Here is a 57,671-nt window from a genome sequence, read left to right as displayed (position 1 = left end):
TCTCGTCATAGGCCGTGTACTCACCCGAATAACGACCGATCAGCTGATCAAGGCGGATGCTGTCACCGATCATCACATCGTTGCCTTCGCCGCCCGTCATGGTGTCATCACCTCGACCGCCGAACATCCAATTGCCATTCGCATCGCCGATAAACACATCGCCATTCTGCGAGCCAATCACACCCTCCATCTGGAACCAGGCCGGGAAAGCCGTGGTCAAATCGATGGCGCGCTGTGGATTGGCCTGCGTGTTGAAATCCGCAACGATCGGCTGAGCCCCGGCCAGGTAGTCTGAGAAATCGATGATATCAAAGCCCGTATCAACCAGGCCATCCCCGCCGATGACCTCATCAGGACCGAAACCCGCAAGCGCTTGCGATGCATTGCCCGGACGAATGATATCATCACCCAGACCACCCTGCAGGAAGTCCTGATCGTCACCGCCGACCAGAACATCATCTCCATTATCGCCATAGAGAAGGTCGCCCGACTGGCCACCATCAATATAGTCGTTGCCATCACCCCCATGGGTGAAGGCATCCGTGTCCCCTTCCCCGAAAATCACATCGTCGCCGCCACTCCCAGAGATCTTGTCGATCCCCTGACCAGCATAAATTACGTCATTGCCCGCACCGCCAATAACCTGGTTCAGGCCCGCAGCCGCCGTGCCAGAGTTGCCCCCGTAGATGACGTCATCCCCCGCACCGCCGTCCAGAAGATCACCACCGTCGCCGCCGACCAGAATGTCGTCACCGTTGCCACCATAGATCCGGTCGATGCCAAGGCCGCCGAAAGCAATGTCGTTGCCATCTTCGAGATAGCCCGTGTCATCCCCCGCTCCGAGATAGACCACATCGTCATTGTTGGTGCCGCGAATAACTTCATGGCTGCCCGCTCCTGTCACCGGCGTACCCTCACGCGTGACAATGCTAGGATCCAGTTCCGCACGCTGTGCGAGCACGAACGTCTTGGTGATCACATCGAGATTGTCGAAGCTCACCTTCAGGCCATTGATCGCAACATTGGTCCGCGACAGACTCGCCGCCTGCGCATTCGACAGCGTCAGAACACTCCCGTTCGCGGCTTCCGACCCATCGCGCGTCAGAATGCCAACATCGGGATTAGCCTCCAGCACAGACTGTAGCTCGGCATCCGACAACCGTCCGCTCTCCTGCAGGAAGTCATGATACTCGTCCGCATAAGCAAAAATGCTGCCATTCAGCCCCGTGAGCCCGGTATTGCGCTCCACGATATCCTTGAACTGTTCATTCGCAATCTCGTCGCCAAAGTTCTGGTTCACAAGGCGATAGAGATAGTACATTCGATCGCCGTCCTTGAGGCGCACGATCTGGTCAACGAACAGGACATTGAACACTTCGCCCAGTATGCCCCCGATGACATGGGCTTCGGCAAGGCCCCCCATCCAAGCATCAATCGCATCCACCGTCGTCGCCGCGCGGTCAAGCTCAGCATCCCCTGTAGGCGCTTTGTTCATGAACTGGATCGCCTGATTAATGGTCCAGTTCTCGAGGTTCAAACTTTCCTCGACAATCTGGCCATCTGCCAGTCGCACCAAGACCTCTGCCTTGCGCAGCGCCTCACCATGATCATAAATCGCCAGATCAATAGCACCCGTCTCATCAGCCACAGGGCCGAAAGCGTAAGCCGCCAGAAAATTCGTCAAAGACTCTGGCGTTCCCATTCCTTCCTTGAAACTGGCCCAGCTGTCGTACGTCTCCAAACCAAGCGACGCCCGAAGCTCGTTGAGCGGCGGAATCCCCATATCCCGCCCCCGTGCGATGTTGATCGCCGCCAGATCGAGCGGCAAGCCAAGAAGACCTTGGTTCAGCGCAGGCGTGAGAAACTCGTCCACATCCCCTGATTGCTGATGGGTCATACCCAGAGCAATCGCCGCCGGACCGATCTCGGCAAATTTCTCAGGCGCGAGGAAGGCCGCCTGCAAGGCGTAGGACACCACCGCTCCGGTGAAGCTGCCCTGCGGATCGATCGTGTCCACTGTCTCTCGCAACAGCGAGTGGCCAAAGCGGTAGGCTACTTGCCCAAATTCCAGAGAGATAGAGGCATCGACACCGCTGTTGTAGCCCACATACTCGGGAATATCAGCGGTGATGGTCGGCGCGAACTGATCCGCCGCAATGTGCTGATACTCCATCTCGACGATGAGCTTGACGCCCGCGAAGACCTTGTCTTGGTCCCAGGCAATCACATCGACGAACACCGGAGCACCCGTCTCATCTTGGGCCTCCTGACGGTAAACAAAGTTACCAGCTTCATCCATGATGCCGGTATCCACCTGGAAGCCATGCAGTGTGGCGTGGCTGGTGTCGCCTTCCGCCACAAGGGCCGCATCTTGCTTGGCCAGAGCCTGCAAAAGGTTGGTCACCTGATAGTTATGCTCGGAGTGGAAAACGTGGTGAACCGCAGTCAGGCCAAAATTCTCGTTCACCCGACCATCACCCGCCAGGTAATGCGCCGACACCGAGTCAAACAGCACGTCTGAGCCCAGATTATTCAATGGTGAGAAGGTCCGAAAATCAATCAGCGCCATCAGATCAAGCGTCGAGTAATTCCCTGCAGCATCAGCAAGAATTGGACGCGCACCTTCCGGATAATTACCCTCCGCGTCAGGTTCAACAATCGACACTCGTGGGCCAAAAGGCGAATGCTCCACGACAATGTAGGTCTGCGCCAAATCCTCCTGAAGACCTTCGGAGAAATGCGACGTGTCAAACTTCGGGTTCATATCCAACAACAGCGGCTGACCCGTCGACACCCCATTCTCAACAACATGCCCGTTCGCATCACGCTCGCGCACATTCAGCACATCGTCCCACGTCAGTGGATCGCGCCCTGTCGCGATCAGGTGCTCATTCAACTCGTTCAGAGTTGGCAAGGTGTTAGTCGTCACATTCCCCCAACCATCAACCCAACTTTTGTCGAGCGTCGTGCCATCAAACAATTTCATACCCGGCACATAGGTCCCCGTTGCCGGATCGAGGACCCATTCGCGCAACAGCGCACTGATCGCCTCAGTAGAGCCATAGGTCTGGTTTTGATCGATATAGGGCGAGGTGTGGTTCACATAGGTCGGATCTGCACTCGCCAGATCGGTCGGGTTGTCGATGATCGCTCGGCTGACTTTGAGTTGCGTGATGCGCTGACCTGTCGTTGTATCGATCGCGTTGTAGAGCGGATCGTCCTCGGTCAAAGCGATGGTGATCTTACCGTTGCTGCTCGACTTCTCTACAAAATCAAGGCCATGGTCGAAGAACTGACCAAACAGGCTGAACCAGGAGTTTGTCGGCGCAACACCCGCATTCATTGACCCCAAGAAAACCTCTGCACTGCCCGGGTTCTGGAAATCCGTCTGTCCCAGCTCCGCAATCAGGCCGTGGTCAACCACAACCGCCGCGCCCTCAGTCTGACCCGCCGCGTTGAACTCAACACCCTCGTTGAACGCCGCCCACTGGTCCTGGATCTGCTGTCGGTAATCCTCGTCGCTAGCCCACCGGTCTTGTGACCAATACATGATCCCACCAGCCGCATATTGTGCCAGTTCGACCCCGCCCGTTGTGATCGTCCGCGAAATCAACCGCGGCGTCGGATCGTTCACATCCGTCAGCGGCGTGTAGTCAATCCCAGAGACATAGTCCCAGAAGTTCGCAGGAACGAGCCGGATGAATGTCGCGCCAGAGACGCCCCAAGTTTGCGTCGGCTCTCCAGCATTGAGGTTGTTATGCACACCGCTCTGCTCGCGCAAACCAACCAAAGATGTCGTCGTCGGGAAGGATCTCCCCAATACATCGAGGACATTCTCGGCGCTCAGTGGGACACCGTCATGCTCGAAAGCACCAGGCTGCTCAGGATCGTAGAGAAGCGCGCCACTGGCATCGAATGCCGTGCTGTCACCTGACCACGCAATGAGAGCATCCCCGTTTACGTCGAAAAGAGGAATGAAATCGAGCTGGCGCAGGATGAATTCAAGATCGGTCTGATTTAGGACAAACGGCTTCAGCATGATGAGAACTTCCTGGAACAACTGATGAGTTCCCGTCAGATCACACGCCACTCCTTACAGACACCTGCCTGAAAGATTTCAGAAATGAAATCTACAGCAGGAAGGGGGAAAATATATCTATTATAAACAATGATTTATGAGGCCTGGAAGAAAATGGCAAATTTGGGGCGCATCGCCTCAATCTCGACATAATTATGAACAAAAGGATATCAAAGACCAAAGATTCCCGTCATTGTAACCATATGAGAAACCAAGCTCCACTCAGATCGCCTCCGCAGACAAGAGAATCACCTTCAAGGAGATCAACGAATTGCCACCTCCCTCACCGGGAAGCGCGCTTGGCATTGACCTGCCCCCCCGCAAAATCACTCATCGCGATGTAGAGTCTGGTAACCGGCCGGTTGCTACCGCGGTGATTTCGCCTTGATGCGGGCGACAAGTTCTGCGTCGTGGACGAAGTCGTCGAGAAACTCATGCCAAGTTTCGGGAGGCATGCGCGCGGCCCTGAGCATGTCTCGGAATTCTTATGCCGCACTCTGTGAGAGCCGTAATGGCTTCCTCCGAACTGGTGTAGACGCTGATGATGTCACCGTAGGTCAGATTGTCGTCGTTGGAGACGATAGCCTCAAGCAACTCGGGGTCTTCGCAGCGCATCTTCGCGACATAGTTCATGGTGCAGACATGGGTGACGGTCGCCATCAGGCAGCCTCGGCCTGAGCGGTGGCCATTGGTACCCAGTTCCACAGCAGGAGCTCGCCGAGCCGGTTGATCTTGTGATCGTGGATGCGGCCGAGCACGTCGGCGAGATAGGCTTGGGGATCGAGGCCGTTTAGCTCTCGGTCTCGGATGGCGTCAGGTCGAACGAACGGCTGGCTTCGACCACCGTCATCTTGCCTTGGATGATCTCGATGACAAGCGCTGTTTTGCGCTTCGCCGTCCAACGTTTGATGCTGTCGTCCATCGTCATGCTCATTGCCACACTCTCCCTTGTAGCATGAGCAGATTTTCACTGGGTCGGTACATGACTTCTGTCGCGATTTTGTCTCGATCCTATCACGACCTCCCAGGGAAACGCTTTTCCTGCCGGGGCACCCCTTAGCTAATTCGGAGCCTGTTCGCAGGATCTTGGGTGAACCAACCGCTCGCGCTCGATCAAAGCTCAGCTTGTACCAAGGGAATGTCTACCGTGCCGAACACCCGTCCGGAGGGCCGGCCGGTCGGCGACCCGCCCGGGGGCTCCTCCGAGACGCCCAGCGTCAGGACACCCTGCACAGCGGCAATCTCGGCGGGCAGTCTAAGACGCACATTGTCGCCCTCAGGCCATAGGCCAACGGACTGGGCCGGCTCGCCCGGTCCATGCGCCCAGACCTGCAGGATGCGCCCCCCGGGTGCTGCGCCAGCGGTCCGAGCGAGGATGACCTCGTCCGACTGCATATCAACAAGAGCCACCACGCGGAAATCCCCCTCCCGCGAGACAATCTGTGCGGCATAGAGCTGCAAGGGTGTTGCTCGCTCGTTCGGCTGAAAGACCATAAACGTCAGCAACAGTGCCGCCGCAATCGCGCTCCCCGTAAGGGCTTGCCACAATCCCAGTCGTTGTCGGACAAGACGTCGCCGCGGGGCGGGGAACAGACGCTCCATCAGGTCCTCACGCGCCGCCACAGATGCGGCTATCGGATCCAGATCCGCCATCTGAGACAGCTGTGCTTCCCACGCCGCAACCTTGGCGGCGAAGCCCTGATCGCGCGAAACCCGAGCGCGGACCGCAAGATATTCTTTGTCCTCCAGGAGGCCCATCGCGTATTCAGCGGCGAGCATTTCATCATCGGGCACAGTGCTTTCCGGGAGTTCGCTCATCTGGTCACGCAGTCCTTCAACGCCATGAGGCCACGTCTCAGCCATGTGCGCATGGTGTTCAGCGGCACACCGGCGCTCTCCGCCAGCTCCGCATAGCTCAACCCGTCCAAATAAGCCCCCGTGACGGCGCGACGACGCTCTGCACCCAGTTCATCGAGACAGGCCGAAATACGGCCTGCCTCTGCCAACACAAGAATCTTCGTCTCCGGGTTGGATCCCGCAGCGGGGTGGATGTCATGATATTCAGTCACATCACCGCCACGGCGCTGCGCACGCAAACGATCAATGGCCGTGTTACGGGCGATCGTGATGAGCCATGTCATCGGCGAGTGGCCCGTCACACGGTAGCGCTCGGCACGGGTCCAGACCTTGACGTAGGTGTCCTGCATCGCGTCCTCAGCGGCGTGCCCACGCCCTAAGATACGGCAGCATACCGCGTAAAGTTTCCCGCTGGTGGCATCATAAAGGGCTTCAAATGCGCTACGATCCCCGATGCCACACCGGACGATCAGCGTCTCGAGGTCGATCTGGGGCGTATTCAACCCTGTCGCTGCCTCACGCCCGGAGGGCCTACCGGAGCCGGGGTTCTCGTCTGTCAGAGTCTCTATCCTGCTCATCGTCGAAAAAATCGTCACGCCCTGAAACTCTGATGCCGCTTGCACCGTGGCTTTGGCGAATTGGCCCGCATGAGGTGGTCCAATGCAAGCAAAAAGGACGTTATCGATGCCCTTCAAAAACACTCTTGCCCTGACCGCTGCGACCCTCACCTTCGGCACGGCCGCTCTGGCCGATGACCATGCCGGCGTCATGGGCTATGCCCTCGCCGAGGACGGCAGCACGCTGGTCGCCATGGCCGACATCGCCATGCCCGGCACCGTGGAGACCCATGCGCTCGAGACCCCGCTTCGTGCGATCGCCTATCGCCCCGTCACCGGGCAGCTGCTGGGCTACGCGGATGGCATGATCTACGAAATCGACCCCGCGACCGGCGCGCTGACGGATCTGAGCGCCACCTTCATGGAAAACGCCATGATCGGCGAAGGCGCCGTGGCCTTTGACTTCAATAACCAGCTCGACGCCGTGCGCGCGGTTGGTGCCGATGGCTCGAACCTCGTGTATTTCCCCGACGGATTCGGCAACAATGACGAGCGTGCGAACTCCGTCCGTCGTTTCGCCGATGCCTATTACGCCGAGGGTGACATGTCGGCAGGCATGGAGCCGATGATCTTCGGCAACGCCTATACCAATGCCATCTCCGGCGCCAAGGCTTCGTCCACCGCGCAGTTCGCGCTCGACGCCAATACCGATGCTCTGGTGACGCTGGCCAACAATGACGGCACGCTGGCGTCTGTCGGCCATCTGACGGTCGATGGCGAGCCGATCGACGTGAGCTACTGGGGCGGTTTTGACATCGTCTCGCCGGAAGAGGGTTCGGACATGGCCTATGCGATCCTGCAGCTTGAAGGTGCGGAGACTGCGGGTCTCTACTCGGTTGACCTGAGCAGCGGCGCCGTGAGCGAACTCGCGGATCTGGGCATGGGCGGCTTCAGCGGCTTCGCTCTCTCGCGCGGCATGTAAGCGGTCTTCTGACCACAAGAGTCCCAGAAGCCTCTCGACCTTTGTGTCGGGAGGCTTCGTCGTGAGAGCCAACTGGCTCTCAGCGATATCCTTGCTTATAACGTGGAATGCTTGATGAGCGCGCGGGCACTCTGCGGACGTTGCAGGGTCTGTGCGAGGATTCTGATCGGCTTGATGCCCCCCCAACCGCTTTACGAGCGGCAAAACCAGACCTCAGCACACCGGAAGTGGCCACAACGGCCGCCTCAACCACTCTCTCTGCACATCCTCAGGCACGGGTAAAGCAACACTCCCGATCAACGCGGTACTCGCACTGCTTGCAAGAACGGGGCCACGGAATGTCCCGCGGCCCCGGCTATGTTTCAAGTTGCTGACATCTCAGGCAATCAGGAACAGATCGTCACGAGCTGCAAGGTCAGACAACAGCTGGTTTTCGAGACGAAGCACATTCCCTTCCGAGAACCTGATCTCAACAGCCGCCCCCACCTGAACCGCATGCTCGGTGAAGAACGCTGCGTCGAAGGGGTCGACACCACTTTGCTCAACCAGCCCCCGCGACAGCACAAGCGTGTCCTCCGCGGAAAGATCGACAACGACATCCATCCCAAAGTTCGCCCCGAAGATGAAGCTATCCGCCCCCTCGCCCCCCGAAAGCGTGTCATTGCCTACTCCACCATTGAGGCGATCATTCCCCTCAAAGCCGAAGAGCGCGTCGTTGCCTCCCTCCCCCAGGAGAGCGTTCGCCTCTGCGTTGCCTCCCAGGCTGTCACCATGTCCAGAGCCGCGCAGATGCTCGATGCTGACAAGAACATCTCCCTCCGCATGGCCGCCGCTCGCGGCCCCCGAGGAGAGATCGATCACCACGCCCGCGTTTGAGCCTGCATAGCTCGCAAGGTCGTTGCCAGCTCCACCGTCGAGACGGTCTCCACCAGCACCCCCATGCAGCTGATCGTTGCCATCCTGCCCCGACAGGCTATCGGATCCCCCATCCCCGAGCAGCACGTTCGACAGATTGTTCCCCGTAAGACTATCGTCATGCGAGGACCCCCGGAGGTTCTCGATATCAATGAGGACATCACCTTCCGCGTGCCCGCCCTGCGCGCTGCCTGCCGACAGATCGATCACAACGCCTTCGTTCGAGCCGCCATAGGCCGCGAGGTCACGCCCCGCCCCACCATCCAAACGGTCCGCGCCGGCGCCGCCGCTCAGCTGGTCATTGCCACCAAGACCGAACAGCTGGTCATTGCCGCCGCCGCCCAAGAACGTGTTCGCCTCGACGCCACCGGTGAGACTGTCGTCGAAGCCCGAACCCATGACGTTCTCGATGCTGACCAGAATGTCGCCTTCGGCATGGCCACCCCGGGCCTCTCCCGTCGACAGATTGATCACGATACCCGCACCGGACCAGCTGTAAGCGGCAAGGTCACGCCCTTGCCCCCCATCCAGACGGTCCCCACCGGCACCACCGGTCAGAACATCATTCCCCTCGAGGCCGAAGAGCTCATCCGAGCCCTGCCCGCCAAACAGCGCGTTCGATTGTCCACTTCCCGTCAGACTGTCATTGAAGCTCGAGCCTCGCAGGTTCTCGACATCGATCAGGACATCGCCCTCGGCGTGCCCGCCCCGGGCGGTCCCGGCCGAGAGGTCGATCACGACCCCACCCGTCGAGCCCGCATAGGAAACCAGGTCGCGCCCTGCGCCCCCCTCGATGCGATCCGCAGCAGCGCCGCCCGTGAACGTATCGTTCCCGGAATTGTCGATCACCTCAGGAACACTCGGGCGAGGCACACCACCTCCAGCAGGACGCGGCGCGGCCTGAATTTGGTCGAAGGCATCACTGGAAACCACCTCCGGAAAGCCGCGATCATCCGTGAACCGAGCCTCCAGGCGGATCGACATACCCTGGTCTGCCGCCGTGAGCGTGTAGCTTAACCCGTTTGCACCGGGGATATCTTCCCCATTGCGCACCCATTGCAAGACTGCAGCGCCCCGACCATCTGGGTCAGAAAGGACAATATTTGTCGCAGTCAGCGTCTCGCCCACCACGCCACGCCCGGTTACGGGAACAGTGCCCGTCGCAGGCTGGTTTGCGGCCCCGATATCGGCAAACGAAGCACTCGACAGAACCTCGAAGAAACCTCGTCCATCCGTGAACCGGATATCCAAGCGGACCGACTGACCCAAATCTCCTTCGGCAAGCGTATAGCTAGATCCCGTTGCGCCCTGAATATCGACCCCATTCAACATCCATTGATAGCTGATCGCCGCGGGCAGAGGCGCACCGTCACTGTCCTCAACCGTAATCTCCCCAGCGACAAGCGTCTGCCCCACAGCCCCAATGCCGCTCACAGGCACAGATCCAACAGCTGGCACATTGGCCGAGATGACCGCGCTCGTGGCCGAGCTTACAAGAATGTCGAAGGCAACAGGCGACGATGTATCGCGTACCTGCAACATCAAAATAGCGCCGAGATCGCCCTCAGCGACCTCATAACTCAGAGACGTCGCGCCATCGATCTCTACGCCGTTCCGGAGCCATTGGTAGGTAATCTCGCCTGACAGCCCTGATGCCGGAAGGTCCTCAGCTGCCGCCGTCAACGTCTCTCCAACCGCCGCAATGCCGGCGATCGTCACGGACGGCGGAGGCGGCGGAGGCGTGACCGAGAAGTCTGTTCGCGCGATTAATCCCAATTCATTCGAATAATCCCAATTGCTGCGATCCGCAATCGATGCAAGTAATTCTTCCTTAGTCCCCGAGACCACCCCGGAGTAAACAGCGTAATAAAATTCACTTTGCCCATCCGTCAATGAAACCGCACTCTCGCCTTCCGTTAGGGCCGCCGGAAGATCACTGTTATTACTGGTAGATGGTCCACTTTGGTAGTATCCCTTAACAGGAGTGAAGCCCTCGAAATAACTGTAGTTATTATTTACCATAAACAAAAAATCAGGCGCATCATTTTCTCCCTGATAGGCTATGATTTGATCGCCCCCGAAAGCCAATGAAAAGTCAGGGTCAAGAGAAATATTACCATGAGAAACTCCCCAGCTAACTCCAGCATCAGGACTGTTGAAAGTCACAACAGTTCCTGCGGAAAGAGCAGGAGCTGCCCAGGCGATTTCACCATCCCCATTAAAATCGGAAAATGCACCCGAAAACCAACCATTATCGGTAAATTTTACAACTTCTCCTTCAGGAACATCCGAAAGCAGCACAACAGAGAAAAATTGAGAGCTACTTCCGGCATTTGTGCCGTATGAAATGATGGCAAGGTCACCGATATTCAGGGTCATTGTGGGATCTCTTCACTCAGATGGGGGTAGGGTTTCAGCAATAGGCTACTCGCCTTAAAAAGCAGCGGGGACTTCCCGCCAGAGCAGGTTTACACGGCATTCGCCGCCAGAATTTTTGGATGTCTGCGCATCAGAGCAACTGAAGGTTGGGGCTTCACTCAGCGCCAAGGGCGACAGAGCAGATCACACTCCACCATACGCTGCTTGCCATCGCTTGCTGCCAGACAGTACAAAGACCATCCCTCAGCGCCAACAAGACAAAAAAGCAACGTTAGGCCAACTCGTGCGGCCACCTCCTATTCGCCACAAAGAAACCGCCACCTGCCTTCCCGGAGATGAAACACAGAGGGCCAAGGCTTCAGAATTACGGATAGTCGAAGGCAGTTAGAGAAACAAGAAATTTCTGCCGAACAAGAGTTATATCGTGCATGGTATTAATGACTTTCCGCGGATTTCACATTATCCGGCGAAAGCCCCTCCCCTTCGAGTTACCCCGGAAACAATGCCAAAGTAATTGCCTGGACAACCAATGGGATAGGTTAGCGCCCCTGATTCTGTTCGCCGAGACAAGACCTCCACGTCCGAAGGTGAGGAGCCCAAAGGTTAGCTAGCAAGCAGAGTGCATGTCGATGCCCGGAGGAGAATCGAGGTACCCTTAGGCTCTCTATCGCCTTTTTCCTCAACTGACGGCGACAATCTACAATTGCCACAGCAACAATTTTTTATTGCGTTTTGGGATTCATCTTATTGGAGAATATATTCAAATTCTCTATCGCAATAAGATGCGTTGGCGTGAGCGCTTTCCGCCAAAACCAGAATCAGCGAACAGGCTTGCCTACCTCCAAGACAGTCGGGCTTCCGCGGCGGCGCAAGCTCGACGCTCTACACTCTTGCTGGCGCAAATCCGCGCGCTGCTCCGGAAAAGCTTGCGAGCCGCACTCGGCAGACCATAATGCTCACCGTGCGCTTACCGGTCTCCCCTGCGTCTCCGCCAGCCGCGTCGGTCACGTCAGATACACCGCATTTCAAGCCCCCACAGACACGCATCACACAAGATCAAGCTCTATGACCGACGCCGTTCTGGATCTTCTTTCTGCCATTGCCGCTCAACAAGCAGCCGGAAATCCTGCGACGCTGATACGCACCGCAAGCCGAGCCCTCCTAAGCCATCCAAGGGATACGATCCTCGTGGCCTTTGCCATCCTCGACCCCTCGGATGCGGCCCGAGCGTACGCGGCTCGCGCGCTGCTTTCTGCGATCCTCGACGAGGCCCGCATTGCGACCGAGAATGACCTGCCCGACGGCCCCGCCCTACTGCATAGCCTTTCAGAGGCGCTTTCGACGCATGACCAGCACACACCCCTGACACCAACGGCACGCCTGAGCCTTGCCAGCGCCTATGCTCGCGCAGGCTTGTCTATCCCCCCTTGGGCCATGCTCGCCCCCCACACAATGCGAGCACCTCTTGAGCCTTGGATGCCAGATCTGGATGACTTGCTCACTCCCGCTCTGGACGAGCTGTATGACACACCCCTTCAAGCCCACGCAGCCATTTCCGAGTTGATCGCCGCCCTGCCCCCTGAGATGGTGACCATCTTCATCTCGATGATTGTCGCACGCGAAGGCGATGCTGGCGCCAGACTTGGGCTCTATTGGCTGCTTGATCAAAGCCCCGACATCCGCCTGGGCGCCGCGGCCGCGCTGCTGTCGCGCGCAGAGCAAAAGACTTTACACCAGGATGCCGCCCGTCTTCTCCCAATCCTACGCAAATGGCTTCCGGACACCGAAGCCCGCACCGTCCTCGATGCGACCATTCGTTGTCAGATGCGCAACACCTCAGTCGCCCACACAAAAGCCGACATTAAACTGCTCCGCACAGCCATCAGCCTCCCCGATGGCGTTGGCGCCCAAAGTGTGATCGTCGTCACGCAGACAGGAAGCCAGCGACACATTGGCATGACCATGCTCAAACAGGGCTATGGCGTTAAAGACGCCTTTGTCATCAGCTGCCGAAGCGCCACCGAGCAGAAGCAGTTCTTCGCTCAGATCACAGACAATATCGATGTTTGCGACGTCCCACCCGAAGCGATCTCCCAGGTCCTCGCATGGGCCCTGGGAGATGGTCTCGCCTCGGGACGGCTGCCCGCTCCCGGATTGCTCGATATCCTCGACCTATTGCCCGTAGGATCCGTTGCCCCGGAACCCAGCCTCACCGCTGATATGCTCGCGGCCATCGCATCGCCAGAGATCCTCTCCAGTCTGGCTGGCAGCGTTCAAGTCAAGACAAGCGCAGAATGGATGCAGCGCGCCCCTCATCTTGACAGCTGGTTTGAGGATACCGGCGCGCTACGCACTGCCATCGGACGGGCGCGAACCCCAGCCGGGCGCGAGAAGGCAATCTGGAAGCATCTCGAGACGCGCCGTGAGTGGTGGTCACGCATCTTCGCCAGCTCAGCCGGCCTCCTGAAATTCTCTCAAGACGACCTCTGGCTCCCCTTTGCCACGGCAGCACAAGCCATGCAGGACGGACAGCCTCTCAAAAAACTCCCGATCCTGAACGCGATCGCTGCAACCACACTCGAGGCTTGGGAAGATACGTTCGCGCCAGAGGCACCGCAAAATTCGATGGCTCTACGCTTGGGCGATGCCCTCAAACAAATGGGCCGCTCAGCCGCCTATCTGGACGGCTATCTCGTCGCCCTCACCATATCGCCCTATGAACCCACCCCCGAAGACTGGATGGGAAGGCTCATCCAAGGCATCGAGTTCAAAGGAGAGGGGAGTTTGCACAGGGTGATAGAAGCGATCACCGAGCGCGCGTCTACCGTCGAGGAGATGATCGAAGACAGCGATACCTTGAAAGCCACCTTGGGAATCCTCTCGGCACCAGATCTGCGCGACTGGTCGGCAGGGTTCAGCGCCCTGGTCGACAATGCCCCCTACGCCTGGCCCGCTAAACTCCTGGCTGCCGACGACAGGCGGCTCCTCAAGATCATCGCAGGCGTCGGTCGTGAGAGCGACCCCACAGACCTGCGCCCGCTGCTCCCGGCGTGGGTTTCGCGGCGCTACTCGCTCCGCAAATGAGGCCGCGAGCGACCCCTCCGAGCCTGCCACCGCCTCAATCCGGCCAAGGATCACGCCGCGCCGCGGCTATGGTCGACTGGCCCGCCAGCAGAGCTCTGCGAGGAGCCGTCCAAGTGTAGCAATTCCGGCACTATTTCGCCCGTTAACAACCGCGCGCTTGCCCCCAGCGAAGCCCCCCCCTATCAAGAAGACCACTTGCCACAGTCCGAGACCGTCTCCAGCCGCGAGCCCGTTGATGGACCAGAACCTAGCTGCGCCATCCCGACGGTGGGAATGTCGCCATAAAGGAGACCACGGTGGTCTCGACCATCAAATACCTCGTGGCACTCGCACGCCCCCACAAACGGCTCATGCTCATGAGCATGGACAGCTTGTTGGCGTTGTTTGCAAGTCTCCTCGCGCTCGGTTTGCTGGCAATCCCTCTTTCTCTCCTGACGAACCATCGCGTTCTCGCCGTTGTCCTGACACCTGGCCTGGCAACCCCCATCCTCTTTTCAAGACTCGGCCTGTATCAGGTCGTCCTGCGCTACATCACCGGCCAAGCCATGCCTCAAATCCTCACAGGTATAGCTGCCACAAGCGCCATCATGGCCGGCATGAACGCCCTTCTGGCCTCCGGCCTGCCGGCGACCCTCGCCATCATCCACGGCATGGTCTCCCTCATCCTCCTGACAGGGTTCCGCTTCGGCATGCGGCGCATCCTGCGCTTGCCCGGCAATAGCCAACGCACCCCCGTCATCATCTACGGCGCCGGAAACGCAGGACAACAACTCGTCGCAGCCCTGCATCAAGGCATCGAATACAAACCGGCCGCTTTCGTGGACGACGATCAGACCCTTCAAGGGTCCACTGTCAGCGGCGTCCGCGTTCACCCGACCTCAGACCTTCGCGCCCTCATCAAGAAATGGGCCGTCCGCGAAGTGCTCCTGGCAATGCCCAGCATCAGCCGTGCACGGCGCCGCAAAATCGTCAGCCAGCTCGAAACCCTGGGCGTTGAAGTCAAAACCATCGTCAGCATGAATGACGTCGTCGCTGGCCGCGCAAAATTCGCAGAGCTGCGCACGGTCACTCCCGAAGACCTCCTCGGGCGCGACACAGTCCCCCCAAACCCAAACCTCATGCGGCGGACAATCACCGGGAAAGTTGTTCTCGTCACCGGGGCCGGAGGATCCATCGGCTCCGAACTCTGCCGTCAGATCGTTCGCCTCAAACCCAAAGCCCTCATCCTGCTCGATAACTCGGAATACGCACTCTATGCGATCAACACCGAGCTGCGTGACACGATGAGCACAAGTAGCCCCAGGATCATTCCGATCCTGGGATCCGTTCAAAACCCGGGTCGCATGCGCGCCATCCTGCGCAAGTTCTCCGTGCATACGGTTTTTCATGCCGCTGCCTACAAACATGTCGGGCTGGTCGAAGAGAACATCATCGAGGGGATCCATAACAACGTCTTCGGCACCAAGGTCATCGCCGAAGCCGCGGCGGAAGCCAAAGTTGAAACCTTCATCCTGGTCTCGACAGACAAAACCGTTCGACCAAGCAATATCATGGGAGCAACAAAACGGATCGCAGAACTGACCTGCCAAGCGCTCGATCAGGAGCACTCCACCGTCTTCTGCATGGTCCGCTTTGGGAATGTCTTGGGATCCTCAGGGTCTGTCATCCCCAGATTCCGCGAACAAATTGAGCGCGGCGGCCCTGTGACCGTCACACATCGCCAAGTGAACCGCTTCTTCATGACGATTCCAGAGGCCGCCCAGCTTGTGATTCAAGCCGGCGCAATGGCGAAAGGCGGCGATGTGTTCGTTTTGGACATGGGACAACCCGTACGCATCCTCGACCTCGCACAATCGATGATCCGCCTTCATGGGCTAACCCCTTACATCGTCGATGAAGCGGGCACATCCGAAACAGAAAGCGGCGACATCGCCATACGGATCACGGGACTTGGCAAAGGAGAGAAACTCTTCGAAGAGCTTCTGATCGGCAATAATCCCTGCGGAACCGAACATCCCCGGATCATGACGGCCTCCGAAACAGCCCTCTCACCCGCCGAAATGCGCGTGCTTCTGGACCACATGATGCAGGCCTGCAAGGATTTTGACCTTGGCCGCATCCAGCAGATCCTCAACGAAGCCCCGCTCGATTATCGTCCGCAAGACACGACAATCCACGACCTGATGTGGCCCCCGGAAGAAGGGCACCTAAAATCGCTGCCTGCCTTGCGCGTCATCGACGGCGCGTCAAAGACATGAGCAATGCCAGAAGACGCCCACGCTGACGTTGAGAATGGAGTGCGTCGCCTCTATTCCCAAGGCCATTTTGGGGCTCCATGAAGCTTGTCTGTTGATCAAGCGACCCTGAAGGTGCGCTGTTGCGCAAATCGGCTGATGCCTGCATGTCCCCCTGCACCGGCCCCCTTATATGCGAGGTCCGTCACCACCGCGAACCCTCGCCTGGCTTGAACCAGAGAGGGCAAATACTATCACGGCTCAAGGCAATTCTCCGCAACGCCATTCTTAGGAACCGGATAGGTTTGACAGCCAAAAAAATCGACGCAAAAAAATTGGGGCGTCGTGTTGTTTCACTCAACAAAACGCCCCCTTTTATTGTACAGCGATCAACTCAAAGACAGATGAGTTGATAAATCCACCAATCAACACCGTCAGGCGCCCTTTACAGCGAGATCATCCTCTGTCTTCCCAGAGGCAATGGCGTCGATGAACCATTGCGGGCGACGCCCACGGCCTGACCACGTAATCTCCGGGTTCTCTGGGTGCTCATACTTCGGCGGCACAGCCGGACGATTCTTTTTACCATCCGGTCCAACCAGCTGCGTGAGAGAGAAGCCCATCTCTTTCGCCATCGCCTCTACCTTGGCACGCGCCTCGAGTTTCTGACGATCCTCGTAGCTTCCAATTGCCTTCGCCACGTCCTTCTGAAGCTTCTTCAGCTCGTCCAAGGAAAGCGTCTCAAGATCTTTCTTGCTCATTTTAGCACCCCCATTTTGCGCTATAAGCTCCGATACAATGAATTGTCACTATATTGCAACTCCTGACCTAACGAAAAGATCCAAGAGCCCCCAGACATATGACAAAAATAATATGTATCTTGGATGTTCTTTTTGCAGCGACGATCCCTGCCGTTGCTGTCACGACAGGCAAACTTCACACCTCAATCATTATATTTTTGAATTGAAGGCAGTGCGTCCACTCACGAAGACACGCAACCATACCGAGTATCTATCTCGGAATGTCCTCTCGCGCGCTGAGACGGCTCTCCCTGCGCCATCGCGCCAAATGCGACGCAAACACCTTTGACTGAGGCATTCCTCGGACCTTGGTCGGTTACCTGGAACAATTGAATCATTTACTTTGCAACGAAACCTCTGGCTGTGGAATCACCGCCAATCACCACCAAGACACGCCCCATCACGCGCCAATCAAAAGACGCGACACACGGTCAGATTGTAGAAACTTGGCACAATGAGAGCCTTTCATTTAGCAGCTCTAGCAGCTCTGTTGGGCGGGCGGGCCTTTGCCGAAGCCGCCCCTGTACAGTTCCAGCCAATGCCGACAGAGGCGCCAGTCTATGCTGTCGAGCAGACGGTCCTGTCGGATGCCCTGAACGCCTATGGCCACGTCGTAGCCCCAAGTGTCTGGGTGTTGAGCGCACCTCTCTCCGGGACGCAGGTTACGGAGGTTCTGGTCCGCCCAGGAGACCGCGTCGTAGCGGGCCAAGTTCTCGTGCAACTCGAGACACATCGTGCCGTTTTGGCGTTGCAAGAGGCCGAAACACGCGTGAATGCGGCCAGGGCACAGGATGAAGCCGCCAGGGAAACTCTGGAGCTCCTGATCCGTCGTGAAGAGATCCAAGCCGCAGCCGTCGCGCGCTTTGATCGGCTAGAAGGTCAAGGTGTCATTGCTGAGACCCAGATCGAGGCCACACGGGCGGATCTGCTACGTGTCATGACCGAAAGGGCCCAAGTCCAAGGATCTGCCGCTCAACGCGCAGCTGACCTCGCCTTGGCAACCCTCTCACGAGATCAAGCTCGCCTTGATCTGGACGCTCTGGAGCTGCGAGCTCACACTGGAGGGATTATTCTGGCCGTCGGCACACAGCCGGGGGCCGAACCAACGCCCCAAGCGTCCCTCGTAACCATAGCGGCCGATCACAGAAGCGAAGTCGTCGTCGATGTCCCGGTAGCACGCCTCGCCGACCTCCGCATCGGGGATGGCGCAATTGTCATCCTTCCCGGTGGCGAACGCATATCGACGACCCTGTCAGCGGTTCCTGCCGGAAGCTCCAACGGGATCAGCCAGATCCGCCTGGAGCTACCAAATGGTGTCACCCCTCCTCCAGGACTTCCCGTCCGCGTGGAATTTGCAACGGACCGCCGTAACGGTATCGCCGTACCCCTGATCTCTCTTTTGCCGCTGGATAACGGCTTTGGTGTCCTGCGCATCGAGCAAGGGAGGCTTCACTCGCAGCCCGTCACTCTTGGCACTCCCCTTCAGAACGACCTCGTTGAGATCCGCGCCGGATTGCACGATGGGGATGTGATCGTGATGAACGCCCAAGGGGCGCTTCGTCCAGGCGACAGGACCGTCGTGCCTGCCATTCTGACGCAACGGCGGATGCCATGACGCCCTCGACCTGGGCCATCAAGAACCCGTTCTGGCCGTTTCTGATCATCGCCTTGATGGCCGTACTGGGGGTGGCAGCCGCATTGCGCCTCCCGCAGACCCATTTGCCACAGCTCGGCTTGGATCGCATCGATATCGAGCTCTCCACGCCCGGCCTCAGTGCGACAGAAATCCAAACACGCATTCTAGGTCCCGCAGAGGCCATCCTGAGAGGCACGGAAGGGCTTCTCGGCATCACGACCTCAGCAACCTCCGGCACGACACGCATCACCCTGGAGCTGGGAGATCCCGCAGCCCTTCAACGTCTTCAGCCTGAAATCGAAGATCGGCTGCAGCGCCTGCGCGCCAGTACAGATGGCGCGATCACCGCCCACACCATCACCACCCGCGCAGGACGCGCCAGCCCTTTGCGCACAATAGCCGTGACAAACGATAGCCTCCCGCTTGGCACCATAGGCCGCCAGGTTGTCGAGGAATGGCAGCCCGCGCTGACCCAAATCTCCGGCATTCGGCACGTCGCAGTAACCGGAGCATGGCTCCCCAAACTGCTGATTGAGGCAGACGCTCTCCGCTTGGCCGGCGTCGGCCTAACCCCCTCAGACCTCCATCAGCGACTCCCCGCAATCCTCGAGGAACGAACAACCGCCCCCGCAGAGCAAAACCCAAGCCTGTCGCTCCGGGCCCTTCTTCCCGACGAGCTCGCAGCGCACCCGATCTCTTTGGCCGACGGCAGCCGCATCGCCCTGAGTGAGGTCGCCCATATGCGCCTCATGGACACTCCCCCAGAGACGATCGTCCGCTACAATGGCGCCCCCGCAATACTCCTGACCATTCTGCCCCAGCCCCACGTCGACGTACCCAGCACCGCCCTTCAGGTCGATGACGAACTTGCACGACTGCGCGCGCTCACCCCCGGGACACACCTGACAGTCGTCGACGATGGCGCCGCCATCGTTGCAGAAAGCCTTGAAGCCACCTGGCGTACATTGCTCGAAGGCTGCGCCTTGGTCATTCTCGTTGTCGCTGTCGCTCTACGATCCCTGCGTGCAACATTCGTCGCGGCGCTCGCGCTACCGCTATCAATCCTGCCGACGCTCGCACTGATGGATGCCTTCGGCCTCTCCCTCAATCTCATCAGCCTTCTCGGGTTAACGCTTGCCGCCGGACTGCTCGTGGATGACGCCATTGTTGAAGTCGAGAATATTCAGCAGCGCCTCGACAAGGGAATGGAGCCCAAGAAGGCCGCCCGAACCGGCGCCAGGGCGATCAGCCGCGCGGTCGCGGCGACCACGTTCGCAGTGATCGCCGTGTTCCTGCCCGTCGCGTTCATGCCGGGGCTCGCTGGCCGATACTTCATGGATTTTGGCCTCACGATCTCCATCGCATCGCTTGTATCGCTCGCTGTCGCGCGGCTGGTCATCCCCCCCCTCGCAGCGCAGGTGCTAAAGACCAGACAAAATCACGCAAAGGGGCTCAAAGGGGCTCCGACAGAGGCCAACAACGGTCTCGCTCGCCTGTTCCAAATCTGCGTAGAGCACCCGATTGCCATCAGCCTACTCCTGATCGGCATCACCCTGCCCACATCGATCGCGGTCTTTGAACGACCGGGAACGTTCATCCCTGAAGCCCCCGGCGAGCGCATGGCCTATCTCATCGTGCATGCCTCGGACACGCCCCTTCCCGAGACCGACGCGGCCCTCAACGCGCTGGCCGGTCGTGTGTGGGGCTTGGCCGGTGTTCTTTCTTTACGCACCGAAGCCGGCCTACCCAATGAAGGAAGCCATGCCGGCATCCTGCAGATTAGCCTATCGCCTCAAGCCACAGAGCAGGAGCGCGCGGACATAGATGGACGGGTTCGCAGTCAAACCGACGCGCTCGTCTTGCGCCTCACCGAAACAGGCCAGCCACGGCTTGCGCTACACCTCTTCGAGACAGGAAGCCTCTCGTCGCCCTACGGCGCGCTGCCCCTTGCCCTCGAAACCCTCGTCGCCTCGCCCGAAATAGCCCAGGCTCATGCTCTGGGAGGAAACCTTCGCCCCGCCCTCCGCTTCCTGCAAGATCCCAGTGCGATCACAGCCCTCGGTCTTGATGCCAATGCAATAGCCAACGCCATCGCGCTTACCGATCCCAGGCAGGCAAGTACGCCACTGCCCGACATTACCCTCGCAGATGGGCGCATCCTACCCATCGAGTTTTCTGTATCAGGAGATCTGGAAGATCCCTTGGCAACGGTTACGCTCCAGACCCCTAGCGGCGCCATTCTGCCCCTCAGCACCCTGATCCGCCCCGAAATCGTTCTTGAACCGCTTGCGATAGAACGTCGGAACGGCCAAGCGACACTCCCCATCTGGATAGAACCGGCCCCAGGGATTACCCCGAGCCAGGCAATGCAGGCCGCCCACCGCAGCTTGGCAGCGCCAGAAACATCCGCTCGTCACCCCATGCTCTCGATCACACCTTCCGGCAACGAAGAGCAACGCGCCAGCATGGTTGCCGCTCTCGCCAATGCCATGCTCCTCTCGATGCTCGTGCTCGGTGCAACCTTGTTCGCGCTCTTCAGGTCCGTAACCCGAACCCTCATTATTATTCTCACGCTCCCCCTCGCACTCATCGGAGCCTTCGCAGGCCTGGCCTTGACAGGCTTGCCGCTCTCGCTGCCTGTCTACCTCGGCGTCATGCTTTGCCTCGGCATCGTCGCCAAGAATGCGATCCTTATTCTTGATGCCGCTCAGCGAAACGAGCAGCTGGGCAGCTCCTCGAGAGATGCCATGATCAAAGCATGTCTTGAAAGATCTCGCCCCATCCTCATGACGAGCTTGGCCATGATTGCAGGAATGGTGCCCGCCGTCCTGGAAGGGTCAGAGGGATCCATATTCAGAGCACCGCTCGCCATAACCGTGATTGCCGGTATCTCTACTGCAACAATCCTGGCATTCTTTGCCGTGCCTGCAATGGACTCGATCTCAAAGCCGCTGAGAAGAAGCCGGAAAGACCCTCTGGCAAAACTTGCCCGAGAAGCACGGCTGATATAAAATGTGACCCATCCACAAAGAGCCCGCACCGTGCTGTAACGCACTGGATTATTTGCATTTATTACCCAAAACGTCGTGCTCGCGGGACAGATCTCGCCCCCATTCTTCCTACACGTGCTGCTCGGCGTAAGCGTACCGCTTTTGGCCTCGACCTAACGCGGATTCCAACAGGCCAACATCGCGCAGCCCATGCGAGCCACCCCCGATGTCAATGACCAGTGTTGGATAGCCTCAACCACTTCGCGCGCCATCCAACGTGGTTCTGTCACCGCTTCACCAACTTGATAAGAGTTTCGCGATGAACCCCCGCACGCTCGCGGATCAAGCTGTCCATTTCAGGTGACACACCTAACTCGCATCGGTCAATGCTACGCACCAACTGCCCCGACTCACACTCGGCAAGCGACTGGACTTTTGCATCGGTAAGACATTTCATTAGCCTGACCCTCTCACACTTTGGCATCGCCGGCGATCGGCAGGGTTTCCAGATGCCGGTCGATCGCGTCGATCACACCCGCCCCCATGGGCAGATGTGTCTTCTCGGACGCCCAACGCTGCATGAACAGCTCAACCGTCTCACGCGCGGTGTCGATCACCAGCTTACGAGGCAAGGCGGCTTTGCTGGCAAGGTGCAAAAGCTCGTCCTCGGTGAATTCATCGAAGCGACGCGTGCGACTGAAATTCAACGCCGACTGATCGCCAGGGATATAGGGGATAGTCGACACGAAATCATAGGCGGGCGACAGCTTTGCCTGTCTTTGATCGGGGTAGATCAAAGACCAGTTCTTCAGGTGCATATCGCCGTTACCAATGAGGGTGTTGAATGTCAGACGTCGGATGAACTCGGCGACATCGGCATGATCGGATTCGGTCGCGATGACCGAGGCGATGTTGCGAAAACTCGCCTTCTTGTACTTGTCGTCGGCGTAGACGCCGTAGACCTGAGCGAAGTCCTCGATATGGACAGAAGTCCCGTCGTCGCGACGGTCAAAGCGCTCGACAATAAAGGCCTTGTCACCCAGCCGGTCGATGCCTGCGGGCAGGTTTCCGATGGCTCCGACATCGACGAGATCAATGGCAGGCACATCGATCCCGACCGTGCGTGCCAGCGTCATCATCGAGAATTCGTTTTCGGGGACACCGCGATATTCATACGAGGGCAGCTTGACGATCCATCCGCCCCCTACGCCGCTCGCTGGGATGGTCAGACCGCCGGAAGCGTTGGTGATGGCGGAGAATTTCAGCTGCACGCCCGCGAGCGAGAAGCGCAGCATGTTCTCTTGCAGTTTCTCTTCTTCCGCTTCGCCTAGATCAGCCACGGAAGGCCATGCCTCGCCGTCGGATGGTTCGACAGTCACGGCACCTGGAAGGTCACGCCCCAAGGCCCATATCAGGAAGAATTCGCGTTGTTTGTGGATACCTGCCAACCCAGCAAGGTAGCGGCGCAAATGCCCCTCTGGCAGGAGGTTCGAGAAGAACGGCGACAGCTTCAGCTTAATCGGCCTGAAGTCGGTGATCAGGTCGCCGTATTGATCCTTGAAGCCTAGCCCGAGTGTCGGGCGATCGGCGTTGTCAATGTAGGTGTCAGAAAAGGCAAAGACGGACTTCTCTCCGCCAACATGGGTGAGCGTGCCGATCGGTTCGCCGTAAAGCTTGACAGTGAGGACAGTGACATCAGGCATCGTCATCCTCCTCGTCCAGTGAGTAGGCAGGACGAGGCGGCGCGTCGGCCGTATCGGGCATCGGTGCGTGCGCTGCCTTGTTGCGGATGGTGCGCATAAGGCTGATGCTCTTGTTCATTGCTGCGAGCTGCTTCGCAGGTCGGGTCATTTCTTCCATTGCATGGCGCAATTCTCGTAGCCCTTCGGGCTCCAATACAGGCAACTTGAGCCGCTGCAAGTCAGCGAACGACTTCCGAATTTGGTCAACGCCCTCAAATTTCGGCATAGAAATTTGCAAGTTGCGGATCACGTCGTTTATGCGCTCCATCTCGCGCTGCGCCGCGATCGCTCCACTGTGCTGGCTTGCGGTGATCTGTCTGCTTAGCGACCGGACGGCTGGCACCGCCTTGCGCGGGACAAGCGCAAGCTCCAGATCAAGCGCATTGGCTAGGGCGACAAGGCTGGAGAGGCGCAGATCAACAGCTCCCGCTTCGATGCGGGAAATCTGCGCTTGCGGCACACCTGCCAGCGCGCTCAGATCACGCTGACTCAAGCCCTTGGCTTGCCTGGCGGCCTGAAGTCTCTCTGCGATGGCTTGCGCTGCGTAGGTCATCTTGATGTTCCTTTCTGCATGCAATGCGATCATCGATACAGAAAAGAACATCGATCCCAAACAGAGATTTCAAGATATGATGCAGAATTGAGTATCGAAATAAGGTGTCGATATCGCAATCTGCATCTGAAGAACATCGCCGAGACCACCTCGGCTCCGTTTCTGCCCTCGCAGGGGCACCGCCTCCCATAAGGCGAAGCCGCCGCATTACGCGGTGACCTCTTCAACTTCATCGCCCCATGCCTTGCGCTCAAAATCCCGATCCAGACGCCTCTTGTGCTTGGTCCAGCGGGTCAGCTCATGGGCAAGGATTGCATAGTCGGCCTCGGGAGAAACAAAACTCTCAAAGACAGACATCTGCACATGATCAGTGCTGCCGCTGTAATAGGCCTTCCCGCCCCCGTGGCGGATATCGGCCTCGGTCGCGGTAAAGAATGCGTCCGCAGACTGACCGCTCCACCTGCCAGCTTGGCGATGTAGGAGTGAGACGGTTCCATTTCTCTGGTCACGTCCTGCTACGCCATGCCCGCATGGGCACGAGCAGCAATCGTGGTAGATGGCAAGGAAGCAGCGTCACCTTGATACGGCCATGGATCAGGACGCGCTTGCTCCGAACGGGTGAAAGAGCGACAGGCCAGCGGGCGCCCTTGATGCCCAAACCCAATCGGCAAGCCCTTCTCTTGAGTGAGGGACGCACAGGAGGCGGGGCAGATCACACCGCTGGCAGAGATCTCTTTAACGCGGCCAGCGAGGGAGCCGATCGGCGCCCTCTCCTTTGGCCATGTTGCTCATGCGGCGATGAGATCGAGGAACGACAGAGCGGCCGGGCGGTTTCCGTGGTGCGGATACGCCATGCTCGGGGTGTAGATCTCGTGCTGAAGCACGCTGGAGGAATGGAAACCGCCGCAGGCCGGGCAGCGCCAATCAATAGCGATCACAGAGCCTCGGGCAGCGCTCCAGTCAGCATCGTCCAGGTAGAGTTCGAGCTCAATCTTGCTGAATTCACGTACCGCACCACATTCGAAATCAGGACACTGAAGTTGCATGAGAGCCTCCAAGTTTCTCGCCTTTTACTAAAAAGCCAGGAAACTCAGGCCGGACTATGGTCGGATTGCAGCTCAGCCGTGAAGATTCAGGGATTTTGTGTGGCACGGCACCGGAGGCACACGCTCTGGCCCTACAGCCCGTCGGGATGACCACACGGCCTACCCAGGAGCGGGCCTCGGCTCAAAACCTCCGCGACTGAAGTCGGAGGCTTTCCCAGACCTTAGGCGGATGTATCAACTCGGCCCCGAGATAGGATCGATGCACGCAAGCCAGGTGAGAACTCCATGCCGATGTCGACCGACCGCTATCAATCATTCTTCGTTGACGCGCTCGACCGACTGCACGAGGAAGGCCGCTACCGTGAGTTCGAAGCCATCGAACGCATCAAGGGCGCTTTCCCTCAGGCATGGCGATCGGCGTCGACGGGTGATCGCCCCAAGATCGCCGTGTGGTGTGGCAACGACTATCTGGGCATGGCACAGCATCCGGAAGTGCTTTCCAGCATGAAAGAGGCCCTCGATGCTTGCGGGGCAGGCTCGGGCGGCACACGGAACATTTCCGGCACCACCCGTTACCACACGGCCCTGGAAGCCGGCTTGGCAGGTTTGCACCAGACACAGGGCGCCCTTGTGTTCTCTTCCGCCTATGTCGCCAATGATGCCGCGCTTTCGACGCTGCGCCAGCTGATCCCGGGTCTGATCATCTACTCTGATGAGCTCAACCACGCCTCGATGATCGCGGGGATTCGGCGCCACCCAGGACCAACACGGGTTTTTCGGCATAATGATATCGAGCATCTTGAGGCTCTTCTGGCCGCGGATGACCCCTCAGCACCAAAACTGATCGCCTTTGAGTCCATCTACTCAATGGATGGGGATTTCGCTCCGATCGGGGCGATCTGCGTCTTGGCACGTAAATACGATGCGCTGACATACCTCGATGAAGTTCACGCTGTTGGCATGTATGGCCCGCGTGGCGCCGGCGTTGCCGCGCGCGATGGCCTGGCGGAACAGATCGACATCTTCAATGGAACCTTGGGCAAGGCTTTCGGCGTCTTTGGTGGCTATATTGCCGCGTCGGCTGAGATCGTCGATGCAATCCGCTCCTATGCGCCGGGCTTCATATTCACAACGTCCCTTCCCCCTGTTGTTGCGGCAGGTGCGCTTAAGGCCATAGAAATTCTCGCAGGGGACGAGGGGGACAAATTGCGGGCATGTCATCAGGCGAACGCAAAAAATCTCAAGCGCATGCTGCTCGATATCGGGGTGCCGCTTGTCGACCACGGCAGCCACATCATCCCCGTCATTGTTGGGGATCCCGTCCATTGCAAGATGCTCTCCAGAAGACTGATCAATGAGTTCGGCATCTATTCTCAACCTATCAACTTCCCGACTGTCCCGCGGGGCACTGAGCGGTTGCGGTTCACGCCAAGTCCCCTGCACGGCGAATTCGAGGTTCGCAAACTGGTGCGCGCCCTTGATGTCCTGTGGAGTGACTGCGAGTTCCAGCGGGGGGCGGGTGTTGCGTGACACTTCGCGCGATATCTAATCCTCTCAGAATTTTACCAGACAGCATGACGACTTTAACACGACATTAGGCCGAAAAACACACGACAGATTTGATCATCACAGTCCCGCAGCCTGCAGCAGTGCCTCGTTCATCCGCGTCTGCCAGCCCCGCCCCTACGGCCCTCTGTGATGGCGAGCGGGGCGGGGCTGGCTTTCCCGTCCCAGGGGGGAGGCACTCCCCCTGAAAGGCACCCATGGCCGCGCGCTCAAGCGAAGTCGAACGCGCGACAAAAAGGTCAGGCAGCAATCAGCAGGCCCGCCTCAGCAGAGGTCAGGACAGGTCGAACAGCCTCGAATCTTGCCAAGCCAACATTCGTCGCCAGAGCGGGAAATGCCTGCAGAAGAGACGCTCTGCTTGCAGCATCCAAAGCACTCAACACACCCTCGGCAGGCTGGAAGCTCTCACTCCAAGCACCCTCAGAACAAATGATCTCGTGGGCTTCGCACATGACATGAATATAGCTGACGGGTCCCGGCGCATCTTGTGTAACCCCTGGGATACCCAAAAGGTCAGCGGCACAAACGAGCACCTCCGGCTCGCCAAAGAGCAGTTCCGCACGGGCACCGCTCAACAGAATTCGGTGCCGCGGAGATACGCGTAAATCTCTTTGCGGCGAGTTTTCCCCCAGCGCGCCAGCGGCGATACAGATCGGCGCGGCCGCAGGACAAGCACCGATCTCCCCTGCGGTGAGATCACGCCGCCCAACCCAAACCAGCGGCTGATATCCGTGGTCACGCGTCAGAACCTCATCACCCGCAACCAAGTCTTCGACAGCCACCTGCCCGCGCCGGGTGTCAATCCTTGTGCCGGGAGTAAAGCAGATGATCTCCTCGAAATTCTCGAAGTCCAGACGAGCGCCATCGGCGAACACAACATAGCCGGAATATGTGGACGTCCCATCGCCGTTATCGATCGTGCTCGTGATGGTAACGACAGGATCAGGGTCGCCCGGCGCAGGATCCGGCAAGACCAGCGTATCAAACCCACTGGAACCGCTGATAAACCCAGTCGTACTAACGACCTCGACGTGATCATCACCAGACCCGAGCTGCAATGCCTCAATTTCGGAAAAAGACGTCGTCGAGATGCCGTCCGAAATACTGCCCGCCTCCTGCCCGGAGTAGGTCACCGTCATGCCAGAGGTGAGTGCTCCGGCATCGATGGTATCGCCCAAGGTCTCCCCTGTCTCACCACCAACGATCAGGTTTGACCCAAAGCCGTCATACACCCTGAAGACATCATCCCCGGATCCGCCGTAGGCAGTATCGTTGCCCTGATCAAGAACAAGGGTGTCATTGCCATAGCCGACCTCAGGCGTATCACCAGGAAGCTGTCCGCCAAGGTCGCCAAAAACACCATCGCCATAAAGCGTGTCGTCTCCGGCCCCCCCTTGAACGAGATCTGCGCCCCCTCCCCCGGCGATTTTGTCATCACCAGAACCACCATCAATGGTATCATCACCCAAGCCGGCATAAACCGTATCAGCACCAGCATTTGCGTAAATTACATTCCCGCTATCATCGATCTGATCGCTTTGGAGATCGGTGTATCCGAAATCCATAAGCTCTCCGCTGTCGAGCCCGTCGACCTCTCCATTGGAAGAACCGCCAAGATCATAGGGCGCGCTCGGATCTATGTTGAATGACACGGAGACGCTGCTCAAGAGCGGCAGCCCCTCTGGCAGATACAGGTAGAGTTGGCCTTGCGTCTCAAAGGCCATGACTTCACGAGAGTCCACGGTGATGCCCAGAAGGGAAATCGTGGAGATCGTACCACTTCCAAGATAGGTCATGTCCGTCGCTGCCGCGCCATCCAGTGACACGGAAGCCGAGCCAAGATCGTCTGCCGTCAACTGCCCGTTGTTGTCGGCAAACGTCGCATCAAGAGCTCCGAAAAAGGTATTGATGAGGCTGGAGCCAACCAGCCCTCCCGCATAAAGGTCGACTAAGCTGCCATCGTAGGCATACACGCTGCCAGTGGTGCTTGTTGAAACGCTCATAGATGCAGATCTCCCTTGGGAAAGTTGTGGTTCCTCAGGGGGAGAACACAGCGAGAAGCCTATCGCCCCCTTTGCATCCTTAACGATCCAGCCAGATGTCGGCGCGAAGCCGCATCAAGAGCGTCTATTTTAAGGCCGGGGCCGCTCTATTTCGTGAGTTTGCGCCGGGAAAGAAACAGTCTTGGCGAAACAAATTAATTGCCAAAGCAACATAAAGGTCAATGATTCTGATGTTTTAAGGCAGGGCAGTCCGATAAATTCATGTGTGAAATATTCGTGTTATAAATCAGAGGAGCGATTCTCGATCTCCAGAACGCCATAAATTGTCATGTCAACTTATAGCCCAATCCTCAGACCTGAAGCTCCAATCTGATTATGGTGACTCTGAAATATATAAAAACGCGTGCTCCGGTCAGATAAAACCATCACCGCGACCAGCGGCCGCAGGCTTCTGATGAACGCCAACCTTGCCGGTCGCCGGATCTCGCCTGAACACCTGCAGGTCCCCGGAGAGGCAGCGACAACCTTCGATGGGACGGCCTATGAGACCACGTTCTCGCTCCCGTCGAAGTATGACGGCTATCGCCGGCCGTTGCTCGAGGACCGTGGCGTGAGTGTCATCACCTCAGTGAGGACGCTACGGCTAGCGCGCCTCTTCACGCCGGCGTTGCGCTGCCTTGAAGAGACGTTGCGAGCTCATGACAGCGTCCATCCGTTCTGCCGGAGCCTGGCCAAGTTAGCATGGCAAGAAATCCGGACACTGAACCCGCCAGACGTTCGAGGGAGGCAGCACCTGCCCTCCAGCGAAGACTTTCTCGACGAGTCTTCGCTGTTCCCACCAATCCGCACCCGCGGCAAACGCAGGAAACAAAAGGAAAGTGGCCGTGAAGACGTGGCCCATGCGGAGGTGCGCCTTGCAGGATCCTCACGACGCAGTCGGTCTGAACCTGCTGCGATCTCAATACAACTTTAACGAAACTCTGCTCTTCTATTAAGCACGATCAATCACAAGAGCGAGGGGCCGATCAATGCGCCTTCAATGCGAGAATGCAGAATGCGGGATCTGGGAAGAGTTGGATCCCAAAGAACATCTGAGACTTCGCCGAGAGTATGAGGCCGCATATCCGACATCTGCACAATCATCCGTGGTAAGCCTTCAGTGGCGATGCCCCGGGTGCCGGCAACTCCAAACCTCCACGATGCTGGAATCCGAGGCTTGGGCCTATGAAAGCCCTCAGCTTTACAATGCCACCCATGCCATGCCAGCCCGCTTCGCCAGCTCAGCATTTCTATAGGACCCACCCAAAGATCAGCTTGAGTAGGTTGACCCAGATCAACTCCGCGCAAAAATAAACCTGTAAGATGCTGGATATCCAACAATCAGGTATTGGAACTGCGCGATGCCCAATGTCCCTCCTTACTGGATAGTCCATGTCATCACCGATTTGATCGCTGCCTCGCGAGAGGCGGGGCTGAGCGCAACCTCATCGGCTTTGCACGCCGCCAGGCTCATAGCCCTTGAAGAACTCCGAGAAAGCGAGCCCAAGCTCTTACCGCCGGAGCAAACACACAAGACGTCTCATCCCAACGCCTCATGCGCACAGGTCCTTGCCTTCACACCGAAAGCGCAACCCAATCACAAGTTCCCATGACCTGATGATACCCGGCCACAGCCCGACGCAAGCCTACCTGGAATGGAGCGCCAGAAATTGGTCTAGGTCTCGTGACGCGAAGGGCTGCCCCTGGCCACCAGCAAGCGAGCCGCCCCCTCTAGCCTTAGGCAATGCAAAAATCATCGGTCGCAAGCTGCAGGACAGATATATGTTTATCATTGCTTCACGAATCGTATGCGATTAGTGTTAGGTACTGTCCCACACTATCTGCCTTTTCTTTGCCGCCCGAGTTTCGGGCGGCTTTTTTATACCCCCCCGACAGGCTCCGAGGGAAATTTTATGTAGTAAGCCTCTAAGCCCTTCCCTTGGTCGTGTTGCCTTGGCAATATAAACCTTGCCTTTACTTCTCTCGCCTAAAAAACCCTGGATTGTGCAGAGTGAGAAAAATATCCCCATGGTAGAGTGGCGTGTCTCAAAAATCTCGTACATCAGCACGCGTGGTTGTGCCGATATTGTTTTTGAAAAATCTACGGAACCTGGCACGCCGCCGGTGGTCGTGACCATCCCCGAGATTTCCATCCATGAAGGCCTCGAAGAGGCGACCCGAAAAGCCGTGTCGATCCTCTCGGAGGCCTGCGCGTATCTCGTTGATAGCAAAAAGCAATCCGAAACGAGATGACTCCCGCGTCGGGCTGGGCTTCCTACTGGAGCAGAGGCCCCGCAGAAAGATCACACAGCGCGCGCCACAAGGCGCTCGGGCAGGGAACCGCACCGGCCGCAGCCCCTTACACAGCCCCCAGACAGCGCCTTGGGCCCTCTCAGCACCTTGGGCATGGGTCTCGGATGGCAAGCCCTGCCGGCGGGAATGCGCAGCCTGGGGCCGACAGTCGGGTCCTGCCCTCACATTACGCCGGCGGCTCCCGGTCAAAAGCCGTCCCCGGACCTCGCCCCCTGAACGCCCCGCATTGTCTTGGTGAGCGGCTAGGCTCGGCGGCACGCCAGGCTCCCGTCAGACGCCAAGAGGGCAGATGTGTCGCACACGCAAGCGCAGCATCGCCTCCCGCGATTCTGGGGCGATTACCAGGCCGGATTACTGGGGCGAACCGAGATACAGCAGCGGGCGAAGATGCTGCGCAAGCTCGCTGACATAAGGCTCGTGCAGCATGCTCAGATGCGTGCCACCTGTCTCGATGAGCTGCACGCGATCCCCCACGACAACCCGCCATCCCAAAGCCGATGCAATACCTTCTGGGGTGTCCAACTCTTCCCCTGTCGCCCGGAACACGGTGATGTGCCCCGGGTAAGTCTCTGGCTGATAGGCTGAGATCGCGAGATCAATCGCGGCCTGATGCGCCGCAACATTACTTTTGACGAGAGGGAGATTGGGCGTCAGGCGGTGACGCGCAAAGCGCAGCCGAAACTTCTCAACGTGGAAACTGGCCTCATCTTGCCAACGGGCAACGCGATGACGAACAATGCCTGGGAAATCTCGGATCAGACGGCTCGCGTAATGACGGATACCCTTGCGGCGTCCCCGCCGCGGGCGGCCGCCAGGCCCGGAGGCATCCAGCATGAAGACCATGCTCACCTCACGCCCGGCCGCGATCAGCTGCTGCGCCAACTCATAGGCGATATACGCGCCCTGCGAGACGGCGATCAGTCGTATCGGCCCTTGCGGCTGGTGCCGGTCGATATTGGCACGATAGATCGCGGCAATATCGGGCAACGTCGTCGGCGCCTCAGCCTCCAGCAGGTCCAGTGTCAGCCCGATCACGGGCTGGTCGGGCCGCAGCATCTCCCCCAAGGGACGAAAAAACGCCCCTTGCTCACCCAAGATATGGATCGCGTACAGCGGCGGCAAATGCCCCTCCGGCTGGATGGACACCAGGCAATTGACCACCCCGCCATCAGGCCTTGAACCCGTCAGCTCAGCGGCGATCTGGCGCGGCGTCGGCCCCTGAAACAGCGTGGCCAGCGGCAGACGGCGACCGAAGTCACGCTCCAGCAAGCTCATCAACCGCACCGAGAGCAGCGAATGCCCTCCGAGGTCGAAAAAGCTCTCATCCGGACCGACGCGCTTGTGCCCCAGCAGTCCCGCAAAAATCGCCTGCACCTTGGCGGTCTCGGCATCGGCAGGGGCGACATCCGCGAGGGCATCGCCCTCAGCGCCACGATCAGGCCGCGGCAGGCGCGCGATGTCGATCTTGCCACTGGGCTTGCGCGGGAAATCCGTGACAGGAACAAGCTGCGGCAGCATGTAACCAGGCAGGGCCTCCCCCACCCGCGCCGTCAGCGCCGCGATATCCTCCGTGTCGATGAAGCGTACCCAGGCCAACAGGCGGGCCTGGTCACTGCCCGGACGATCAAGCCCCACGGCAGCCAGCATGACCGCCGGGTCGGCTTCGAGCGCCGCTTCGATCGCCCCCAGCTCGATCCGGTAGCCCCGCAATTTGATCTGCCGGTCGATCCGCCCGAGATAGGCCAAGGCCCCATCTTCGCGCCACGCCGCCTTGTCGCCCGTACGATACGAGGGGACAGGATCCACGCCCAGCGTCGACACGAAGACTTCGGCCGTCTGCTCGGGCATACCCAGATACCCGAGAGCCAATCCGGGACCACTGAGCCACAGCTCACCCGCCACCCCGTCCGGCGCAAGGCTGCCCTCGGGGGTGCGGATCTCGGCGCGCACATGGGCGACAGGAGCACCGATCGGCACTTCGCCTCCATCATAAGCCGGCGCATCGGTATCATAGAGTGTCGCCGTCACCGCGGCCTCGGTCGGGCCGTAACCATTGAGCCAGCGCAGGTCAGGATACATCTGCAGCCAGCGCGACAGAGCCTCCCCCGAGACCCGCTCGCCGCCGACAATCATCAGCCGCAGGCTATCAGGCAAGGGGACGACCCGGGGCGCCTCCGCCAGATCGGCCACGAGCACATGCCAAAAGGCCGTCGGCAGATTAGCCACACTAATCCGGTGAGCCTGCAACGTATTCAGCAAATGCGGCACCGATTGCGCCGTGGCATTATCCCGCAGGACAAGCCGCGCCCCGGCCAGCAGCGTCGGCACGATCTCCTCGATGGAGACATCAAAATTCAGGCTGGCAAATTGCAGGACGCGGTCCTCGGGCGTCAAACCAAAGGCGCGGATCATTGCGCTAGCATGATGCGTAAAGGCGCGGTGAGGCAGGACGACGCCCTTGGGCTTGCCAGTCGACCCCGAGGTGTAGATCACATAGGCCGGGCTCTCGGGGTCCAGGGGCGCACGTGGGGGCGGGCTGATGCTGAGGCCATCCAGAGACCTGTCGTCGACCCGCAGCACCGGGATCGCGCCTGCGGACAATCTCTCCGCCTGCCGCCGCTCGGCGAACAGCGCCGCGACCTTGGCCCGGCCCAACATGTCGTCCAGCGCCGCCGTCGGGAAATCCGGGTCCAACGGCAAGAAAGCAGCCTGTGCCTTCAACACGCCCAGCATTGCGGCGACAAATTCCGGCCCCCGAGGCAGCGCCAGCCCCACGATGTCACCTGGCCCAACCCCCTGCTCGCGCAAGCAAAACGCAAGGTGATTGGCCCGAGCATCAAGCCCGGCATAGGACAGGGTTTCTTCTCCCCCCACCGCCTCAAGCGCGGTCCAGTGCGGATGAGCCCTCACCACTGCCTCAAACCGGTCGATGACGCCACGGGTGTCCAGAGAGGAAGCATCCCCCCCAGCGCGGGCCCGGAGCCGCGCAACCTCGCCGTCAGCCAGCATGCACAGCGCCCCCAAGGGCACATCTTCTGCGTCAATCATCACCGACAGAAGGCGGACGAAATACTCAAAGAGCCGGCCTGCACCCTCGTCAGAAAGTCGACCCGGATCGTATTCCAAGCGCAAGAGCATGGCCGGATCATCATAAGCCGACAGCGTGAGCATGGTCGCCATCTGGCTGTATTCATCGACCTGCCGACGCTCCCCACCAACGCCCTTCATCTGTTCCGGCAAGGATCCTCGGTCGAACAGGACAATCGTATCGAACAAAGCCTGGCCTGACGGTAAATCGCAACGCTCTATAATCGCGTTCAACGGGACATGTTCATGAGGCCGGGTCGCCACCATGTCCGCCCGCAACTGGCGCAGCAAACCATCCAGCGTCTGATCCTTGAGACGCACACGCATAGGCAGCGTATTGATCTGGCAGCCTGCAATACGGCGCCCCTCGGGCAAAAGATGCCGCCCAGATCGCGTCATGCCGAACACGGCCTCATCGCGTCCAGAGCATCGGGCGAGGACCAGCCCCCAAGCCGCTGAAATCATCGCCGAGGCACTGACCCCGACGCGCTGCGCCCGCTCATGCAGCGCCAGGGACTGCGACGTCTTCAGGCGAGACGATAGCGTGCGCCGCTCCTGAGCATCGACCTCGTTTGACACCCCCCGCGCGAAAGCCGGCGCCAACTCATTCGGGCCGTCGAACCCGTCCAACAGCCATTCATAATAGGCCAGGGCTTTTGTGTGGTCGAGAGCCGCTACGGCACTGACATGATCGGCAAACCCTGGGCCTTCTTGCGACACAGGAGACAGAGCACGCCCAGATCGCCGGCCGTCGTAGAGATCGAAAAAATCCTCCAGAAGGACCCTGTAGCCATTCCCGTCGAGCATGGCGTGATGGAAGGTCCATACCATGGCACCCTGTTCAGACCCTCCCTCCAAAGCTGCGACACGCCATGCGGGCGCGCGCTCGACATCCAGGCCCGCCCGGCGATCCGCCTCGAGCCAGTCAGTCAAAGCCGTCTCGAACTCCCCTCCATGACCTGACCAGTCCTCCCGGGAAATCTGTGTCTCCACCTTGGGCCAAAAACACTGCCGCGGGCCCTCCGGGGAAAGAGGCTCGAGTGTTGAGCGCAAGACATCGTAGCGTTCCGCAAGCTCACGCCACGCCTGTTCCATCGCAGACATATCGAGCCCCTCATCACGGAAGCGCACGACAACCTGCAGCACATTCAACGATGGCTTCCCCGAGAGCACGCTCTCGTAGAGAAGACCGAGCTGGCTCGGCATCAAGGGCAGTGTCCGGACGCTCAAGAGGCTCCTACTCATCTACACGACATTACCGGTGCTGGCACCAACAGCACCGGGAGCAAGGAGAGACGTCCCCAAACCCTTTGGCCCAAACCCTCTGGACCAAGGGACTTGGGCGTCGAGAAAATGGCCCAGGTCAGTTGGCAGATCAAGTACTCACAAGCCCCTGGAGTTTGATCATCCCGTCCATAATTCAGCCATAAGTATCTCCGAATATTGCACCCAGATCCACCCAAGACAATTGGATCCACCCAACAGCCCCCTATGCGACCCTGAGAAAAAACAAGACAATCTTCCACACCACAAAACAAGGAACACCGGGACGCCTTGGCCGTCCTGCCACCTGCCACACCCCTCAAGGAGACAGGATGATGCCGCCCAAAACGCACAAAAAAGGTCCCACGGCGTCTGCCTCTCCCGCGCCACAACCAACCTCAGCCGTCTCACGCAGAGCCCTGATCGGCTCCGGCCTCTCTGCCATCGTCGCGACAACCGTCGGGCTCCCCACCCCAAGCCTCGCCCAACACTCAGCCTGGGGCCTGCGCGCCCCCTCCGGCACCAACGCGCGCAGTATCCACAGCGGCCACAGCCTGACCGATTCCTACATCCACACCGGCCCTTGGCCTGGGACGATCAGGCTCCTCGCAGAAAGCCTGGGGATAGACGATGTCGACACAAAATTCGTCAAATCGACGATCCCTGGCTCGCCTCTGGCCTGGCGGTGGCGCAATTCTGCGGGAGATCTCAGACCCACAGACCCTACGGCCGATGCGCGATGGCACATCCGTGATTTCGACACCCTGGTAATCACAGAAGGCGGCCCCCCGCCCCGCGTCGCACGCCCCTCCGACGCCCCCGGCATGAATGACGCGTTAGATTACCTCTGCAGATTTGCCGCAAACGCCCTGGAGAACGGCAATGGCGGAGAAGGCGCTCAAGACATCATTCTGTGGTCTATATGGCCATCGTTGGCGATGTGGCGCCCAGACCCCCCGAACTGGACAGAGAGCTGGCAGGAATTCGACAATTTCCGCGCCGCCTTGCCAGAATACGGCCGCAGCTTCCAGTTCATCGCGCAATACGCGACCTGGAAATTGCGCCCCTTCTACCCGAACCTGCCCGACATCTGGCAAGTCTGGGTCTTTCCCGGTCATCTGTGGATGGCCCGCCTGTGGGACGACCTCAGCGCCGGGACCGTCCCCGATCTTGCCCGGATGCAAGACCTTTTCCGAGATGACATCCACACCAATGACATCGGGGGATACGGGCTCGCCTGCCTGATGCTCACGGCCCTCTACCAACGAGACCTGCGCACCCAATCGCAGCTCTACAGACTACCCGAAGTCTCCTCGAACCTGCAGGACTACTTCACTCAAATCGCTTGGGAAATCACCACAACCTACGCCCCTGCAGGCATGGGGGGACAAGAGGCACGCGACGCGATCTGGGACCCCGACGAAATGGAGGACCCCCTCCCGAACTGGACACCCGCCGCCGCCCGTTAAGTGACCCCGAGGCAGGACCACACCCGAGACTACGCCTGTGCCTCAAAAGCCACAGGAAAGTCCCTCGCGGACAGCCCCTCCCCCTCTTTCAAGAAGGATCCCTCCGTGCCCAATGTCGAGCAAAGGCCCCGCGTCCTGCTGATCGCAGAAGCCGCAAACCCTGAATGGGTCAGCGTCCCGCTGATTGGCTGGTCCCTGTCACAAGCCCTGCTCGATGTCGCAGATGTCCATCTCGTCACACAGATCCGCAACCGGGAGGCTCTGCTCAGAGCCGGACTGGTGGAAGGACGAGATTTTACAGCCATCGACTCCGAAGCTTTGGCACGGCCCCTCTACAAGATCGGCGACCGCCTGCGGGGCGGGGCGGGAAAGGGATGGACGATCATCCAATTGGCCAACGCCCTCGCCTATCCCCTGTTCGAGCGTCTGATCTGGAAGAAATTCTCCAGAAGTCTCAAAGCGGGCGAATGGGACATCGTCCATCGCATCACCCCGCTCTCCCCAACGATCTCCAGCTCTCTGGCCCAAAAATGTGCCAGGATCGGCGTCCCCTTCATCCTCGGCCCTCTGAATGGGGGCGTCCCCTGGCCAAAGAGCTTCGACGCCGAGCGCCGGCGCGAGCGCGAGTGGCTGTCCTATGTGCGCTCCGCGTATCAGGCGCTGCCCGGTCGCCGGCGCACACTCCGCAATGCGGCCGCCATCCTTACGGGCAGTCGGCACACCGCCAGCGAAATCCCCAAGGCGCTGCACGATCGCAGGGTCATGCTCCCCGAGAACGCCGTCGACCCCTCGCGCTTCACCAAGCGTGCCGCGACGGATGGCAGCCAGCTGCGGGCCTGCTTCATTGGCAGAATGGTTCCCTACAAAGGGCCTGACATGCTGATCGAAGCCGCCGCCCCCTTGCTGCGCGAGGGTCGCATGCATCTCGACATGATTGGCGACGGCCCCCTCTTGCCCGAACTGAAGGCCCTCGCCGAAGCCCTCCAGGTGACGCAAGCCGTCACCTTCCATGGCTGGCTTGAACATCGCCATGTTCAAGATGTCGCCGCCACCTGCTCGGTGATGGCCCTGCCTTCAATTCGGGAATTCGGAGGCGGCGTGGTCGTCGAAGCCATGGCCATGGGCCTCCTGCCCGTGATCGTGGACTATGCAGGGCCGCCAGAACTGGTGACATCAGACACCGCCGTCAAAGTCCCGCTGGCCTCTCGAGAGGGGATCGTCGCAGGCTTCCGATCGGCCCTCACGGATCTGGCCGAGGCCCCGGACACCGCCACACGCATGGGCACCGCAGCCCGCGCGCGGGTGGAGCAGCACTTGACCTGGGCCGCGAAGGCACATCAAATTCGCGCGGTCTATGATTGGGTTCTGGGCAGGAAACCAAAACCAATCCTGTTTCCTGAGTTGGAAAACCACTCATGAAATACGTCCTTCTGATCGCTTTCTTTCTGTGTGCACCGCTCACACTGCAGGCCAGAGGCCTCTACGTGTTTGGAAACGCGCTCGTGCATGAGGATAGCGCTTCCCCCGAAACCAGTGTCCTCACCTGGCTTGCAAGGTTGGCAGCCGCCGCCGATGTGCCCCTCGAAGGCAATGGCCAAGGCGGAGATCTGAGCGAACAAGCCCGCTCCCTACCCCCTCAAACCGGCTGGCAGATCCCCGAGCTTGCACCCGTCTTGCAAACATCGTTCCGGCGCTCGGAGATAGACACCTTCATCCTGGCTTTGCCAGAAGGTGAGCCACAGATCGACGATCTCGCACGCCTCCTGAACTGGTCGCGGGGCCAACGGCGCCAGGCATCGTCTTGGCTCCTGGAGACGAGCACAGATCCTCACCGCGCGGAAACGTTGGCCGCAAACCTCTCCGCCCGCGCCAATGATCACCCGGTCGGGATCATTCCCGCAGCTCCTCTCGTGGCCAGCCTTTGGCAGACCGGACATCCCCTCGCCGGAACCCCCGCTCCGTCCCCTGCAGAGCGAGCCTGGTTGGCCGCTTTGGTCGTTTTTGCGACACTCTACGAGGCCCCCCTTCCCAGCCTGGCACTCCCCGCCTCGTTCTCCGCCGAGTTGCACGAGCGCCAAGCCACAATCTTGCAGCAGATCCGCAGCCAAAGCCACGCAACCCCTTCACCGCCACTCATCGAGGCACGCACCGTCGGCCTGCCCAGCTCGTCCTCTGCCCCCGAACTCACCCTACCCTCGAACTTGCACGCACCCACCTCTCCTGATCCGGCCCTCGCAATGGGATTGACCGGCATTAATGACTGGACTGTAGCACAGCCCTTCCTTGACGTGATGAAGACGGCACGGCCCTGGATCGGCCATCTGCCCGGGCAATGGGGAGGGATGACCTGGCAGGAGCTGGAAGCTGCCGGTGTCCTCGACCCTGACGGGTGGCCCCGATACCTGCCGGATACGCTGGATGCGCTCGAGACGCTGATCCTGACGGATCTCCCCGAGGACGCCGGACGCATCGCGGGCCGCTACAGGGTCACATGGGAAGGCGAGGGGCGCTTGGAAATCTCAGGCCGGGCCCGCAATGTCGTCGCCCGTGATGGTGCTCTATGGTTCGACTTCGCGCCTGGGGGGGGTGCGGTCGGCCTGCGCCTGACACGGATCGATCCTGCGCAACCTATCCGTTCGATTGTCGTTGTCCGGGAAGATCGGATTCCTCTTTACGAGCTGGGGGCCACCTTCAATCCGGATTGGATCGCCTTGCTGCACGGCCTGCGTATCATACGCTTCATGGACTGGATGCAGACCAATGGCTCCGAGCACGTGAGCTGGGAGGATAGACCCCGCCTGTCGGATTACACCTATGCCCGAAACGGCGCGCCCGTCGAAGTCATGGTCGAACTGGCCAATCTTCTTGCCGCCGATCCCTGGTTCACGCTTCCCCACGGGGCTGACGATGACTATGCCCGCGCCTTCGCCACACAGGTGCGCGACAGCCTCGATCCCCGCCTGCATGTCTATGCAGAATGGTCGAACGAAGTCTGGAACTTCATCTTCCCACAAGCACATTGGGCCGCAGAACAGGCACGCCTGCGATGGAATGTAGAAGGCGGCGATAGCTGGATGCAATTCGCAGGACTGCGCGCCGCACAGATCGCCGACATCTGGGCAAATGTGTTCACGCTGCACCCGGAGCGGCTGGTCCGTGTGCTCGGCGTCCAAACAGGATGGCTTGGTCTGGAAAGCCCTCTGATGGAGGCCCCACTCGCCGTCGCAGAAGGCCGACAGCCCCCTTGGCAATCCTTCGACGCCTATGCCGTCACCGGCTACTTCGGCCATGAAATCGGAGACGAAGCTCTCCTCCCGCAGCTGCATGATTGGCTACAGGCAGGCACCGCGACACAACACGTGACCGAGTTGCTGCGAGCGGGATCCCTCCACACCCTCCTGACAGAACAACTCCCCTATCATGCCAGGGTCGCTCGAGAGCATCAGTTGCGGTTGGTCATGTATGAAGGCGGCACTCATGTCGCAGGCTATGGGCCCACCGTGGATGACGACACGATCACCCGCTTCCTGATCGCCTACAATTACTCAACCGACATTGCCGGCCTCTATCGCGAGCTTCTTGAAGGCTGGCAAGCCGTCGGCGGAGAAGCCTTCAACGCCTTTGTTGAAGTCACCACACCGACCAAATGGGGGAGTTGGGGCGCGAGGCGGCATCTGGGCGACACCAACCCCCGCGCCGCCGTCCTCGACCAATGGAATGAGACCGCAGGAGCCCCTTGGGAAACCCGCAGCGAAGGGACATTCGAACCCGGTCAATGGCATCAAGGCACGGAAGGGCCGGATCAAATGGCGGGGCGCCCGGGACGCCGGGACGTCCTCCTGGCCGGAGCCGGCGACGACATCATCCAAGCCCAGATCGACAACCTCATCGACGGTGGCGACGGTGACGACACCGCACAGCTCCCAGGCTCGGCAACCCTCTGGGATATCCAACGAGAAGCGTCTCTCTACAGAGCCATCAGCGCACAAGGAACCATCACCTTGCGCCATGTCGAAAGTCTGACCTTCGAAGACGGAACCACACAGCGTCTGGAACCCTAGCCGGACGCCCCACGAGCTCTCGACACAGACATTGTGCCGCCACGCCCACCATGAGCCTTCGCAGACAGAAAATCCCGATACCCAAAGCTCACAGACACCGAAAACTTAGCCGCAGAAACAAATCTGGTGACACCGCCCAAGTCCATCGGTAGCACCTCAGGAGCCATCGCGATGGATCGCCGAAACACACAACGAGGCCAATCTTGCTAGCCTATATGCTGCTATGCTTGGGCGCCTTCTTCCTGGCGCTCCGCATCATGAACGCGCTCCCTCCGCATGATCCACCAAGACCTCAAAAAGACTTCTGGAGCCGCCTCCTGAGCAACCTGGCCTTGGCCTGCGGAGCGCTCGGCTTCCTGATTCTATGGCTGTGAGAGACGTCCGCGCCTCGGGCGATGCACGCTCGGGCGAAGCACGCCCTGAGGCCGCAGACCTACAAGACAGTGCCCACATGCGGCGCAGCAGAACATCATGGTGCTTGTGATGTCCCCATGGGGAAGAGATTTGTTGCGTGTCGAGCGTCATGCCATTTTGCCTCTATGAACCACGAAGTCAAAATCGATCAGCCCGGAAGAGATTTCGTCGGCTGGGCATCTAACCTGGCGGAAGGCACGCACACGCACCTAAGCAAGCCTCGAACGGGTCGTGCCCCTCGGCTTTGATGATGTCACCGCCTCCGACTGCGCATTTCGACGGCATCTGGGGATCAAGGTGGGCCTGCGAGCAGCCAAAGAGGCGAAAACAGATCACATTTGCGCCCGGGATAAATCCAGAAACTTCCGCAATCAGCGCAAATTAACACCCTGTTAACCAATCATTCTGGCCTTGTCAGGGAAGGCAGCGCAAGGCGTTGCAGCCCCCGACATCAGAACTGCATCTCGACGGGAGGATCTTCTTTGGCTGCTATTAAGAAACTTTGGGCATTCTGCACGGACGAATCTGGTGCCGTAACTGTGGATTGGGTCGTTCTAACCGCCGCCATCGTTGGCCTCGGCATTGCCGTCATCTCAAGTGTCCGCACCGGCACAAACGCCCTCGGCACAGAGATCTCAACGTCGCTGACCAACGCTTCCGTTGTGTCCCTCGGCACGTTGGGAACGAACGGAAGCACCGTCGTTGTTGTGGAGTAAAGTGTGCCTTGAGTTACCGGTACGAGTGAAGAAGGCCTCTCCCCTCAAGGAGGGGCCTTTTGCATTAAATGGTTCGGCAGATCATCCTCGCCGACCTGTCGGATCCTGTCGATGATCTTCCGTCAGGGTCGCACTTCGGCCAACTGCGGCTCCGACCAAGTCGTGAAGAACCAGGACACATGTCCAGCCGGGTCAGCGCTCCCGATGATTGCGCCCTGAAGCCCTATATATGGTCAGATGTCGACGTATTCGATCCCGATCATTTCCCCGATCGCGCGGATCTCGTCCTCGACCGAGGCCGCGCGTACCGGACGCGCTGGCGCAATCTCATCCAAGGTGTCGGGGCAGCGATCTCCGAAGAGCACCATCGCAAATTCAGGACCGCACTGGTACGAGGTGTAGAAAATCCCTTCCGCCCATCTCACATGGCTGTGGATGGCCTCCGCCCAGGCCCGTGTCGACGGATAGCGGAGCGTGCCGCCGCTGAGCAGCGCATTGCCCATTACCCCCACCGCGCGCTGCCCCAACGCGGTCAGGTCGACCAGCTGCAGGTCCCGCCTGGTCTGAATTGCAGAGTGCTGATAAGCCTCGAAGTCCTGTGGAGACACCACCGTCAGCGCGCCGGGGTCCGGGGCCGCATCTGGCGCGCGCAAGATGATCTCGCAGCTCGCACAACGAAAGGACTGACCGGCATAAATGGTCGGGATGATAGCGCCCCGCGCATCGCGGATCGGGGAGAAGCGCGCATTGCCGTGAGCCGTCTCGTTGAACTGACAGGACCCGTAATCGCCATGATGGATCCGGTGCAGCTCCGTGCCGGCTGGCAGCTCCCTGGAGAGCGGAGCTCGAAAGTTTCCCGGCGCCGGTTCCGCTATCTCAATGACGATCATTGCCGACATCAGCCATGCACCACTGGCTCGATAGCCCGCCGGAAAGCGTCGATGATCTCTGCATCTGCCTTCCCCAGGAGTTCCGCGGGCGCCCGCCCGAAATCGGCATGCTTGCGGCCCATCCAATAGCACAGACGGAAATTGCTCCATGCCTCTGGGCGAAGACGGTTGATCTCGCGGATCACCGGATAAATGCGCCCGTTCTCCACATCGAACTGAAAGAGCGGATAAGAAGGGCGTCCGTCCCGGTCAATGCGGATGAGCTCGCCGCGATCCTCCACGCGCCGCAGGGTCGCGGATGGGTTCGATTTCGACAGTCGCAGCAACTCGCATGCGTCAGCCTGATCGGCCATATCCAGCCCGGCCAGGAACTGCTCCTGTACCCGAACCCGGTTCAGCGCCGTCTTGACGGCAAGGTTGCGGCCAGAGGGAAGGCTCTCCCGGATCAGCCTGCGATAACCGTCGGCGAGCGCATCCAGCTCGAGCGAGAGGGCCGCTTCCGCCGCCTCAGCGAAACGGCTCGCCTTTTGGCGTTCAGGCAGGTGCTCCGGGCCCTCGAGATCCCCAACAAAAACCATAAGCATACCGCTTTGAGTGGCATGAACCTCGAGATGCTCGTAGCTCATGACGTGGCATGCGCCATAGGCACCTTCCGTCGCCTCAGCGACGATGGCAGTGACGTCCTCTTCAGTCTGCAAGAGGAAATGCATAAGCCGCTACCCCAGATATGATCTGTTATTTGTATAGCAAATATATCAATCTTTGTCCCATTTGCAAGAATCATGCCGCGGCCTGGAGCAGCGAAGCAACGCGCGACTTGATAGGTGCAAGGTCGGGCTCGAAGCCGTCATTTCGTTTCGAGCACGCTTCGGTCTTCCGAGTGCCTCTTACTGCAAAGGCCTCTCCCCTCAAGGGGGGCTTACGGTTTCCGGTGCACCCAGAGGTGTGTCTTCTCATCGACATGGCCGGCCATCCAGGTCCACACACCACGCAGCACCGCCAAAAGCCACATCAAAGAGCCTTCCGCTGGACACCGCGCTCATGACGGAGGCCTCGCAGCCACGCGGTGCGGCTGCAAGGGCACGCCCCAGCTGTAATCCGGCTCTCTTTCCGCGCCGCATAGAGGGGGCAAAGCAATGCTCAGCGGGTCGCTGACCAGACGGCAGCAGAAGCGGGACCGACATCGACGCCCGCGTCATGCGCATGATCGCGCCCCAAACCCAAACGGAGCAAAAGCGGCAGGACGGTCCTGCCCGTTGTGCGCCCCCGCCCAGGACCAAGACCCCGCTGCTTCCCGATCCGTCCGCCCCCGCAAACCGCCCGACCATAGAGGCCGGTTGGCATCAAAAAGGCTTGGCACTCGGTCAGATTCAGGCAATCCTCTCTGCACACGGCATGATATTCGAGAATGCCGGTTTCGACAGAATTTCTTTCACCGATTGCGTTGCCCGCGTTTGCTTCGCGGGATTGTTGCCGGTCTTTTGTTTTTTGATCCCGCTGAGATCCCGGCCCCTATTACGAACGGCCAGAAAGCAGAACCCCAACCCTCCGCAACCGGCCCTGCCTGAAGGCAGCAGGCCGGTCGGCCATCGCGATCCTCATTTCCTGACGGGTATCCCCCCGTAGGCACCAGAGGATAAACATGCAAACCACGGCCATTCTCATCGTGATCACCCTGCTCACCCTGATCGGCGATTACAGCATCAAGCTGGCATCAAACCATGCCTCGGGCCTCCGGGCGCCGGCCTTCTTCATCGGCGCTTTGCTCTACGGGATCCCGGCCATCGGCTGGTTCTTCCTGATGCGCTCCCATTCATTGGCCGAGATCGGAGTGTTCTACTCGGCAGCAACGTTGATCTTGCTGGCGGGTTTGGGCTTCTTTGTGTTCCGCGAGCCACTGGGCTGGCGCGAGATCGTCGGTCTCGGGCTGGCGCTGGCAGCAGTTCTAGTGATGCAAAGCGGCCCGAGGGAATGATCCCTCAAGCCACCCCAAACCGTCAGCGGCCGCCGCCCCGGGCACCACCAAGAATGCGTTTAGCCAGGCGCCCGAGTGGGGTCGACCGCTCAGCCTCGGCGCTGTCGACCCGCCGCTGAGCCAAGACCCGGCTGATCTCTGCTCGCAGGAGCTGCGCCAGTTCCAAATAGCAACTTCTCTGGAAGTGGTTCGCCGAAACTTCTTTGCTGCCATCAGCCACGCACGCGGAGAACGGAACAAACGATACATTGGGACATGCGCTCAAAGCGGCACGAACCTTTTTGTTGAGCTCCACCTTCGCCCTGTAGATCGGTCGGTCAATCATCTCCACGTTGTCGAAGGGCTCAACAATGATGACGGGTCGAGACGCAAGAACGATTTTCTCGGCAAGAGATGCCAAATCTTTCTCGAAAATCTCCGCAACAGAAGCGGCATCCACTTTCTCAAAATGCCCCGAGACCTGCCGGTAGTGAGACTCCTTCACAGCTCGCTGCGTCGAGATGGTCTCGAAAGGGAAGGACGTGAAATCCTCCTGATTGAAGCCGTCAATCGAAAGCGGAATGCACAGATTCGTCTCGATGCTCCGGTACAGTCCCGCAATAAATTCCTGAGAAAAGCTCCACACCAAGACATCGGATTTATTGTCGAAGAAAGTGCTTCCCAAAGCACTCACATCAATTCCCGCAAAATCCTCGGACAATCCGAGTTCCGCCAAGGAAGAAAGCCCTGCTTGACTGAGCTCATCAGCCAGGATCGTGTTTCTCACAAGCGGCAAAATCCCCCATCCCTGTTTGGGAAACTGGAACTCTTCCTCAATGTTGAAATAGGGCCGCAGATAATGACTTGATTGCGCCAACTCGCAAGGGCCGTGCAAACAAACCTGCACTTTCGGCTCGGTCTCAGATTCGGTATCGATCTCGGCATCATCGACAATCGTAATCCAATCCACCAGAGCCTTCGGCTGGATCGTTCCGGCAACCGGCCCAACCACCTTCAAACCGGGAAAGCCGATGTTCTGATAAACAAACTGCTCCACCCCCATGTTCAAAGCTCGACACGAGAACAAGAAGTGGTTCAAGACCCGCGGGCCTGCTATCTCATAGAAGCCACAGATACCGTAGAACCCAAAGCGATCGCGGACTTTCACATACCCGGCGTGGCGCGTATGCTCTCGGCGCACCTGGTCATGGTAAGCCGCACGGGCGAGGTTGATGTCTTCATCCCAGCGTTTCTTCGTGAAGTTCAGCTGATTTGTTCGGTTGACGAGATCATGAATCCGTTCGAAATTCTCATCAATATCAAAGTGAAACGAAACCTTGATGTCACAAGACCGCAGGAAATCCTCCGGGACTTCCGCCGCGGAAATCGCCTCCTGCTTCTCCTGTAGAACGCCATACCGAGAAAGACGGCTAAGGTCAGGGTCGGGCTTCCCCTGCATCTGAGGATGCGAAAGAAGCCCCCCGATAATAGCTTCATCCGCGACATTGATACCTTCAACGAGATCGCGCACTTCACCTCGATTAAAAGGATTGTCGTCGATGAACAAGACAGTTGGCGCGCGCAATCCCATCTGCTCAAGAACCGCAGAAATCATACCGGACTTGTTCGCATATGCAACGGTCGGGAACACAAACCATTTCCACAGATCTTCCGCGTCCAAACGCTCCTGGACACGGGAGAAATCATTCTTCGAGCAAATTGAAGAAACAATCCCTCGCGCCGCCAGCTCCTTGACGATTTCGATGTGTGCCGCGGGTATGGACACCTGTCCTTCTTCCAGCGTTCCATTCCAGAAAGTCTCATCCAGATCCCAGATAACGAGACGGATGTTTTCTGCAAAAACAGGTAGGGTCTGCTCACTCATCCACAATCAACCGCCGTTGCGGCTCCTCAAGCGTGATAACGGCACACCCTAACGACTGATCCCTTGAGGGTCCACCTCAGGGGCTCGCAAAATAGCAAGGCGCCACGAAGATACCGCAACTGATAGCGGAATCGCATATTGCAATGCCACATCGAACAGCACATTCGCAGCCCAGACCATAAGCGCGAGAGAGGGTGAGCAACCCTCTCTGACACCCGCAGCACCCTGCATCCGCTCATGACAGCGCGCGGGAACGGTTCGCCTCGACATATAGGCCAGCACAAAACGCGCGGCACCCACCGGGCAAGACACCATGTCCGCGTCGTTGCCCAGGCAGACCGTCAGCGGATCTGCACGGCGCCGAACAGTCTGAGCACTTTCGTGTCGATATCCTTGGCGGTCAGGCCGGCGACTTCGTACAAGGCGGACGAGGCCTGGTCGATGAACACATCGGGCAGCACCATCGAGCCGAACGTAGGGCCGCCACTCAACCCGCCAAAACCGTGGACAGCGTACACACAGCTCCGTAGATTCGCACCCCAAGCTCAGGCCGTAGCTATGGGCCATGTCTTGACAGCACAGATTACCACAGCCGTGAGACCCCCTCATGATCAGCCAGATCACTAGCCCTACCTCCGCACGGCAGGCGGGTTCCTTGGCCCGCGAAGTCATCGATGCGGCGGGTAACACCGGCACTGCCTACAGCCTTGCCATTGATGATTATTTCGACGGAGCGATCTCCAGTGCCGGTGATACCGACTGGGTTCGTGTCAGCCTGATCGCCGGGCAGACCTACGTGTTTGCCGTGCATGGCACGGGGGGGCCTTCTGTCGGGCTCTATGATACCTATCTTGGCATCTACAACGGCACTGGCACGCTGGTGGCGAGCAATGATGATCTCTCCCCGCAAGATCAGAACTATTTCTCCGCCGTCAGCTTCACCCCAACCACGTCGGGCGCCTTTTATCTGGGGGTAGAGAGCTATGGCTCCGAGACCGGCGACTACCGCATCATGGCCGCCGATGAGACATTCAACCTCGACCAGATCGCCAGCTATATGCTGGATCTCGATTGGGGCCAGCCTGCCCCTTGGGTCTTCGACGCAGGACCGGGCGATGTGATCACCGTCAATATCTCAGCCCTGACGCCCGAGGGCCAGCAGCTGGCGGCTTGGGCACTGGAGGCCTGGGGCATTGCCACGGGCATCACCTTCCAAGGCGTAACCAACGGTGGGCAGATCCTCTTTGACGACACCCAATCCGGCGCCTTTGCCGGCCCCAACAATGCCGATGCGCAAGGGTTCAGCAGCTCGGCCAGCGTCAATATCGGCACCGATTGGCTGAACGCCTACGGGGCAGAGATCAACAGCTACTCGCTGTCGACCTATCTCCACGAAATCGGCCATGCCCTGGGCTTGGGCCATGGCGGGCCCTATGACGGCAATGCCACCTACGGGCAGGACAATCTCTACGCCAATGACAGCTACCAGACCACGGTGATGAGCTATTTCAGCCCGACAGCGAACTCTGCGGTCACGGGCAGCTATTTCGAGCCGATCACCCCGATGCCCGCCGATTACATCGCAATGGAGCGCGCCTACGGGCTAGGGCAGGCCTATACCGGCAATACCACCTGGGGCGTGAACAGCAATGTGCCAGGCTATCTGGGCCAGGCCATGGGCTTCATGTTCGATGGCGATACGCCGGTTGCCGGCCTGTGGAATTCGGTAGGGTCAGATATCGGCTTCACCATCTTCGATACGGGTGGCACCGATACCTTCAACCTTTCCGGCATGAGCGCCAGCCAGAGCGTCGATCTGCGCCCCACCTATGCTTCCTCTGTGGCAGGGGGCACCAACAACGTGTGGATCGCGCGCGGCACGATCATCGAGAATGCACGCGGCGGAACCGGCAATGACGTGCTGATGGGCAACCATGTCGGCAACTTGCTGATCGGGAACACAGGCTCTGACCTCGTGGTCGGCCTTGGCGGCAATGACACGATGTGGGCCGGTGCCGGCGACAACGGCGATGACAGCGTCTTTGGCGGCGCGGGGGCCGATATCGCGGGCCTCGGCGGCGGCGATGACCTGGCCGTGGGCGATGGCTATTTCGACGGGGTCACCGCCTATGGCGAGACTTCCGACGACGGTCAGGACACGATCTACGCCGGCGCAGGCGACGATCTGGTGATCACCGGTGGCTATGATGGCTCTAGCGCGCCCACCTATGCCAGCGCCGGCAATGGCGCGATTGCCGCCAGCGTCACGGGCCGCGCGGCGGACACCGCCTTTACCGGTAAGGGCCGCGATATCCTTTATGGCGCGGACGGCAACGATGTGCTGGGAGGCGGATTCGATGCCGATTACGTGCATGGCGGGGGTGGCAATGACACAATTTACGCCGGCACCGGCAGCTTTGCCGACACGCTTGTAGGCGGCGACGGCAATGACCTGATCTACAACGGGGGCGGCAATGACAAGGTGTTCGGCGGGGCCGGCGCAGACGAGCTGTGGGGCGGCGCGGGGGACGATACACTCACCGGCGGGGCCGGGGCGGACACCTTCTGCTTCACACCCTCCAACGGCAGCGACGTCATCGTCGATTTCGAGAACGGCACCGATACCATCCTGATCGAGGATGTCTCAGGTGGCAGCGACGCGGAGCGCTTTGCCAACCTGTCGATCGACCAAATCGGCAGCGACGCCGTGATCTCCGTGGACGCGCTGAGCATCACGGTGCAGGGGGTGAATGCCTCTGCGCTCGATGCATCAGACTTCTATTTCCTCTGAGGGCGCATCGCTAGAAAATTGGCTCCGGCCATGTCCCACCAGCCAGAATGCATCACCGCATCGAAGACGTCTTCTTCCGACAGCAGCTACGCGACAGGGTCACCGAAGCCACCAACCCCACCCTCTTCACTCGCGATGCACGTCTCATCGTTGTCGAGCGTCAACCACCTTGTCCTGCGCCGTCAACCAAGTTGGCAGGTTCTGACCGCTGCGATCGGATTGGTTCGGTTGTCGTGTCCTCGCTGATGGTGTCGCGGGTGTCGGCTTTGAGATTGTTGCTGGACGTTGTCGGTCCGGCGTCAAGGCTGGTATATTCCGTATAGCAGGACCGGAGACGCGCGCCTGACGGACCCGCTGGGAGATGTCTTCGGGCTATGATTCTTGTGAATCAGGCCGCGACCCTCTGTTTCTCGCATGGCGCACAACAATGTCTTCCTCTGTGACGCCGTAGAGGAAAGCCGAAACAGGGGTCGTCCCGCGGCTTGTGTCGATCAATATTGCCACCAACATGTCGCGATCCTGGTCATTGAGATGCTGGAAATCGCGTAGGACAACATTCATAATGCCATCATCTGGCACGCGTTCGCGGAAGATAGTCGCGAGCGCCTTGGTTATGCTGGCGCGCTCGCGCAACTCCAGTACATGGGGTATGCGCTGGACCGTGATGGATCTGATGTAATCCGCAGCAGTCGTCTCATAGGACTGCGCTATCACATCAGCCAGAACCCCGGTCGAGCCAACCTCGTAAAAGTCGATCAAGCCGAGAATATAGGGGGTCTTGTCGACCCCGATGAAGGACAGCGGCGGCAAGCCCGCACTCATCACTCGGTTATCGGCCGCCAACGCCGGAGGTTGTGCAGTGGCCGGCTCCGCCATCCGGAGCCGCTTCGCCGGCCACGCCAGCCGTAGCGCCAGGACCCCTCATGCACTAAGATTGAAACCGGACCACTTCATTGGGGCAGGTCACGAACGGACTTGCAATTGGAAGCCTCTACGCTATCTACCTGACTAGCTCCAGGTGGCGGAACTTAATGGTTGAGACCAAGATCAACCAGAATGCTGTAGCTGCGCACCTCTCAAGAGGTCTGGAAACCCACGGTAAGGCGCATCCGCTTCAAGACGCAAAAAGCTCCCCGATGGGAGCTTTTTGTGCTTTCAGCCTTTCAATCGCCAGGTGTGGCCAAAATACCCGCACTGTTCCGATGAACCCCTGCTCCCGCGACAAGGAAAGAGATGGCGACGAGTATGACAAGGGGTGACAGCGTCGACGGTGAACGGCGAAGCAGACTGGCTGCCTCCGCCAAGCGATTCAGGCCCGCATTGGCATCGAGGTAGACCTTCAGCCGATCCGCGCAACGCCGAGAACCGAGAAGTGGCTCGGTTTGGCTGAACAGTTCCCGTGCGTTTCCTAAGTGGTTTTCCGCCTCGGTTACGCTGCGACCAGATCGGGCACCAGCGGGTTGAAGTCGGTTGATCGGACGTCCTGCCGTCAAGCGATGCATGGGGACGGCGCGGGGGACGATACACTCACCGGCGGGGCCGGGGCCGACACCTTCTGCTTCACCCCCTCCAACGGCAGCGACGTCATCGTCGATTTCGAGAACGGCACCGATACCATCCTGATCGAGGATGTCTCAGGTGGCAGCGACGCGGAGCGTTTTGCCAACCTGTCGATCGACCAAATCGGCAGCGACGCCGTGATCTCCGTGGGCGCGCCGAGCATCACGGTGCAGGGGGTGAATGCCTCTGCGCTCGATGCATCGGACTTCTATTTCCTCTGAGGGCGCATCAAAGGCAGGTTCAAGGCTACTCGGGTCAAGAAGGAGACAGCTCATCTTTCGGGGACGGTATCTGCCAGACCCGCCCTCTCCATCTCGACCAGCCATTGAGATCGTCGAAGGCGCTGTCGCTCGATACAAGCGGCAACCCCATATCAACAGCCGTCGCCCCGATCATACGGTCGAAGGGATCGGCGTGGTCCCATTCCATCGATCCAGCCAGCATTGCCATCACCAACGTATAGGGCGCGACCCTGAAACCGTTCGTGATGCATAAGCGATCAAGGTCAGGGGCAAAAGGCTCCATCTCAGGCCACCTGCCTTTGCGGACTCTCAACGTGATTTCATGAAGTGAGCAAGGCGGAACATAAACTGCACTCGCCTGCTCCATAGCATAGCGAGCCTCAGGGACGAGCTTGCTGGACCCGACCAGCCACCAGGCGAGAATCTGGGTGTCAACCACCAGCTCGGCCATCAAATGGCGCCCCACTCTCGCAGCTCATCCTCGGACATGGGTTCGGTGAAGTCGGGCACGCTCTCTTCAGGCACGAGGCCCGTCAGGGGACCAAAGCGCAAGCCAGCGGGCACGGCCATGGGCGTGATGCGCGCAACAGGGTGCCCGCCGCGAGCGAGGATGACATCCTCGCCACGCTCAGCCGCAGCAACAAGCTCAGATAACTTGGCCTTGGCCTCTGCGATATTCATCTGCATCGCCTAACCCCCCAATCATAGACCTGAACTTAGACTAAGTACAAACGATTTTCAACCGCTGCCCCAAGAGGGCAGCGCGATCTGTTTCCCGACAAAGCCACGCTCGAGGGTCTCGCCTCTCATCTTGGGCTGGAGCCCTCAGACTATGGCCGCACCTTACACTCGAAGGATGGACTGTTCCGCGTCGTCGCAATCAATACCAACCGGCCCAAATGCCCCACCAAGGCTGAACGCGCCCCGGATGGGCAGGGCTTCAAGTTCCCTGCCGACACCCGCGCCCTCTTCACGGGCGATGACCATTGATGATCTACCGCCCGCTTCAGGTGGCGGAACATGCCGGTTGAAACCACGGTCAACCAGAATGCTGTAGCTGCACACCTCTCAAGAGGTTCGACAAACCACGGTAAGGGTGCCTGCTCCAATACGCAAAGAACTCCCGACGGCAGGCCCCCTCAGCCAAGCGATTCCGGCCCGCATTGGCATCGAGGCAGACCTTCAGCCGATCCGCGCCACGCCGAGGAGGGTGAGAACCTTCGTCTCGATATCCTTGGCGGTCAGCCCGGCGGCCTCGTACATCTGATCGGGCGAGGCCTGATCGATGAACACATCGGGCAGCACCATCGAGCGGAACTTGAAGCCCGTGTCGAACACGCCCTCTTCCGACAGCAGATGCGCGACATGGCTGCCGAAGCCGCCGACCGCGCCCTCTTCGATGGTGATCAGCGCCTCGTGATCGGCGGCCAGTTTCAGGATCAGATCGCGGTCCAGCGGCTTGGCGAAGCGGGCGTCGGCGACGGTGGGCGTGATGCCCTTGGCCTCCAGCGCCTCGGCGGCCTTCATCACCTCGGCCAGACGGGTCCCGAAGGACAGGATCGCCACGCGCTGGCCCTCCTGGATCATCCGGCCTTTGCCGATCTCCAGGGGCGTGCCACGTTCGGGCATCTCCAGACCGACGCCTTCACCGCGCGGGAAGCGGAAGGCGATGGGGCCCTCGTCATGCGCGGCGGCGGTGGCGACCATATGCACCAGCTCGGCCTCGTCGGCGGCGGCCATCACCACCATGTTCGGCAGGTTGGCAAGGAAGGCCGCGTCGAAGCTGCCGGCATGGGTCGCGCCATCGGCGCCCACCAGACCGGCGCGGTCGATGGCGAAGCGGACGGGCAGGTTCTGCAGGGCGACGTCATGGACGACTTGGTCATAGCCACGCTGCAGGAAGGTCGAATACATCGCGCAGAAGGGCTTCAGCCCTCCGGCGGCGAGGGCGGCACAGAAGGTGACGCCATGCTGCTCGGCGATGCCCACGTCGAAGGTGCGATTGGGGAACCGCTCGGCGAACAGGTTGAGGCCCGTGCCATCCGGCATGGCAGCGGTGACCGCGACGATCTTGTCGTCGGCCTCACCCAGCTTGATCAGCGATTGCGCGAAGACCTTGGTGTAGCTCGGCGCATTGGACGGCGCCTTGTGCTGCTTGCCGCTGATCACGTCGAACTTGGCGGTCGCGTGGCCCTTGTCGGCAGCCATCTCGGCGGGGCGATAGCCCTTGCCCTTCTTGGTCAGCACATGGATCAGCGTCGGCCCGGTGGCGCGCGCATGCAGCGTGCGCAGGACGGACATCAGCCCCTCCATGTCATGCCCGTCGATCGGGCCGACATAGTGGAAGCCCAGCTCCTCGAACATCGTGCCGCCGACGGCCATATGCTTGAGCATGTCCTTGGCCCGCTTGGCGCCTTCCTGCAGCGGCGAGGGCAAGAGGCCGAGCGCGCCCTTGGCGGCGGCCTTGAGGTCCTGCAGCGGCTTCTCGGCATAGAGGCGGGACAGATAGGACGACAGCGCGCCGGTGGGGGGCGCGATCGACATCTCGTTGTCGTTGAGGATCACGAAGAGGCGCTTGCCGAGGTGGCCGGCGTTGTTCATCGCCTCGAAGGCCATGCCGGCGGACATCGAGCCGTCGCCGATCACCGCGATGGCGTCGCCCAGAGCCGGGTCCGGGGTGCCGCCGAGGTCATGCGCGACCTTGAAGCCCACAGCCGCCGAGATCGAGGTCGAGCTATGCGCGGCACCAAAGGGATCGTAGGGCGATTCCGAGCGTTTGGTGAAGCCCGAGAGCCCGTCCTTCATCCGCAGGGTGCGGATGCGGTCGCGGCGGCCGGTGAGGATCTTGTGCGGATAGGATTGGTGCGAGACGTCCCAGATCAGCCGGTCGCGCGGCGTGTCGAACACCGCATGCAGCGCGACGGTCAGCTCCACCACGCCCAGACCCGCGCCCAGATGGCCGCCGGTTTCCGACACGGCGCTGATCGTCTCGGCCCGCAGCTCGTCCGCGACCTGTTTCAGCTGCGCATCCGAAAGGCGCTTCAGGTCGGCCGGGCTATGCACGCGATCAAGCAGCGGCGTGGTAGGGTGAGTATTCACGGGGAAGCGTTCCTTTTTGCTTGGACCTCATACTCAACAGCTCTCGCCTTCTACCCATTCCCAAAGCGCAGGCAACACTCCGTCCACCATGCCCAGATCCTCCTGAACGCGCAGCACCTCGACAGCCAGGACATGGGCTCACCCCCATCCCATCAAGGACGCCTCGGCTTGGCCTCAGGAGGAGGAGAAACCCTACGCGGACAGCAGATAATCAGCAGCGCCCCATGCCTCAAAGATCGAACCAAATGTCATACAATCAAGAAGGCATCCGCCCTTATGATCGCCTAACAAGAGAAAAATTCCATAACCCCTTATTAAACAATCTTTTTACCACCCGAGTCACCCTGCCCATCAAGATGCAGACTGGTCGTCCAAGGGGAGGAAGACGGTCCCGCACCGAGCACACCCCCTCCCTTCTGGTTGGCATGATGTCACGACGCCTGATGCGCACCTCCACCTCAACAGCGCTCGCTTTGGCAACACAGCCGGAGACAAGCTGACACGACGCGCAAGGCTTGCTCAGATGCCAATACCGCAGGTGGTGAAACTCCACGACGGTGGTCTCGTCGGGAGTGCGACATCTGCCGCCAACAGTATGCGCACATGCCGGGCGCAAGGAAGGTGACCTTGGCTTTCGCCGCGTCCAACAGAAAGACGGGCAGTCGCATGTTCAGCGACGCGGCCTTGGGCTCGATCTCGAACAGCATCGGCCTGAACCCGGACAGATCCACCGTATCCCCGAAGTACTCCGCCCCTCATCGTTGCGCCCGGGCGTGAAGAGCACACAAGAACACGCAGATTTTGCAGACGCTCCGTTAATTATTTCATTTTAGGTGCCTTCCCCATGAACGCCAAGTAGCTTGGGTCGCGGTCAGTGGCGAGGGCGTCCGACCGGTGGAAGACCGCTTTTGATTCCTTCACTTGAGCCAAGAGACCGGCTAGCGCAAACCCTGCAGGACCCGCTTCTATTCCTTGTGAAACAACGAACGTGTTCAGGTTGAATAGGATGTCATCGCCCGGCTGGAACTCGAACAAGCCTCGAACCGCCCCACCTCGAAATTTCCCAACAGTCTCCCGTCGGTCGTACGCGGAGGCGATCTCACATTCATAAATCTTGATCAAACTGCCGTATACATAGCCAACCGAGCCGCAACGGATTTCTGCCGCGTTTCAGCCGTGATCCGAGAACGTCTGTAGCGCTGAAATAAGCCACCGTCCGTTCAGATTCTGCGCCATCCACTCGGCCTGTTCATCCCAGATTTTGAAGAATAGCGCCCGGGCCTTCGGCGTGTGAGATGTGTCTCGGCGGAGGCAGGATATGGCCAAGGCATGCCAAAGGAGAATCTCAGGCCGTTCGGCGTGCGCCTGCCTGAGCATGAGCAACTGGTTCTCCATCGAGCGCCTGTTACCTGGCGGCGCGTGCTCCGGATGGCCACAGGTTCTTTCGAAGGCTTCAGACACGTTGAAGTGCTTCAGGGACGGCATCAGGTCTCTGTGCTCCCGTTGTCGCGGGAAACGGAAACGAACTTTGTCGACAAGCTCAGTCAAATCCAGGCGCCTCATGAATGCTGCCGCATTGCCGCCGGGGGCGCTGGCCTCCAGGGGCAATGAAGCAGCACCAAACCACGACGCGGAAGGATATGTCCGCAATCCGTGTTGGGTGTGCAGACTAAACGCCTGACATGAGGATATCGACGGCTCTCGTGACGCGATCACCTTGATCGCCGACTGTTCCGCTTCGGCGCAAACTCTCGCGCCGAACAGCCGCGATCAGCCTCGTGGCAAGGATCAGCCGCTTGCCGTTATGCCGGATTTCGGGGTTTAGCTTCAGCACCGCAGGGTAGTCTGCCAGAAGTGGGATGACGACGACTGCCGGGTCGGGTGGCAGAAGTTCGCTTTCCACCACAACCATGAGGACGCCGTTGTATTCCGCGACATCGAAACGGCTCAACTCCTCCACGAGGACCCTCCTGGGGCCGCGATGATATCAGCCAGAGGGTGCCCATTTCGCGCATGCCAGTCCGACTGGGCAGCGAACGCATCCGCATTGTCGGCAAGCCATTTTTCGCGGCGTGCGGCAGCGACGGCCTTGATCAATGCCGCCTCGGCGACGGCGGAAACATTGACCCCGAGCTCTTTTGCAACGTCGAGCGCTTCGGCATTGAGGCTCAAAGACGTCTTGCGGCGAGTTTGGGATACCATGCGATCATACTCCCCTGTGATACCCCCATTATGTACCGCCTCTGCTCTGACGCAAGGCCTCTAACGCTGACGCCTGCAGGCAGCCAACACGGTTTGCGGACATCTTCACGCGGAAAGCTCAGGTGAGACGTCGTGATTTCTACCGGTTGAGCGTCGACTGAAGTATGTCTTGGCCTTGGCGACCAGGCGGTAGCGGTCAATCATTCCTCATCATCGCCTCCCATCTGCTATAGGCAGCGGCCTGTTGGGATTACTCCGAGCGCGCCTCTCTATTTTCCGGCTTATGTCGTGGTTGAGGGACGATTCCTCCACATCTTAGCAATTCAGACACGGATACGGACGAAAGCCCTCTGGCCGCGAGCGCAGCAATAGCTGCGGCACTCCCGACCACGCTTGAAGCTATTGTGTCATGCGCCAGGACGACATCTCCGCTGGAAACGCCCTCAATCATACGCGATGCAATAACTTCACTATCGTCGTCTCGCCAATCCTTCGCATCAATGGACCAATAGCACGGCATGAGGTCGTAGTTGTTGTGTATCACCCCAAGTTGGCTGTCAGTCAGACGCCCATGAGGAGCCCGGAAAAGCTTGGGTGTCACGCCGCAAATATCGAGCACCATGTGCTGCGTGAGCGTGATCTCTCGCATCATCTCTGCAACGGAGAGCTTGACCAAGTACCGGTGAGAGTAGGTATGATTCCCGATCTCATGGCCGTCTGCGGCGATCGCGCGAAGCAGGTCTGCATACCGAAGGGCCTTTTCGCCGACCACGAAGAATGTTGCTCGTGCCCGATGACGACGTAAGGCGGATAGGATGAAAGGCGTTAGCTCGGGGTCCGGCCCGTCATCAAAGGTGAACGAATATAATGGCTGAGCTGTGTCGACCCGAAGAACCTGATGCACGATGCCACCTATGGTCAGGGGGGGAAGGCTAGCGCGCAGCCAGTGCGGGAGTCGCAGGCGCGGAAAGTGTGATCGCTTCAGCGAGAGCCGTAGAACCAAAGGTCTTCATCGCAATCTCCTTGAATAACAAAGTGGGTCTGCAGGACCCCTCAATCGAGGGCGCCGATGCACAGGACCCATTGTGGACAAGCGGCCTCTATCAGCCTCCGTGTCAGCGGATGATCATCGCGGAGGTACCATCATCGATGCAGGCTCCGGAATTCCCGGCTTGCGCATAGCTCACCCAAATCATCTGCCGCGGCGCAAGGATCGTCAGGCCGTCGCAAAGCCCGTTTGCCCCTTCCGGTGAGCCCTTCTCGA

38 protein-coding genes and 2 pseudogenes (1 of these 40 running past the window's edge) are annotated in these 57,671 nt (G+C 59.6%); 15 read left to right on the top strand and 25 right to left on the bottom strand.

What is annotated here, in order from left to right; translation table 11 throughout:
- The 6 genes and pseudogenes from BCY78_RS19635 to BCY78_RS19615 form a co-directional block, all read right to left on the bottom strand.
- Positions 1–4,039, bottom strand: part of the annotated coding region (locus tag BCY78_RS19635; RefSeq protein ID WP_139103236.1) for a peroxidase family protein (this coding region is incomplete at its 3' end). The annotated region extends 2,886 nt beyond the left edge of the window; 4,039 of its 6,925 annotated nt are in view.
- Between the two features lie 471 nt (positions 4,040–4,510).
- The gene (locus BCY78_RS19630; protein WP_233499447.1) at positions 4,511–4,738 is read right to left on the bottom strand and encodes a hypothetical protein; all 228 of its coding nucleotides are present in this window, start codon (positions 4,736–4,738) and stop codon (positions 4,511–4,513) included.
- Positions 4,738–4,887, bottom strand: a pseudogene (locus BCY78_RS24795) (transposase domain-containing protein); the annotation flags it as partial. The gene BCY78_RS19630 and the pseudogene BCY78_RS24795, both read right to left, overlap by 1 nt.
- Entirely contained in the window at positions 4,869–5,000 is a 132-nt protein-coding gene (locus BCY78_RS19625; protein WP_233499449.1) for a DUF1153 domain-containing protein, read from the bottom strand. The pseudogene BCY78_RS24795 and the gene BCY78_RS19625, both read right to left, overlap by 19 nt.
- Before the next feature lie 191 nt (positions 5,001–5,191).
- Complete coding sequence (locus BCY78_RS19620; RefSeq protein WP_068305235.1) at positions 5,192–5,896, bottom strand: anti-sigma factor domain-containing protein; 705 nt, start codon at positions 5,894–5,896, stop codon at positions 5,192–5,194.
- Positions 5,893–6,630: a sigma-70 family RNA polymerase sigma factor gene (locus BCY78_RS19615; RefSeq protein ID WP_369808715.1), complete on the bottom strand. Its 738-nt coding sequence runs from the start codon at positions 6,628–6,630 to the stop codon at positions 5,893–5,895. The genes BCY78_RS19620 and BCY78_RS19615 overlap by 4 nt, the downstream gene beginning before the upstream one ends.
- Between BCY78_RS19615 and BCY78_RS19610 the strand changes: the two genes are divergently transcribed.
- The gene (locus BCY78_RS19610) at positions 6,620–7,474 is read left to right on the top strand and encodes a DUF4394 domain-containing protein (protein WP_068305233.1); all 855 of its coding nucleotides are present in this window, start codon (positions 6,620–6,622) and stop codon (positions 7,472–7,474) included. The genes BCY78_RS19615 and BCY78_RS19610 overlap by 11 nt on opposite strands.
- Before the next feature lie 378 nt (positions 7,475–7,852).
- Here the strand turns inward: BCY78_RS19610 and BCY78_RS25335 are convergent, their stop codons facing one another.
- Complete coding sequence (locus tag BCY78_RS25335; protein WP_139103235.1) at positions 7,853–10,768, bottom strand: calcium-binding protein; 2,916 nt, start codon at positions 10,766–10,768, stop codon at positions 7,853–7,855.
- 1,065 nt (positions 10,769–11,833) lie between these two features.
- Here BCY78_RS25335 and BCY78_RS19600 point away from each other — a divergent pair.
- Both BCY78_RS19600 and BCY78_RS19595 read left to right on the top strand, forming a co-directional pair.
- Positions 11,834–13,852, top strand: a complete 2,019-nt coding sequence (locus tag BCY78_RS19600) for a UPF0149 family protein (RefSeq protein WP_068305227.1) — start codon at positions 11,834–11,836, stop codon at positions 13,850–13,852.
- 296 nt (positions 13,853–14,148) lie between these two features.
- Positions 14,149–16,110 carry a nucleoside-diphosphate sugar epimerase/dehydratase gene (locus BCY78_RS19595; RefSeq protein WP_233499446.1) on the top strand — a complete coding sequence of 654 codons (1,962 nt, stop codon included), beginning with the start codon at positions 14,149–14,151 and terminating at the stop codon, positions 16,108–16,110.
- Positions 16,111–16,520: 410 nt separating this feature from the next.
- On the opposite strand, the gene BCY78_RS19590 is transcribed toward BCY78_RS19595, so the two are convergent.
- Entirely contained in the window at positions 16,521–16,847 is a 327-nt protein-coding gene (locus BCY78_RS19590) for an H-NS family nucleoid-associated regulatory protein (protein ID WP_068305226.1), read from the bottom strand.
- Between the two features lie 493 nt (positions 16,848–17,340).
- Between BCY78_RS19590 and BCY78_RS19585 the strand changes: the two genes are divergently transcribed.
- Both BCY78_RS19585 and BCY78_RS19580 read left to right on the top strand, forming a co-directional pair.
- Complete coding sequence (locus BCY78_RS19585) at positions 17,341–18,501, top strand: efflux RND transporter periplasmic adaptor subunit (protein WP_083195174.1); 1,161 nt, start codon at positions 17,341–17,343, stop codon at positions 18,499–18,501.
- Complete coding sequence (locus BCY78_RS19580; RefSeq protein ID WP_068305222.1) at positions 18,498–21,533, top strand: efflux RND transporter permease subunit; 3,036 nt, start codon at positions 18,498–18,500, stop codon at positions 21,531–21,533. Before BCY78_RS19585 ends, BCY78_RS19580 begins: the two co-directional genes overlap by 4 nt.
- 449 nt (positions 21,534–21,982) lie before the next feature.
- On the opposite strand, the gene BCY78_RS19575 is transcribed toward BCY78_RS19580, so the two are convergent.
- The 4 genes from BCY78_RS19575 to BCY78_RS19565 form a co-directional block, all read right to left on the bottom strand.
- The gene (locus tag BCY78_RS19575) at positions 21,983–23,215 is read right to left on the bottom strand and encodes a type II toxin-antitoxin system HipA family toxin (protein WP_068305221.1); all 1,233 of its coding nucleotides are present in this window, start codon (positions 23,213–23,215) and stop codon (positions 21,983–21,985) included.
- Positions 23,208–23,858, bottom strand: coding sequence for a helix-turn-helix domain-containing protein (locus tag BCY78_RS19570; protein ID WP_233499445.1), 651 nt, complete (start codon positions 23,856–23,858; stop codon positions 23,208–23,210). Before BCY78_RS19570 ends, BCY78_RS19575 begins: the two co-directional genes overlap by 8 nt.
- Positions 23,859–24,014: 156 nt before the next feature.
- On the bottom strand, positions 24,015–24,365 hold the full coding sequence (locus BCY78_RS26215) for a zincin-like metallopeptidase domain-containing protein (protein ID WP_158515964.1): 351 nt from the start codon (positions 24,363–24,365) through the stop codon (positions 24,015–24,017).
- Between the two features lie 230 nt (positions 24,366–24,595).
- Complete coding sequence (locus tag BCY78_RS19565) at positions 24,596–24,853, bottom strand: hypothetical protein (protein WP_068305218.1); 258 nt, start codon at positions 24,851–24,853, stop codon at positions 24,596–24,598.
- A gap of 285 nt (positions 24,854–25,138) precedes the next feature.
- Here BCY78_RS19565 and hemA point away from each other — a divergent pair, with 285 nt between their 5' ends.
- The gene (hemA, locus tag BCY78_RS19560; RefSeq protein ID WP_083195173.1) at positions 25,139–26,383 is read left to right on the top strand and encodes a 5-aminolevulinate synthase; all 1,245 of its coding nucleotides are present in this window, start codon (positions 25,139–25,141) and stop codon (positions 26,381–26,383) included.
- 275 nt (positions 26,384–26,658) lie between these two features.
- Here hemA and BCY78_RS19555 read toward each other — a convergent pair whose 3' ends face one another.
- Positions 26,659–28,422, bottom strand: coding sequence for a Hint domain-containing protein (locus BCY78_RS19555; RefSeq protein ID WP_068305216.1), 1,764 nt, complete (start codon positions 28,420–28,422; stop codon positions 26,659–26,661).
- Positions 28,423–28,876: 454 nt separating this feature from the next.
- On the opposite strand from BCY78_RS19555, the gene BCY78_RS25330 reads away from it, so the two are divergent.
- Both BCY78_RS25330 and BCY78_RS25325 read left to right on the top strand, forming a co-directional pair.
- Entirely contained in the window at positions 28,877–29,395 is a 519-nt protein-coding gene (locus BCY78_RS25330) for a hypothetical protein (RefSeq protein ID WP_139103234.1), read from the top strand.
- A 1,034-nt stretch (positions 29,396–30,429) separates the two neighbouring features.
- The gene (locus tag BCY78_RS25325) at positions 30,430–30,714 is read left to right on the top strand and encodes a hypothetical protein (RefSeq protein WP_139103233.1); all 285 of its coding nucleotides are present in this window, start codon (positions 30,430–30,432) and stop codon (positions 30,712–30,714) included.
- A gap of 411 nt (positions 30,715–31,125) precedes the next feature.
- Here BCY78_RS25325 and BCY78_RS19550 read toward each other — a convergent pair whose 3' ends face one another.
- Positions 31,126–35,067 (bottom strand): non-ribosomal peptide synthetase, encoded by a 3,942-nt coding sequence (locus BCY78_RS19550; protein WP_068305214.1) that lies wholly within the window; start codon positions 35,065–35,067, stop codon positions 31,126–31,128.
- A gap of 389 nt (positions 35,068–35,456) precedes the next feature.
- Here BCY78_RS19550 and BCY78_RS19545 point away from each other — a divergent pair, with 389 nt between their 5' ends.
- The 3 genes from BCY78_RS19545 to BCY78_RS19535 all read left to right on the top strand — a co-directional run bounded on the left by BCY78_RS19545 (position 35,457) and on the right by BCY78_RS19535 (position 40,654).
- On the top strand, positions 35,457–36,593 hold the full coding sequence (locus tag BCY78_RS19545) for a hypothetical protein (protein WP_068305212.1): 1,137 nt from the start codon (positions 35,457–35,459) through the stop codon (positions 36,591–36,593).
- Positions 36,594–36,698: 105 nt separating this feature from the next.
- Positions 36,699–38,012, top strand: a complete 1,314-nt coding sequence (locus BCY78_RS19540; RefSeq protein WP_068305210.1) for a glycosyltransferase family 4 protein — start codon at positions 36,699–36,701, stop codon at positions 38,010–38,012.
- Complete coding sequence (locus BCY78_RS19535; protein ID WP_139103232.1) at positions 38,009–40,654, top strand: calcium-binding protein; 2,646 nt, start codon at positions 38,009–38,011, stop codon at positions 40,652–40,654. Before BCY78_RS19540 ends, BCY78_RS19535 begins: the two co-directional genes overlap by 4 nt.
- 1,363 nt (positions 40,655–42,017) lie before the next feature.
- Here BCY78_RS19535 and BCY78_RS19530 read toward each other — a convergent pair.
- The gene (locus BCY78_RS19530) at positions 42,018–42,683 is read right to left on the bottom strand and encodes an RES family NAD+ phosphorylase (protein WP_199523182.1); all 666 of its coding nucleotides are present in this window, start codon (positions 42,681–42,683) and stop codon (positions 42,018–42,020) included.
- Positions 42,683–43,384 carry a hypothetical protein gene (locus BCY78_RS24765; protein ID WP_083195170.1) on the bottom strand — a complete coding sequence of 234 codons (702 nt, stop codon included), beginning with the start codon at positions 43,382–43,384 and terminating at the stop codon, positions 42,683–42,685. Before BCY78_RS24765 ends, BCY78_RS19530 begins: the two co-directional genes overlap by 1 nt.
- Before the next feature lie 932 nt (positions 43,385–44,316).
- On the opposite strand from BCY78_RS24765, the gene BCY78_RS19520 reads away from it, so the two are divergent.
- Positions 44,317–44,649: a hypothetical protein gene (locus BCY78_RS19520; RefSeq protein WP_068305206.1), complete on the top strand. Its 333-nt coding sequence runs from the start codon at positions 44,317–44,319 to the stop codon at positions 44,647–44,649.
- A gap of 22 nt (positions 44,650–44,671) precedes the next feature.
- Here the strand turns inward: BCY78_RS19520 and BCY78_RS19515 are convergent, their stop codons facing one another.
- On the bottom strand, positions 44,672–46,513 hold the full coding sequence (locus tag BCY78_RS19515; RefSeq protein ID WP_068305204.1) for a hypothetical protein: 1,842 nt from the start codon (positions 46,511–46,513) through the stop codon (positions 44,672–44,674).
- 341 nt (positions 46,514–46,854) lie between these two features.
- Entirely contained in the window at positions 46,855–46,977 is a 123-nt protein-coding gene (locus BCY78_RS26210) for a hypothetical protein (protein WP_255403183.1), read from the bottom strand.
- A 191-nt stretch (positions 46,978–47,168) separates the two neighbouring features.
- Between BCY78_RS26210 and BCY78_RS19510 the strand changes: the two genes are divergently transcribed.
- The 3 genes and pseudogenes from BCY78_RS19510 to BCY78_RS19500 all read left to right on the top strand — a co-directional run bounded on the left by BCY78_RS19510 (position 47,169) and on the right by BCY78_RS19500 (position 51,085).
- The gene (locus tag BCY78_RS19510) at positions 47,169–49,304 is read left to right on the top strand and encodes a M10 family metallopeptidase C-terminal domain-containing protein (protein WP_068305203.1); all 2,136 of its coding nucleotides are present in this window, start codon (positions 47,169–47,171) and stop codon (positions 49,302–49,304) included.
- A gap of 812 nt (positions 49,305–50,116) precedes the next feature.
- Positions 50,117–50,236, top strand: a pseudogene (locus tag BCY78_RS25320) (IS3 family transposase); the annotation flags it as partial.
- A 564-nt stretch (positions 50,237–50,800) separates the two neighbouring features.
- Positions 50,801–51,085: a hypothetical protein gene (locus BCY78_RS19500; RefSeq protein ID WP_068305199.1), complete on the top strand. Its 285-nt coding sequence runs from the start codon at positions 50,801–50,803 to the stop codon at positions 51,083–51,085.
- Between the two features lie 34 nt (positions 51,086–51,119).
- Here BCY78_RS19500 and BCY78_RS19495 read toward each other — a convergent pair whose 3' ends face one another.
- From BCY78_RS19495 to BCY78_RS24750, 7 genes are all read right to left on the bottom strand, one after another.
- Complete coding sequence (locus BCY78_RS19495) at positions 51,120–51,557, bottom strand: type II toxin-antitoxin system VapC family toxin (RefSeq protein WP_068305197.1); 438 nt, start codon at positions 51,555–51,557, stop codon at positions 51,120–51,122.
- Entirely contained in the window at positions 51,557–51,793 is a 237-nt protein-coding gene (locus BCY78_RS19490) for a type II toxin-antitoxin system Phd/YefM family antitoxin (RefSeq protein WP_068305195.1), read from the bottom strand. The genes BCY78_RS19495 and BCY78_RS19490 overlap by 1 nt, the downstream gene beginning before the upstream one ends.
- 495 nt (positions 51,794–52,288) lie before the next feature.
- A complete protein-coding gene (gene dxs / locus BCY78_RS19485; protein ID WP_068305193.1) occupies positions 52,289–54,205 on the bottom strand; it encodes a 1-deoxy-D-xylulose-5-phosphate synthase in 1,917 nt (638 codons plus the stop codon).
- A 1,170-nt stretch (positions 54,206–55,375) separates the two neighbouring features.
- On the bottom strand, positions 55,376–55,768 hold the full coding sequence (locus tag BCY78_RS19480) for a hypothetical protein (protein WP_139103231.1): 393 nt from the start codon (positions 55,766–55,768) through the stop codon (positions 55,376–55,378).
- Between the two features lie 106 nt (positions 55,769–55,874).
- The gene (locus tag BCY78_RS19475; protein ID WP_068305189.1) at positions 55,875–56,165 is read right to left on the bottom strand and encodes a CcdB family protein; all 291 of its coding nucleotides are present in this window, start codon (positions 56,163–56,165) and stop codon (positions 55,875–55,877) included.
- Positions 56,153–56,407 (bottom strand): type II toxin-antitoxin system CcdA family antitoxin, encoded by a 255-nt coding sequence (locus BCY78_RS24755; RefSeq protein WP_083195168.1) that lies wholly within the window; start codon positions 56,405–56,407, stop codon positions 56,153–56,155. The genes BCY78_RS19475 and BCY78_RS24755 overlap by 13 nt, the downstream gene beginning before the upstream one ends.
- Before the next feature lie 250 nt (positions 56,408–56,657).
- Positions 56,658–57,311 carry a polysaccharide deacetylase family protein gene (locus BCY78_RS24750; protein ID WP_158515962.1) on the bottom strand — a complete coding sequence of 218 codons (654 nt, stop codon included), beginning with the start codon at positions 57,309–57,311 and terminating at the stop codon, positions 56,658–56,660.
- Positions 57,312–57,671: the final 360 nt, after the last annotated feature.

The organism is Pararhodobacter sp. CCB-MM2, assembly GCF_001691415.1.
GTDB lineage: Bacteria > Pseudomonadota > Alphaproteobacteria > Rhodobacterales > Rhodobacteraceae > Pararhodobacter.
Note: the sequence above shows the minus strand (reverse complement) of the source record. Positions and strands in the feature narration are given on the sequence as shown.

Excerpts from the sequence above, each read along its gene's own strand:
- BCY78_RS19630 (WP_233499447.1), bottom strand. The coding sequence starts at position 4,738 with ATGGCGACCGTCACCCATGTCTGCACCATGAACTATGTCGCGAAGATG.
- BCY78_RS19625 (WP_233499449.1), bottom strand. The coding sequence starts at position 5,000 with ATGGACGACAGCATCAAACGTTGGACGGCGAAGCGCAAAACAGCGCTT.
- BCY78_RS19620 (WP_068305235.1), bottom strand. The coding sequence starts at position 5,896 with ATGAGCGAACTCCCGGAAAGCACTGTGCCCGATGATGAAATGCTCGCC.
- BCY78_RS19610 (WP_068305233.1), top strand. The coding sequence starts at position 6,620 with ATGCCCTTCAAAAACACTCTTGCCCTGACCGCTGCGACCCTCACCTTC.
- BCY78_RS25335 (WP_139103235.1), bottom strand. The coding sequence starts at position 10,768 with ATGACCCTGAATATCGGTGACCTTGCCATCATTTCATACGGCACAAAT.
- BCY78_RS19600 (WP_068305227.1), top strand. The coding sequence starts at position 11,834 with ATGACCGACGCCGTTCTGGATCTTCTTTCTGCCATTGCCGCTCAACAA.
- BCY78_RS19590 (WP_068305226.1), bottom strand. The coding sequence starts at position 16,847 with ATGAGCAAGAAAGATCTTGAGACGCTTTCCTTGGACGAGCTGAAGAAG.
- BCY78_RS19585 (WP_083195174.1), top strand. The coding sequence starts at position 17,341 with ATGAGAGCCTTTCATTTAGCAGCTCTAGCAGCTCTGTTGGGCGGGCGG.
- BCY78_RS19580 (WP_068305222.1), top strand. The coding sequence starts at position 18,498 with ATGACGCCCTCGACCTGGGCCATCAAGAACCCGTTCTGGCCGTTTCTG.
- BCY78_RS19575 (WP_068305221.1), bottom strand. The coding sequence starts at position 23,215 with ATGCCTGATGTCACTGTCCTCACTGTCAAGCTTTACGGCGAACCGATC.
- BCY78_RS19570 (WP_233499445.1), bottom strand. The coding sequence starts at position 23,858 with ATGTTCTTTTCTGTATCGATGATCGCATTGCATGCAGAAAGGAACATC.
- BCY78_RS19565 (WP_068305218.1), bottom strand. The coding sequence starts at position 24,853 with ATGCAACTTCAGTGTCCTGATTTCGAATGTGGTGCGGTACGTGAATTC.
- hemA (WP_083195173.1), top strand. The coding sequence starts at position 25,139 with ATGCCGATGTCGACCGACCGCTATCAATCATTCTTCGTTGACGCGCTC.
- BCY78_RS19555 (WP_068305216.1), bottom strand. The coding sequence starts at position 28,422 with ATGAGCGTTTCAACAAGCACCACTGGCAGCGTGTATGCCTACGATGGC.
- BCY78_RS25330 (WP_139103234.1), top strand. The coding sequence starts at position 28,877 with ATGAACGCCAACCTTGCCGGTCGCCGGATCTCGCCTGAACACCTGCAG.
- BCY78_RS19550 (WP_068305214.1), bottom strand. The coding sequence starts at position 35,067 with ATGCCGAGCCAGCTCGGTCTTCTCTACGAGAGCGTGCTCTCGGGGAAG.
- BCY78_RS19545 (WP_068305212.1), top strand. The coding sequence starts at position 35,457 with ATGATGCCGCCCAAAACGCACAAAAAAGGTCCCACGGCGTCTGCCTCT.
- BCY78_RS19535 (WP_139103232.1), top strand. The coding sequence starts at position 38,009 with ATGAAATACGTCCTTCTGATCGCTTTCTTTCTGTGTGCACCGCTCACA.
- BCY78_RS19530 (WP_199523182.1), bottom strand. The coding sequence starts at position 42,683 with ATGTCGGCAATGATCGTCATTGAGATAGCGGAACCGGCGCCGGGAAAC.
- BCY78_RS24765 (WP_083195170.1), bottom strand. The coding sequence starts at position 43,384 with ATGCATTTCCTCTTGCAGACTGAAGAGGACGTCACTGCCATCGTCGCT.
- BCY78_RS19520 (WP_068305206.1), top strand. The coding sequence starts at position 44,317 with ATGCAAACCACGGCCATTCTCATCGTGATCACCCTGCTCACCCTGATC.
- BCY78_RS19515 (WP_068305204.1), bottom strand. The coding sequence starts at position 46,513 with ATGAGTGAGCAGACCCTACCTGTTTTTGCAGAAAACATCCGTCTCGTT.
- BCY78_RS26210 (WP_255403183.1), bottom strand. The coding sequence starts at position 46,977 with ATGGTGCTGCCCGATGTGTTCATCGACCAGGCCTCGTCCGCCTTGTAC.
- BCY78_RS19500 (WP_068305199.1), top strand. The coding sequence starts at position 50,801 with ATGCATGGGGACGGCGCGGGGGACGATACACTCACCGGCGGGGCCGGG.
- BCY78_RS19495 (WP_068305197.1), bottom strand. The coding sequence starts at position 51,557 with ATGGCCGAGCTGGTGGTTGACACCCAGATTCTCGCCTGGTGGCTGGTC.
- BCY78_RS19490 (WP_068305195.1), bottom strand. The coding sequence starts at position 51,793 with ATGCAGATGAATATCGCAGAGGCCAAGGCCAAGTTATCTGAGCTTGTT.
- BCY78_RS19480 (WP_139103231.1), bottom strand. The coding sequence starts at position 55,768 with ATGAGGCGCCTGGATTTGACTGAGCTTGTCGACAAAGTTCGTTTCCGT.
- BCY78_RS24755 (WP_083195168.1), bottom strand. The coding sequence starts at position 56,407 with ATGGTATCCCAAACTCGCCGCAAGACGTCTTTGAGCCTCAATGCCGAA.